At 62.8% G+C, this 44,726-nt stretch carries 42 protein-coding genes; 13 read left to right on the top strand and 29 right to left on the bottom strand.

Features of this window, described 5'->3' with window-relative positions; genetic code table 11:
* The 3 genes from EET67_RS22575 to EET67_RS22565 form a co-directional block, all read right to left on the bottom strand.
* Nucleotides 1-239: cytochrome c family protein (locus EET67_RS22575; RefSeq protein ID WP_483458293.1), on the bottom strand; the 239-nt coding region annotated here is incomplete at its 3' end.
* 183 nt (nt 240-422) lie between these two features.
* On the bottom strand, nt 423-1,007 hold the full coding sequence (locus EET67_RS22570; RefSeq protein WP_128628481.1) for a thioredoxin family protein: 585 nt from the start codon (nt 1,005-1,007) through the stop codon (nt 423-425).
* A gap of 11 nt (nt 1,008-1,018) precedes the next feature.
* Complete coding sequence (locus EET67_RS22565) at nt 1,019-1,753, bottom strand: cytochrome c biogenesis CcdA family protein (protein WP_128628480.1); 735 nt, start codon at nt 1,751-1,753, stop codon at nt 1,019-1,021.
* Between the two features lie 101 nt (nt 1,754-1,854).
* Here EET67_RS22565 and EET67_RS22560 point away from each other — a divergent pair, with 101 nt between their 5' ends.
* The 6 genes from EET67_RS22560 (at nt 1,855) to EET67_RS22530 (ending at nt 6,945) form a co-directional block, all read left to right on the top strand.
* Nucleotides 1,855-2,226 carry a transcriptional regulator gene (locus EET67_RS22560; RefSeq protein ID WP_425359543.1) on the top strand — a complete coding sequence of 124 codons (372 nt, stop codon included), beginning with the start codon at nt 1,855-1,857 and terminating at the stop codon, nt 2,224-2,226.
* Between the two features lie 65 nt (nt 2,227-2,291).
* Nucleotides 2,292-2,642: an ArsR/SmtB family transcription factor gene (locus EET67_RS22555; RefSeq protein ID WP_128628479.1), complete on the top strand. Its 351-nt coding sequence runs from the start codon at nt 2,292-2,294 to the stop codon at nt 2,640-2,642.
* Between the two features lie 178 nt (nt 2,643-2,820).
* On the top strand, nt 2,821-3,918 hold the full coding sequence (locus EET67_RS22545) for a YeeE/YedE family protein (protein ID WP_128628478.1): 1,098 nt from the start codon (nt 2,821-2,823) through the stop codon (nt 3,916-3,918).
* Nucleotides 3,919-4,067: 149 nt separating this feature from the next.
* On the top strand, nt 4,068-5,012 hold the full coding sequence (locus tag EET67_RS22540; protein ID WP_128628477.1) for an MBL fold metallo-hydrolase: 945 nt from the start codon (nt 4,068-4,070) through the stop codon (nt 5,010-5,012).
* Nucleotides 5,013-5,172: 160 nt separating this feature from the next.
* The gene (locus EET67_RS22535; RefSeq protein ID WP_128628476.1) at nt 5,173-6,264 is read left to right on the top strand and encodes a YeeE/YedE family protein; all 1,092 of its coding nucleotides are present in this window, start codon (nt 5,173-5,175) and stop codon (nt 6,262-6,264) included.
* A 219-nt stretch (nt 6,265-6,483) separates the two neighbouring features.
* The gene (locus EET67_RS22530) at nt 6,484-6,945 is read left to right on the top strand and encodes a DUF302 domain-containing protein (RefSeq protein WP_128628475.1); all 462 of its coding nucleotides are present in this window, start codon (nt 6,484-6,486) and stop codon (nt 6,943-6,945) included.
* 41 nt (nt 6,946-6,986) lie between these two features.
* On the opposite strand, the gene pta is transcribed toward EET67_RS22530, so the two are convergent.
* The 8 genes from pta to tauA form a co-directional block, all read right to left on the bottom strand.
* Complete coding sequence (gene pta, locus EET67_RS22525) at nt 6,987-7,994, bottom strand: phosphate acetyltransferase (protein WP_128628474.1); 1,008 nt, start codon at nt 7,992-7,994, stop codon at nt 6,987-6,989.
* An 18-nt stretch (nt 7,995-8,012) separates the two neighbouring features.
* Nucleotides 8,013-9,014 (bottom strand): YeiH family protein, encoded by a 1,002-nt coding sequence (locus tag EET67_RS22520; RefSeq protein WP_210211155.1) that lies wholly within the window; start codon nt 9,012-9,014, stop codon nt 8,013-8,015.
* Nucleotides 9,015-9,197: 183 nt separating this feature from the next.
* Complete coding sequence (xsc, locus tag EET67_RS22515; RefSeq protein WP_128628472.1) at nt 9,198-10,967, bottom strand: sulfoacetaldehyde acetyltransferase; 1,770 nt, start codon at nt 10,965-10,967, stop codon at nt 9,198-9,200.
* Between the two features lie 48 nt (nt 10,968-11,015).
* On the bottom strand, nt 11,016-12,416 hold the full coding sequence (locus EET67_RS22510) for an NAD(P)/FAD-dependent oxidoreductase (protein WP_128628471.1): 1,401 nt from the start codon (nt 12,414-12,416) through the stop codon (nt 11,016-11,018).
* Nucleotides 12,417-12,444: 28 nt separating this feature from the next.
* Entirely contained in the window at nt 12,445-12,840 is a 396-nt protein-coding gene (locus tag EET67_RS22505) for a nuclear transport factor 2 family protein (protein WP_128628470.1), read from the bottom strand.
* 136 nt (nt 12,841-12,976) lie between these two features.
* Nucleotides 12,977-13,804: an ABC transporter permease subunit gene (locus tag EET67_RS22500; protein ID WP_128628469.1), complete on the bottom strand. Its 828-nt coding sequence runs from the start codon at nt 13,802-13,804 to the stop codon at nt 12,977-12,979.
* Nucleotides 13,797-14,603, bottom strand: a complete 807-nt coding sequence (locus tag EET67_RS22495; protein WP_128628482.1) for a taurine ABC transporter ATP-binding protein — start codon at nt 14,601-14,603, stop codon at nt 13,797-13,799. The genes EET67_RS22500 and EET67_RS22495 overlap by 8 nt, the downstream gene beginning before the upstream one ends.
* Nucleotides 14,604-14,683: 80 nt before the next feature.
* Complete coding sequence (tauA, locus tag EET67_RS22490) at nt 14,684-15,715, bottom strand: taurine ABC transporter substrate-binding protein (protein ID WP_128628468.1); 1,032 nt, start codon at nt 15,713-15,715, stop codon at nt 14,684-14,686.
* A gap of 148 nt (nt 15,716-15,863) precedes the next feature.
* On the opposite strand from tauA, the gene pdxR reads away from it, so the two are divergent.
* The gene (pdxR, locus tag EET67_RS22485; RefSeq protein ID WP_128628467.1) at nt 15,864-17,357 is read left to right on the top strand and encodes a MocR-like pyridoxine biosynthesis transcription factor PdxR; all 1,494 of its coding nucleotides are present in this window, start codon (nt 15,864-15,866) and stop codon (nt 17,355-17,357) included.
* A 412-nt stretch (nt 17,358-17,769) separates the two neighbouring features.
* Here pdxR and serA read toward each other — a convergent pair whose 3' ends face one another.
* Both serA and EET67_RS22475 read right to left on the bottom strand, forming a co-directional pair.
* Nucleotides 17,770-19,368 carry a phosphoglycerate dehydrogenase gene (gene serA / locus EET67_RS22480; protein ID WP_128628466.1) on the bottom strand — a complete coding sequence of 533 codons (1,599 nt, stop codon included), beginning with the start codon at nt 19,366-19,368 and terminating at the stop codon, nt 17,770-17,772.
* Nucleotides 19,369-19,526: 158 nt separating this feature from the next.
* The gene (locus tag EET67_RS22475) at nt 19,527-20,702 is read right to left on the bottom strand and encodes a phosphoserine transaminase (protein ID WP_128628465.1); all 1,176 of its coding nucleotides are present in this window, start codon (nt 20,700-20,702) and stop codon (nt 19,527-19,529) included.
* A gap of 412 nt (nt 20,703-21,114) precedes the next feature.
* On the opposite strand from EET67_RS22475, the gene EET67_RS22470 reads away from it, so the two are divergent.
* From EET67_RS22470 to EET67_RS22455, 4 genes are all read left to right on the top strand, one after another.
* Entirely contained in the window at nt 21,115-21,651 is a 537-nt protein-coding gene (locus EET67_RS22470) for a DsrE family protein (RefSeq protein WP_128628464.1), read from the top strand.
* Nucleotides 21,652-21,823: 172 nt separating this feature from the next.
* Nucleotides 21,824-22,669, top strand: a complete 846-nt coding sequence (locus tag EET67_RS22465) for an outer membrane protein (RefSeq protein ID WP_128628463.1) — start codon at nt 21,824-21,826, stop codon at nt 22,667-22,669.
* A 200-nt stretch (nt 22,670-22,869) separates the two neighbouring features.
* Entirely contained in the window at nt 22,870-23,544 is a 675-nt protein-coding gene (locus EET67_RS22460; RefSeq protein WP_128628462.1) for an outer membrane protein, read from the top strand.
* 171 nt (nt 23,545-23,715) lie between these two features.
* The gene (locus EET67_RS22455; protein WP_128628461.1) at nt 23,716-23,919 is read left to right on the top strand and encodes a hypothetical protein; all 204 of its coding nucleotides are present in this window, start codon (nt 23,716-23,718) and stop codon (nt 23,917-23,919) included.
* Nucleotides 23,920-24,209: 290 nt separating this feature from the next.
* On the opposite strand, the gene EET67_RS22450 is transcribed toward EET67_RS22455, so the two are convergent.
* From EET67_RS22450 to ybgC, 11 genes are all read right to left on the bottom strand, one after another.
* Entirely contained in the window at nt 24,210-24,641 is a 432-nt protein-coding gene (locus EET67_RS22450) for a hypothetical protein (protein WP_128628460.1), read from the bottom strand.
* Nucleotides 24,642-24,926: 285 nt separating this feature from the next.
* Nucleotides 24,927-26,279 (bottom strand): phosphoglucosamine mutase, encoded by a 1,353-nt coding sequence (glmM, locus tag EET67_RS22445; RefSeq protein ID WP_128628459.1) that lies wholly within the window; start codon nt 26,277-26,279, stop codon nt 24,927-24,929.
* Nucleotides 26,280-26,642: 363 nt separating this feature from the next.
* Nucleotides 26,643-28,586, bottom strand: a complete 1,944-nt coding sequence (ftsH, locus tag EET67_RS22440; RefSeq protein WP_128628458.1) for an ATP-dependent zinc metalloprotease FtsH — start codon at nt 28,584-28,586, stop codon at nt 26,643-26,645.
* Nucleotides 28,587-28,717: 131 nt separating this feature from the next.
* A complete protein-coding gene (gene tilS, locus EET67_RS22435; RefSeq protein WP_128628457.1) occupies nt 28,718-30,097 on the bottom strand; it encodes a tRNA lysidine(34) synthetase TilS in 1,380 nt (459 codons plus the stop codon).
* Entirely contained in the window at nt 30,097-31,134 is a 1,038-nt protein-coding gene (ybgF, locus tag EET67_RS22430) for a tol-pal system protein YbgF (RefSeq protein ID WP_128628456.1), read from the bottom strand. The genes tilS and ybgF overlap by 1 nt, the downstream gene beginning before the upstream one ends.
* 183 nt (nt 31,135-31,317) lie before the next feature.
* Complete coding sequence (pal, locus tag EET67_RS22425; RefSeq protein ID WP_128628455.1) at nt 31,318-31,824, bottom strand: peptidoglycan-associated lipoprotein Pal; 507 nt, start codon at nt 31,822-31,824, stop codon at nt 31,318-31,320.
* A 215-nt stretch (nt 31,825-32,039) separates the two neighbouring features.
* On the bottom strand, nt 32,040-33,332 hold the full coding sequence (tolB, locus tag EET67_RS22420; RefSeq protein ID WP_245451152.1) for a Tol-Pal system beta propeller repeat protein TolB: 1,293 nt from the start codon (nt 33,330-33,332) through the stop codon (nt 32,040-32,042).
* 64 nt (nt 33,333-33,396) lie between these two features.
* Nucleotides 33,397-34,458, bottom strand: coding sequence for a hypothetical protein (locus tag EET67_RS22415; RefSeq protein ID WP_128628453.1), 1,062 nt, complete (start codon nt 34,456-34,458; stop codon nt 33,397-33,399).
* Between the two features lie 3 nt (nt 34,459-34,461).
* Nucleotides 34,462-34,920, bottom strand: a complete 459-nt coding sequence (gene tolR / locus EET67_RS22410; protein WP_128628452.1) for a protein TolR — start codon at nt 34,918-34,920, stop codon at nt 34,462-34,464.
* Between the two features lie 6 nt (nt 34,921-34,926).
* Entirely contained in the window at nt 34,927-35,637 is a 711-nt protein-coding gene (gene tolQ / locus EET67_RS22405) for a protein TolQ (RefSeq protein ID WP_128628451.1), read from the bottom strand.
* A gap of 301 nt (nt 35,638-35,938) precedes the next feature.
* Nucleotides 35,939-36,427: a tol-pal system-associated acyl-CoA thioesterase gene (ybgC, locus tag EET67_RS22400; RefSeq protein WP_128628450.1), complete on the bottom strand. Its 489-nt coding sequence runs from the start codon at nt 36,425-36,427 to the stop codon at nt 35,939-35,941.
* Between the two features lie 77 nt (nt 36,428-36,504).
* Between ybgC and EET67_RS22395 the strand changes: the two genes are divergently transcribed.
* Nucleotides 36,505-37,749 carry a glycoside hydrolase family 5 protein gene (locus tag EET67_RS22395; RefSeq protein WP_128628449.1) on the top strand — a complete coding sequence of 415 codons (1,245 nt, stop codon included), beginning with the start codon at nt 36,505-36,507 and terminating at the stop codon, nt 37,747-37,749.
* A 2-nt stretch (nt 37,750-37,751) separates the two neighbouring features.
* On the opposite strand, the gene EET67_RS22390 is transcribed toward EET67_RS22395, so the two are convergent.
* On the bottom strand, nt 37,752-39,809 hold the full coding sequence (locus EET67_RS22390) for a putative bifunctional diguanylate cyclase/phosphodiesterase (RefSeq protein ID WP_165900001.1): 2,058 nt from the start codon (nt 39,807-39,809) through the stop codon (nt 37,752-37,754).
* A 247-nt stretch (nt 39,810-40,056) separates the two neighbouring features.
* Here EET67_RS22390 and EET67_RS22385 point away from each other — a divergent pair, with 247 nt between their 5' ends.
* Entirely contained in the window at nt 40,057-41,571 is a 1,515-nt protein-coding gene (locus tag EET67_RS22385; RefSeq protein ID WP_128628447.1) for an AMP-binding protein, read from the top strand.
* A gap of 34 nt (nt 41,572-41,605) precedes the next feature.
* Here EET67_RS22385 and EET67_RS22380 read toward each other — a convergent pair whose 3' ends face one another.
* From EET67_RS22380 to EET67_RS22365, 4 genes are all read right to left on the bottom strand, one after another.
* Nucleotides 41,606-42,271: an adenosylcobinamide amidohydrolase gene (locus EET67_RS22380; protein ID WP_128628446.1), complete on the bottom strand. Its 666-nt coding sequence runs from the start codon at nt 42,269-42,271 to the stop codon at nt 41,606-41,608.
* Between the two features lie 85 nt (nt 42,272-42,356).
* Nucleotides 42,357-42,641, bottom strand: coding sequence for an acylphosphatase (locus tag EET67_RS22375; RefSeq protein ID WP_128628445.1), 285 nt, complete (start codon nt 42,639-42,641; stop codon nt 42,357-42,359).
* Nucleotides 42,642-42,653: 12 nt separating this feature from the next.
* A complete protein-coding gene (locus EET67_RS22370; protein WP_128628444.1) occupies nt 42,654-43,784 on the bottom strand; it encodes a cytochrome P450 in 1,131 nt (376 codons plus the stop codon).
* 145 nt (nt 43,785-43,929) lie between these two features.
* Nucleotides 43,930-44,550 (bottom strand): SRPBCC family protein, encoded by a 621-nt coding sequence (locus EET67_RS22365; protein WP_128628443.1) that lies wholly within the window; start codon nt 44,548-44,550, stop codon nt 43,930-43,932.
* Between the last annotated feature and the right edge of the window lie 176 nt (nt 44,551-44,726).

The following is a 44,726-nucleotide window of genomic DNA, read 5'->3' as shown; positions in this document are numbered from 1 at the left end:
GGCTTCCACCGATCGGCCACGCCATCCATCGAGGGGCCGACATTTCCATGGAACAGCTCCTTCTCCATGTCGACATTGGCGTGGCAGGCCAGGCAGTTTCCGAGGCTACGATCCTTGAATACCGCCGCACCCGCAACCGGATCGCCGCCACCGCCGGTCAGCGAGGCGACAACCGAACCATCTTCGAACTTGACGGCATCAGGAGCGACATCGGCCGACATTGCCATGCTTGCAGGCAAGAGGAGCGCTCCAGCCAAAAACAGTTTCACACCATTCATAAGCCTGTCGTCCTCCCGCTATCGACCTGCACCACTGGCGCAAGACCCTCTCCAAAACCCACTTTAGACACGTTCGAAACTTTCTTCAATGCAAAAATATGATTTTCTGCATATGTCGTCAGATCGCCGCACTGACGCCCGCGCTCACTCGACATCCAGCCGCCCGGCCGCGCGCAGTTCGTCCAGCATGCGCGCATGGAACTTCTGGAAATGCTCGTCGGTTTCATAGCCCTTTTCAGACACCCACTGGAACATATGCAGGAACGTCCACTTGCCGAAAGCGCCCGGCATCGTCGCGACAGCGGCATCGGCCACCGTCTTGCCCTCGGGCGCCTCCTCCGGCAGGAAGATAATCGTCGGGGTGAAAACGACGCCCCATTTGCGCGCCGCAGTCTTTTCCGTCAAGGCTTCGCCGTCGAGATCGGTCACCTCCTCGTCGCCGAACATATTATACTGGACGACCTTGAAATTGGCCTCGATGAAATCGCGCACTTCCGGGTCCGACAGCAGCTTTTCATGCATGGTCGCGCAGTAGATGCAGCCGCGCTGTTCGAAGACAATGGCAAGCCGCTTGCCTTCCTCCTTGGCAGCGGCAATGTCCTCGGCCATGTCGCGGAAGGTCACGGAAAACCACTTTTCCTTGTGGAGCCCGTCGTCGCCAATCTCGGCTGCGGCAGGGATAACGGCCGCCAAAAGCAGCCCGATAGTGGCAACAAGAATCTTCAGCATGGAGAAACCTCCTATCCGATCGTTGCGAAGATGGGAAATGTTTCGAGCAGCCAGTATGAGATCGTCGACATTTGCCCGGTGATGAACAGGATGCCGGTGAGGATCAGCAACACGCCCATGGCCATCTCCACCTTGTGCATATGCCTCTTGAACCGGGCCGCCCAGGCAAGGAAGCGACTGGCAAACACCGCCGCGAGGATAAAGGGGATGCCGATACCGAAGGAATAGGCGGCAAGCAGGCTTGCGCCGCGCAGCGCAGTTCCTTCCGAACCGGCAACGAACAGGATCGCCGCCAGCACCGGTCCCACGCAGGGCGTCCAGCCGAAGGCGAAGGCCAGACCCATGACATAGGCGCCGATCATGCCGGCCGGCTTGCGGTCCACCTGGATACGGGCTTCGCGATAGAGCAACGCAATGCGGAACGCGCCGACGAAATGCAGGCCCATGACGATGATGATCACGCCGGCAATGACGGAAAGAATGTCGAAATACTGCGCGATCGTCTTGCCGATCACGCTGGCGGTGGCGCCGAGGGCGACGAACACAGTGGCAAAGCCAAAGACAAAGGCGAGCGCGGCCAATATGATGCGCCGGCGCGTACCGCTGTCGATGGTTTCGGATTTGAGTTCTTCGAAGCTCAAGCCGGCAAGCCAGGCCAGATAGGGCGGCACGATCGGCAGCACGCATGGCGAGATGAAGGAGATGAGACCTGCCAGGAACGCCCCTCCGAAACTCACATCCAACATGGCATTCTCTCCCCGCCAGCAACAATTGCACGCCGCAACACATAATCAGATGGAAGATATGCGAAAATTACTATATGTTGTAAAGGCGTAGGGATCCGAAGATGCGATTTTCAATTCATGCCTTGACCGTGCTGCTCGCGCTGATGCTGGGCACGGTCGTTCCAACGGCTGCGGCCGAGCTTGTCATGCTCGAAAGGCCGGGCTGCGTGTGGTGCGCGCATTTCAACGCCGAGATTGCGCCGGCCTATCCGAAGACCGAGGAGGGCAAGCGCGCGCCGCTTCGGCGTGTGGATATCACCCAGCAATGGCCGGCCGATCTTGAGGGCATCCCCAGCGAGAAGTTCACGCCCACCTTCATCCTCATCGAGCAGGGCAAGGAGGTCGGCCGTATCCGCGGCTATCCCGGCAGCGAGTTTTTCTGGTATCTTCTGGGAGATATCCTTGCCAAACTGGAGCCGACGACGTCTGGATGAAATGCCGGCGGGGGCCGGAGCATACCGCAAGCCCAGCAAAGGAAAATCGATACGGGAAGCCTTGAATGATCCTTCCGAAATTCAAACCTGACCAATCGCCGGCCGAGTTCGAGGCGCTGGTCGAGCAGGCCCGAAAGGCCAGCGATCTGTTGAAGGCGCTTTCCCATGAAAGCCGCCTGCTCATCCTGTGCCTGCTGGCCGAAGGCGAAAAGTCCGTGTCGGAGCTTGAGGAGATCATGCATATGCCGCAGGCTGCCGTTTCCCAGCAGCTCGCCAGGCTACGCTTCGACCGGCTGGTCAACACCCGCCGCGACGGCCGCGTCATCTATTATTCAATCGCAAATGCCGAGATATCGGCCGTGATCGGCACCCTATACGAGCTCTTCTGCGCCTCCGTCCGGAAGCCGAATTCTTGAGACCTTCGGCGCCGTTGCGGTGCCGGAGCTAGAGCATCGGACCGAAAAGTGGACCCGGTTTTCGGAATATTCCGATGCTCAATCAAAGTGCTAGAGCGTCCTTTGTGCGTCCAATCGGACGCACGGCGCTCTAGACGCCAGTTGCCCCCAAGGGCGCAGATGGTTTGTGGAGGAAGCGATGGAATACCTGGCCACCTCATCCTGGACGCTGCCGGCTGCCGGCCTGCTTGCAGGCACCATACTGGGCTTCGTCGCGCGGCGACAGCATTTCTGCACCATGTCGGCGCTCGAACGCCATTGGTATGCCGGCGACAGCCATGGCCTGCGCACCTGGGTGCTCGCCGCAGCGGTTGCGCTTGTTCTTACCCAGGCACTCATCTTTGCCGGGGCCATCGATATCGGATCGAGCTTCTATCTTTCACCGGATTTCGGCTGGACCGGTGCCATCATCGGCGGACTGGCATTCGGCTTCGGCATGGCGCTGGTCGGCACCTGCGGCTTTGGCGCACTGGTGCGCACCGGCGGCGGCAGCCTGCGCTCGGTGGTGGTCCTGATCATGCTCGGCCTGTCGGCGCTGGCCGCCCAACGAGGCATCGTCGCGCAGGGCCGCGTCCATATCGTCGACAACCTTGCCGTTGATCTTTCTTTTGCCAGCGACAAGTCGATCGGCGCACTCGCCTCCGCGCTGGCGGGCATGGATCTGCGCCTGCCTGTCGCCGTCATCATCGCCCTGGGGCTGTTCTGGTGGATCTTCCGTGACCACAGCTATCGTAAACAATATGCGCGTATTCTGACCGGAACGGTCATCGGCTCCATCATCGTCTTTGGCTGGCTCGCCACCTCCTTGGCCTATCAACATGCATTCGACCCGGTGCAGATCGAGGCCGGCTCCTTCGTGGTTCCCGTTGGCGATACGATCCTGCAATTTGCCACCTATACCGGCGTCCTGCCGGATTACGGCGTCGGCCTGGTGATCGGCGTGGTCCTCGGAGCGGCCATCAGCGCCTTCCACAAGAAGGACGTCCGCTGGGAGGCTTGCGATGACGCGCGCGAACTCAGCCGCCACCTCATGGGCGGCTTCCTGATGGGCGTCGGCGGGGTCTTTGCCATGGGCTGCACGATCGGCCAGGGCGTCACCGCCATCTCGGTTCTCGCAATCTCTGCCCCGATCGTCATGGCCTCGATCGCGGTCGGCGCCCGTATGGGCCTCGGCTATCTGATCGAGGGCTCGCCCTTCGCCGCCTTCCAGGGCCACGGCCGCCAGGCTGCCGGATAGCAATTTTTCTTCTGTCCTTCGGGGCACGAGGCGGCGTCTTTCGACGGACGCGCCTCGATGCGTCTGCACTTCAACCGCGGCAAGCAACGCGGTTGACGGGAACAGGCTTCCAAAATACATTCAAAAATATCTATATTATGGAGGACTGCATGACCCGGCATCAACAAGGCTTCACGTCGCTTTCGCGCCGGGAGATTCTGCAAATCCTGGCCTGCGGCACGGCCGCCTTGACCCTTTCGCGGCCGACGATGGCAGGTGCCACGGCAAAATTCGCCGCCGGCGAGGCCGAACTCACCGTGGTCAGCGACGGTAACCTGGTGCTGCCAGCCGCCTTCATCTTTCCCGACATCGAGGAAGCCGAGCGCACCGCGCTCTTGACCGAATACAAGCTGCCAACCGACACGCTCAGCCCCGACTGCAATATCAGTCTGCTGCGTTCAGGCGATCGGCTGGCGATTTTCGATGTCGGCTCAGGCCCCAATTTCATGCCGACAGCCGGCAAGCTGGTCGAGAACCTTGCCGAGGCGGGCATCGATCCGGCCGAAGTCACCGACGTCATCTTCACCCATGCCCATCCCGACCATTTCTGGGGCCTGACCGACGAACTCGACGAACTGATCTTCCCCGATGCCACCTATCGCATGGCGCAGGTCGAGTGGGATTTCTGGCGCGCCGACGATACGCTCGACAAGATGCCCGAGGATCGCAAGTCCTTCGTCGTCGGCGCACAGAACCGCATGCCGCTGATCGAAGACCGGATCGAGCTTTTTGCGCCAGGCGAGGAAATCTTCCCCGGTGTCGAGGCCGTGGATACGCCGGGGCACACGCCCGGCCACGTGTCCTTCATGGTCCATGGCGGCAGCGAACCGATGCTGATCGGTGGCGACGTGCTCTCCAATACGGTTTCCTTCGCCAAGCCCGATTGGCACTGGGGCACCGATCAGGACCCGGCACTGGGAGCCCAGACCCGCAAGAAACTGCTGGACCGTCTTGCCGCCGAAAAGGTTCGCCTCATCGGCTTCCATCTCCCCCATCCCGGCAGCGGCATGGCGCTGGCCAAGGGCGACAGCTACCGCTTCGTTCCCGACGCATAGGAAGTTTCCGACTGCCGACCCAGCAAGCCGGATTCGTTTTCTGCCTACAGCAAAAATAGCGCAAAAATAGTCCATTTCCCTGGCCTTTCGTGCATTTCGATACCAAGCTTAATCCAGCAGGCTCCTTTACATTCGCGGCGATGTGCTCAGGAGCTGCGGCATGGATCTCGTTCCGGTAATCGACTCGATAGGAGAAGGCGGCACCGCCCTTGTCGGCGGTGTCGTGCTTGGCCTCCTGTTCGGCTTCTTTGCCCAACAAACCGCCTTCTGCACGCGCTCGGCCGTGCTTGACCTCACCCGTCGGCGCGGCTTCTCCGCGCTTGCCATCTGGTTCATCGGCTTTGCCGTAGCCATTCTCGGCGTCCAGTTGCTGCTCGCCAACGGTTCGGTCGACGTTTCGGAAACCAGGTTCTTCTCGACCGCGCAGAGCCTGTCGGGCGCGCTGATCGGCGGCCTTGTCTTCGGCATCGGCATGGTGCTTGCGCGCGGTTGCGTCTCTCGGCTTTTGGTGCTCGGCGCCGCCGGCAATCTGCGCGCCATCTTCACCGTCTTTGTCATCGGGCTGGTCGGCCTTGGCACCTATGACGGCGTATTGGTGCCGCTGCGCGACGGCATCGGCGGATTGTGGAACACCGCCGCAATCGGCGGCAACGACCTGCTCGTTCACGCCGCCCTGCCGCAATCTGCAGGTGTTTGGCTCGGCGCCATTCTGGCACTTGCAGCGCTCGCGCTGGCCATCGTGACCCGCCTGCCGGTGTGGAAAGGCTTCGGCGCGGCAATCGTCGGGCTGACGATCGTTGGCGGCTGGTACTTCACCTACACGCTTTCCACCCAGGTCTTCGAGCCGATCCAGGCCGAAAGCCTGTCCTTCATCCGCCCGCTCGCCACCACCGGCGCGCTGGCAGGCGGCGCATCCTCCTTCGGCCTCGACCAGGGCCTGCTGATCGGCACGCTGCTTGGCGCCTTCATCGCCTCGCTCGCTTTGGGCAGCTTCCGCATCGCCACTTTCTCCGAAGCGGGAGCACCGTCCATCGTCCGCTATGCAATCGGCGGCGTGCTGATGGGCTTCGGCGGCATCCTGGCCGTCGGCTGCACCATCGGCGCCGGCCTGACCGGCGGATCGGTCCTTGCCGTGTCCTCGCTTACCGGCCTTGCCGCCATGGTCGTCGGCGCAGCCATTGCCGACCGCGTCATTGACGGGCGCGGTGCGACACGCCCTGCAACCGAGCCTTTTCCGCTGGCCGCCGAATAGGCAGCCCCGCCATGATTTTTAAACAAAATCACGCGCCTAAACGTATTCAAGTTTTATGATATTTCTGGACTCCGGTCATTCCGTCAGCGAAGATACGCCATAGAGCGCCGTGCGTCCGACCGGACGCATAAACGGCGCTCTATCCCTTTGACTGAGCATCGGAATATTCCGAAAACCGGCACTCATTTTTCGGCCGATGCTCTTAGACCGGAGCGCCCGATGAAACGCCTGATCCTTGCCGCCTTCACCGGGCTTGCCGCCCTCACCGCAGCCGCCCTGCCGGCATCCGCCCGCGACGACGTGACCAAATATACTTCGCAAGCCCCCTTTGCCGATGTCGCCGCCGACCTGGCCGACGCAATCGTCAATCGAGGCTACAAGGTCGACTATCACGGTTTCATCGGAGAGATGCTTCAGCGCACCGCCGAGGATGTCGGCGCCAGCAAGAAGCTCTATCGCAATGCCGAGATCTTCCAGTTCTGCTCGGCCGTCGTCTCGCGCGCCGTCATGGAAGAGAACATCGAAAACATCGCCTTCTGCCCCTATGTCCTTTTCGTCTATGAGGCGGAAGCCGAGGCCGGCACGGTCAATGTCGGCTTTCGCCGCCTGCCGGATGGCGAGGGCCGCGACCAGGTCAATACCCTGCTCGAAGAAATCGTGAAGGAAGCCGCCGGTCAGTAAGGCCGGCCCGAAGACTAGAGCCTGAAACGGGCAGGAGCGCCCTACGCCGGTGCCGCCATTCGAGCCTGGGCGCTGGTCACGGCAATCATGTGATAGACATCGTCGGCGCTGCAGCCGCGCGACAGGTCGTTGGCCGGCTTGGCCAGCCCTTGCAGGATAGGCCCGATGGCCTTGGCCCCGCCGATCCGCTGGGCGATCTTGTAGCCGATATTGGCGGCTTCCAGATTGGGGAAGACCAGCACATTGGCGGCCCCCTTGATCGTCGAGCCAGGCGCTTTGGCAGCGCTCACAGCCTCGACGAAGGCGGCGTCGAACTGCAGCTCGCCGTCAATCAACAGCGAAGGAGCGGCCGCCTTGGCAAGCTCGGCTGCCTTCACCACCTTGCTGACGCGCTCATGGACGGCGCTGCCGCTGGTGGAAAACGACAGCATCGCCACTTTCGGCTCAGCCCCCATCAAGGCCTGGAAGGACCGCGCCGAGGCGATGGCGATGTCGGCAAGCTCGGCTGCATCGGGCTCCACCACCAGGCCGCAATCGGCAAACACGAATGCGCCCTTCTTGGTGTGGTGCGTTTCGCACAGCATCATCAAGAAGAAACTGGAAACGATCCGGCTGTCCGGCGCCTTGCCTATGATCTGCAGGGCCGCGCGCACCGTATCGGCAGTGGTCGCCACCGCCCCGCCGATGGTGCCGGCGGCATCTCCCTGGCGCACCATCATTGCGGCGAAGCCGAGAGGGTTGCTGACGGCACGGATCGCCGCCGGCTCGTCGATGCCCTTGTGCCGCCGCAGATCGAAATAGCTGGCCGCGTAGCGCTCGACCTCAGGCGAGACCAGCGGGTCCTCGATCCGGAACTTTTCCGGATCGGCGCCGCGCGCCATCAGCGCGCTACGGATACGGTCGACATTGCCCAGCAGCGTGATGCGGGCAAGACCTTCGGTGACGGCACGGATGGCGCCCTCGATAATGCGCGGATCCTCGCCTTCCGCCAGCACGATATGGCGGGGCTCGGCCTTGGCGGCGGCAATAATGTCGTCGAGCGGCTTCATGGGTCGATCCTTTGCCGGCTAACCGAGATAGTGCATTCCCACCAGGATGAAGACGGCGAGGAACAGCGTTTCGGCCACGATCAGGATGACCGCCTCGCGTCCGACATCGAAGATATTCTTGAGCGCCGTCTTCATGCCAACGGCAGCGATTCCCAGAAGCAGCGCCCAGCGGGACACGTCGCTCGCCGTCGACACCACCATCTGCGGCAACAGGCCGAACGAGTTGAGCGCCGCCAGCACCAGGAAGCCGACCACGAAGCCGGGAATGAGCGGTGGCCGCTTCGACGTATCGGCCTCGCCCGATTGCATGTTGCGGAACGCCAGCGAGAACACCAGCACCACCGGTGCCAGCATGGTGACGCGGATCAGCTTGATCAGTGTCGCCGTCTCGCCGGTCTCCTCAGACACCGAGAACCCGGCGCCGACGACCTGGGCGACGTCATGGATGGTGCCGCCGAGGAACACGCCGGTGGCGCGATGATCGAGGCCGAGCGTGCTGGTGACCAGCGGATAGGCGATCATGGCGATCGTGCTGAGCACGGTAACGCTGAGAATTGTGAAGATCAGGTTGCGCTCGGAGAACTGGTTCTTCGGCAGCACGGCGGCAATCGCCATGGCAGCCGATGCGCCGCAGATCGCCACCGAGCCGCCGGTCAGCAAAGCGAGCCGCCAACCGCGGCCGAGAAGCTTGGCCCCGAGCAGGCCGAACAGGATGGTCGAGATGATCGCCAGCACCAGCAGCGCAATCAGCCCCGGTCCCAGCGCAAGCAAAAGGTCCACGCTGATGCGCACACCGAGCAGGGCTACGCCGAAGCGCAGCACCTTTTTGGCCGTGAAGTCGATGCCCGAGACGCACCGCCCTTCCTCGGCGAGGAAATGGAAGGCGATGCCGAGCAGCAGCGCCATCAGCATGGCGGGCGCACCATAGTGGTCGGACAGGAACTGTGCGGCAATGCCCACCGTGGCGCAGACCAGGAAGCCCGGTCCGTGGCGTGTCACCGCCTCGGGTAGTGAAGTCATATATTTCCTGACGGCGCTTGTGGCGGCGGTCATCCCATCATTCCAGGCTTGAGCGGAGGCGGGCTTTCCCCGCCTCCCATTGTGGTTTTCTATTCAAGCGGGATGGCTCTTCCCCATCCCGCTCTGTCCGCTTGGAGCGCATGATCTCTCCCGAAAACCGGTCGCCGGTTCTCGGGACCTTGATCAGCTCTGCGGCCGCATGTCGGCCTTGTCGATGCCGGCCACCACGACAGGCTTCTTCATCGCGTCGCGGCGGAACGGTTCGCCGAGTTCCTGGTTCAGCACCACTTCGATCAGCGTGGTGATGCCCTTCGCCTGCTCCTCGCAGGCCTTGCGCAGGGCGGCCGACAACTCATCCTGTGTCTTCACCGAGACGCCCTTGAAGCCGCAGGCCTTGGCAACTTCCGCATAGCTGTAGTTGCGGTTGAGTTCGGTGCCGACGAAGTTGTTGTCGTACCAGAGCGTGGTGTTGCGCTTTTCGGCGCCCCACTGGTAGTTGCGGAACACGACCATGGTCACCGCCGGCCATTCCTCGCGGCCGATCGACGTCATCTCGTTCATGGAGATGCCGAAGGCGCCGTCGCCGGCAAAGCCGACCACCGGAACGTCCGGGCAGCCGATCTTGGCGCCGATGATGGCCGGGAAGCCGTAGCCGCAAGGGCCGAACAGGCCCGGCGCCAGATATTTGCGACCCTTCTCGAAGGTCGGATAGGCATTGCCGATCGCGCAGTTGTTGCCGATGTCGGTGGAGATGATCGCATCGGCCGGCAGCGCCGCCTGGATCGCACGCCATGCCTGGCGCGGCGACATCAGGTCGCTCTCGCGGGCGCGCGCTTCCTGGTTCCACTTCGTGCCCGGATCGTCATCCTCGTGATCCATCGAGGACAGCTGCTGCAGCCAGGCCGACTTGCTCTGGTGGATCAGCGCCTTGCGCTCGTCACGGCCGGCATCGCCCGCCTTGGCGCCAAGCTGCTCCAGGATCTGCTGGGCAACCTGCTTGGCATCGCCGCAAATGCCGACCGTCACCTTCTTGGTCAGGCCGATGCGGTCGGCATTGATGTCGACCTGGATGATCTTGGCATCCTTCGGCCAATAGTCGATGCCGTAGCCGGGCAGCGTCGAGAACGGGTTGAGGCGGGTGCCGAGCGCCAGCACGACGTCTGCCTTGGAGATGAGTTCCATCGCCGCCTTGGAGCCGTTGTAGCCGAGCGGGCCGACCGCCAGACGGTGGCTGCCGGGGAAGGCGTCATTGTGCTGGTAACCCGAGCACACCGGCGCATCGAGGCGCTCGGCCAGAGCCGCCGATTCGGCGATGGCACCGCCGATGACCACGCCCGCGCCGTTGAGGATGACCGGGAACTTGGCTTCCGACAAAAGCTTGGCAGCTTCCGCGATCGCGTTCTTGCCGCCGGCCGGCAGTTCCAGTCGCACGATCTGCGGCAGCTCGATGTCGATGACATGGGTCCAGAAGTCGCGCGGAATGTTGATCTGGGCGGGGGCGCAACCGCGCCATGCCTTGCTGATCACGCGGTTGAGCACTTCGGCCACCCGCGAAGGGTCGCGCACTTCTTCCTGATAGCAGACCATATCCTCGAACAGCGCCATCTGCTCGACTTCCTGGAAGCCGCCCTGGCCGATGGTCTTGTTGGCCGCCTGCGGGCTCACCAGTAGCATCGGCGTGTGGTTCCAGTAGGCGGTCTTGATGGCCGTCACGAAGCCGGTCACACCTGGTCCGTTCTGGGCGATCGCCATGGCCATCTTGCCGGTCGCACGGCTGTAGCCGTCGCAGATGAGACCGGCATTGGTCTCATGCGCGCAGTCCCAGAACTGGATGCCGGCCTTCGGGAAAAGGTCCGACACCGGCATCATGGCAGAACCGATGATGCCGAACGCATGTTCGATGCCATGCATCTGCAGGACTTTGATGAAGGCTTCTTCAGTGGTCATTTTCATCGGGGTATTCCTTTCAATACAAGCCGTCTGCCGGGTTGCAGGCGGCGACTAAAGCGTTTCATCCTTGAGATGATACCAGTGGTACATCATGCGCTGGCCGAGCCGCCGGAACGGTGTCAGCACACCATGGTGCGGCAGAACCGAGGTGAAGATCGGCAGGTCGAGCTCCTGGCCCTTGCCGGCGACGAGCTGGGCCATGCGGCGTCCGGCCTGGGCCGAATACATGACGCCGTTGCCGCCATAGCCCATCGCGTAATAGATCGTCCGGCTGGGGTCCGGCTGGAAGATGCGAGGCATCATGTCGTGGCTGACATCGACCCAGCCCCACCAGGAATAGTCGACCTGGATGCCGCGCAGCGCCGGGAACTTGCGGTAAAGCCCCTCCAGCAGCAGATTATAATGCTTCGGGTTTTCCGCATCCGCACCGGTCACCGCGCTGCGGCTGCCGATCTGCACGCGCCCGTCGGGCATCAGCCGGTAATAGTGGCGCAGCGTGCGGGTGTCGGTTAGAACCATCTTGGTCTTGAAGCCGCACGCCTCCCGTTCGGCCTCCGTCAGCGGCCGCGTGACGATCGAGTTCGACAGGATCGGCATCAGCCGGTGGCTGGTCAGCTTGTGCAGGCCGGGGGGCGTATAGGCGGCGGTGGCCAGCGCCACCGCGCGTGCCCGCACCGTGCCGCCCGGCGTCGTCAGATAGTGGATGCCGTTCCTGGTCTCCCAGCCGATCACCGGGCTTGCTGGGTGCACTGTCGCGCCCAGCTTGCGGGCGAGGTTGAGATAGCCGAAGGCAAGCTTGCCGGCATGGATGGCGATGCCGTCGGGCTCATGCATGGCGCCCGCCGCTTCCTCGTCACGCAGATAGTCGCGGTGCAGTTCCTCGCGCGACAGGATGCGCGTGGGATAGCCGAACTGCTCGTTCAAAAGCTTCGACTGCGCCTGAAGCTTGGGCATGACCTTGGCGCGATGCGCGATATAGAGGTGCCCGCCATCCTGCGGCTCGCAGTCGAACTCGCCCGAATAGATCAGCGAGCGGAACAAGTCGAAAGCCTCGGCAATCTCCTTGTGCAGCTTGCGTGCGACATCGATGCCCCAGCGCTCGATCCACTGCCCGCGCGTCAGCCGGCCGGAGGAAATCTGCGCCTGGCCGCCATTGCGCGTCGAGCAGCCCCAGGCGACAGTATTGGCCTCCAGCACCGTTGCCTTGATCCCGTGTTCGCGGGCGAGATGGATGGCGCAGGACAGGCCCGTATAGCCCGAGCCGATCACCGCCACATCGACATCGACATCGGCAAGGATCGGGCCGTCATCGGCCGGCGCAGGGCCGGCCGTGCCTATCCAATAGGTCGGAGCGTAGTCGCGGTTGCGGCCAGGACCGACATCGACCAGCGGATCATAGCGCGGGTCGTACGCATTTCGCGCTGCCTGTGCCGGGTTGACATCCTGTTTCATCGAAGTCGCCTCACGCCCCTGAAATTGGTTACTTTGCCTGCAAGAGGGGGCGGTTCTTGCGGAATGCCTGCTTGCGAACGATCTTGCCGCCGCGCAGCGTGAACAGGTCGCAGCCCTCGGCCTCGACCCTGCTGCCGTCGGCATTGGTGCCTGAGAACGTCCATTCCGACACGGCGCGGTCGCCATGGACGAAATGGCCATGATGCGCCCAATGCGCGTCGGCCATCGCGGCCCACACGCCCGCGAATGCATTGCCGATCGCCTCGGGCGTGTCGAAACGCGTGCCGTAGACCTCCGCGCCGCCGACCGCATTGAAAATGCAATCCTCGGCAAAGAAGCTCATGACGGCATCCACGTCGTGGCGGTTGAACGCATCGAACAGATCGCTCAGGTCCTGCGCGGTGAATTCGGCATTGGTCGACATTTCAGGTCCTTCCTGGTTGGCCTGCCGTCCTCGGGCGGGCAAGGCTGCAGCGTGGCCCGGAACGCCCGGACTCGCACCGCGTCCTACATTTCATTCGTTTATCGGCGGCCCGCAGACGGGCCGGTCTCGCTTCAGCTCATATGCGTCCCTTCCATGGGATCAGCAGCTTTTCGAGGTAGCGCACGAGCAGATCGAAGGCGAAGGCGAAGACGCCGATGACGATGATGCCCATGATGACCGTATCGCTGGCCAGATATTGCGCCGCATTGAGCACCATGAAGCCTAGGCCGCGGTCGGCGGCGACCATTTCTGCGGCTACCAGCGTGGTCCAGCCGACGCCGATGCCGATGCGCATGCCGGTGAAGATTTCCGGCAGCGCCGCCTTCATGATGACATGCCAGACGATCTGGCTGCGGGTGGCGCCCATTGCATAGGCGGCATGGATCTGCTCGATCGACACCGACTTGACGCCGGAACGGGCCGCGATCGCCATCGGCGCGAAGATCGCCAGATAGATCAGAAAGATCTTCGGGAATTCGCCGATGCCGAGCCAGATGATGACCAGCGGCAGATAGGCGAGCGGCGGCAGCGGCCGGTAGAACTCGATGATCGGATCGAACAGGCCTCGCGCGACGCGGCTGACGCCCATCCAGATGCCGACGGGAATGGCCGTCACGCAGGCCAGGAAGAACGCGCCGAACACGCGCGTCAGGCTGGCCATCGTGTGCTCGGCCAGCGTCGAATTGGCGACCCCATCCGTCATCGCCGAGATGAACTTGCCATAGACCGCCATAGGCGAGGGCAGGAACAGCGGCTTGACCCAGCCCATGCCGGTCACCAGGAACCACAAGGCGATCAGGGCAATGGCGGTCATCACGCTGATATGGCCGCTATAGCCGTCTCCAGGCGCACCATAGACCTTGCCCGGGCGCACCGATTTGGCCGAAGAACCGAGTCTAAGCATGGACCATCTCCTTGCCCGCGCGCTCGTCGCCATAGATGATGCCGAGAACGGTCTCGCGCATCTTGATGAAATCCGGACTGGACTTGATCGCGCGCGCGTCGCGGCTTTCGAGGAAGCGCCGGTTGAAATCCAGTTCGTAGGTGTGGGTGATCCGTCCGGGCCGGGGCGACATGACGATCAGCCGCGAGCCCAGGAACAAAGCTTCCTCGACACTGTGGGTGATGAAGAAGAACATCTTGTTGGTGCGCTGCCACACATCCAGCAGCAATTCCTGGATGCTTTCGCGCGTCAGCGCGTCAAGCGCGGCCATCGGCTCGTCCATCAACAACATCGCCGGGTCGCAGGTCAGGGCGCGCGCAATGCCCACGCGCTGCTGCATGCCGCCGGAAAGCTGGTAGATCATATGACGGTGGAAATCCTGCAGGCCCACCATTTCGAGATTCTTCGTGGCGCGCGCAATGCGCTCCGCACGGGGAACGCCCTGCAGCTTCAGCCCGAACTCGGTATTCTCCATCACATTGAGCCACGGCAGCAGCGCATGCTTCTGGAAGACGACGCCGCGGTCGGAACCGGGCCCGACGATCTGGCGTCCGCCCAGCGTGATCTCGCCCGAGGTCGGGGAGAGAAAGCCGGCAAGCAGATTGAGCAGCGTGGTCTTGCCGCATCCGGACGCGCCCAGCGCGACGACGAAATCGCCGCTCTCGATGGTCAGGTTCACGCCCTTGAGCGCGATCACCGCCTCGCTGCTGTAGAGACCCGGATAGGTCAGGTTTACGTTGCTTACCTGCAATGTTTCCATTTTCGGTGCCATGGGTGACACTCCTTCGTCAGAAGAGCGGGCCCGAGCCGCCAGCCGGTTTGCCGGCGGCTCGGAACACATCACTTGTTCGCGGCCTCCGCATAGGTGCCGTTCACAAAGGAGGAGTAGTCTGGCAGGGTGGCGTCGATCTGCTTCTGCGCCTTGAGGAACTCCGCACTTGCCGTCAGCGCCTTGACGGCACCGCCCTCGGCGCCACCGCCGAGCCAGGTATTGGATGCCTGCTCGTCAACGGTCGGGAACACCAGCAGCTTCAGCGCCTCGACCACGTCAGCGGCATTGCCGCCGATCATCTTGACCATGCCCTGGATCTCCGGAGAGTCCGCCGTGTAGCTGGCGCCATTGGCCTTGTAGTTGGCATAGGCAGTGGCCAGCGCCTTAGTGAAGGCCGCCATGAATTTCGGATTTTCCGCTGCCCAGGCCTTGTCGGCCACCAGGCCGTCGAATGTCGGCACGCTGGCTGCGCCGATCTGCTCGGAATCGGCAACCACCTTGCCCGACTTCAGGATTTCGGAAAGTGCCGGCGGCCACACATAGGCGGCATCGATATCGCCGCGCTGCCAGGCAGCCACGATCTGCGGCGGCTGCATGTTCAGGATGGAGACATCGCGCGGATTGATCTTCCAGACCTGCTCCATGCCGACCAGAAGATGGAAATGCGAGGTGGAGACGAAGGGCACGCCGACCTTCTTGCCGACCAGGTCTTCCGGCTTCTCGATGCCCGAGCCTTCGCGCGCGACCAGCGCTTCGGACTTGCCGATATTGTCGAGAATCCAGAACAGCTCCAGTTCCACGCCGCGCGTTGCGGCAGCAGTCGTACCGGTAGAGCCAAGCACGCCGACCGAAACATTGGTGGAGGCCAGCGCGGTAGAGATATCGCCACCCGAGCTGAATTGCCGCCAGTCGATGCTGTAGCCTTCCGCCTTGACGGCGGCATCGATGCTGCCATCGGCGATGGCGGTCAGGAATGGTCCGACAATCTGCTGGTAGCCGACCACCACATTGGTTTCGGCAGCGGCCGTGCCAGTGCCGGAAATCGTGGCTGCAAGAGCAATCGCCGCAGTCGCGGCCTTGATTTTGGTAAATATCGTCATCTGGTCCTCCCGCTGACGGCGCGGCTGTGCCGCTTGCCGTAGATTTCAGTTCCTCACCACATCATGTGTGGTAGATGCGAGAAGCAAAAACCCTTATATCCAGATGGAAACTTGAATGAGTCCATTAATCACGCAAGGGAGACGTTAACTGGCCGGACCTGTTGTTTCAGAGGCGATTTTCTTCCTCGACCGGAGCAACCGCGGCAGGTTGCAGGCGCAAATCCGCGAAACGCTGGTCTCGGGCATATTGTCCGGCCGCGTCCTGCCCGGCGCCCGTCTGCCCTCGACCCGGAAGCTTGCCGAATATCTCAAAGTGTCCCGCATCACTGTGACGCTCGCCTATCAGGAGCTTGCCTCGCAGGGATATATCGAGGTGACGGCACGCAGCGTCTACTGCGTTTCCGACAGCGCGCCGATCGCACGCCTGCGGGCAGCCGAGAATGCCCCGAGCACAGACGGCATCGACTGGCAGGCCCGCCTGAAGTCGCGCTTTTCGATCGCCAAGCAGATACGCAAGCCGCTCGACTGGCGGCGCTATCCCTATCCGTTCCTCTATGGGCAGATGGACACCTCGCTGTTCGACCTGGCGGCGTGGCGCGATTGCGCCCGGCGAGCGCTCGGGCTGAGCGATTTCGAGATGATGGCCGGGGATTTCGCCGCCGCCGATGACATGCAGCTGGTCAGCTACATCTGCTCGCGCACGCTTCCGCGTCGTGGAATCAAGGCCCAGCCGGAGGAAATCCTGGTCACGGTCGGCGCGCAGAACGCATTGTGGATCAGCATCCAGATCCTCCTCCAGCGTGGCTCCCATGCCATCTGCGAAAATCCCGGCCACCCCGATATCTACGCATCACTGCGCCTGAGCCAGGCGAAAGTGACTGCAATCGACGTGGACAATGCCGGCCTGCCGCCGGAGCTTCTTCCCGAGCGCGTCGATGCGGTTTTCGTCACCCCCAGCCATCAGGCACCCACCGCCGCGCGCATGCCGATGGAGCGACGCATGCAGTTGCTGGAGGAGGCCGAGAAAAAGGACTTCATCATCGTCGAGGACGATTATGAATTCGAGATGAGCTTCCTGGCGCCGCCGGCACCCGCCTTGAAGTCGCTCGACCGGTGCGGCCGGGTCTTCTATGTCGGCAGTTTTTCGAAATCCCTGTTTCCCGGTCTCAGGCTGGGCTATCTGGTGGCGCCTGCTCCCGTCATCCGCGAGGCGCGGGCGTTGCGTGCGCTGATGCTGCGCCATCCGCCGGGGCATCTCCAGCGAACCGCCGCCTATTTCCTGGCGCTCGGCCATTACGACGCGGTGATCAGGCGCATGCGCAACGAATATGCCGAGCGTCATGAGGTCATGCAGGCTGCGCTGCAACGCGAGGACATGACCGTTGCCGGCGTCTCGGCCTTCGGCGGAAGCTCGTTCTGGATCGAGGGCCCCGAGGGCTTGGATTCGGATCTATTGGCCCGCGACCTGCGCGAAGACGGTGTCCTGATCGAATCCGGATCGCCCTTTTTTGCCGAAACCGATCAGCCCTGCCGGTTCTTCCGCATAGCCTATTCCTCCATCCCGGCAGACCGCATCGCCGAGGGCGTGGCCCGCACCGCAAACGGCATTCGCCGGCAGGTGGGTAGGATAAAGGCGGCCTGAAACCCAGAGCATGTTGCAGCCAAGTGGAATCACTTGGCGTCGCATACATGCGGCAAAATCAATTAGATAGACCATGATGCCGTCCGAGAACCGCTTCACGCTTTTCGGCATCATTGTCTAGAACCAAAAATGTCTGGAGGGGTGGCGACTCCGGATAGGGGTTTGGGGGTGTCCGGAGCCGCCGTGCATGAACTTCAGGGAGAAATTCATGCGAGGGTGAACCTGTCGAATTCCAGTTAACGGATCGTTAAGAAATAGCCGGCCAAACGGCCCTTGCTGACTTGTCCACAATTGATGTTGAGGCAATCAAAAAATTATCTTGCGTGGATGGTCGCCGGGGAGCTGGGCGATAGGCCAGATACCAAAAGAGAGGGCCCGTTTCGGAGCCCTCCCTGTACCGGCCACCCGGAACTCACATGCCGTTGACGTCGAATTGCAGCCGCTTGGCCGAGACGATCGACGGATTGGCGCGCACCTCCGCCAGCGCCTTTTCCGGGAACGGCGCGTCGAGATAGAGCAGCGCGATCGCATCGCCGCCCGGCCGGTTGCGGCCGAGCTGGAAATTGGCGATGTTGACGTCATTCTTGCCGCACAGCGTACCCAGCATTCCGATGATGCCGGGGGCGTCGGCATTGGTCGTATAGAGCATGTGCTGGCCGACCTCGGCATCGAGATTGATGCCCTTGATCTGGATGAAGCGCGGCTTGTGATCCGAAAAACAGGTGCCGGCGATCGAGCGCGTCTTCTTCTCGGTCTTGACCGACAGCTTGATATAGCCGTCAAAGACGCCCGACTTGTCGCGCTTGACCTCGGCGACGATGATGCCGCGCTCCTTCACCATGATCGGCGCCGACACCATGTTGACATCGGCCACCTGCGGGCGGATCAGCCCGGCAAGGGCTGCACTGATCAGCGCCTTGGTGTTCATCGAGGCGGTGGCGCCGTCGAACAGGATCTCGACTTCCTTGATCGGCTCCTCCGTCACCTGGCCGACAAACGCGCCCAGAACTTCCGCCAGCTTGACGAAGGGCTTCAGCGTCGGCGCTTCCTCGGCCGAGATCGACGGCATGTTGATGGCATTGGTGACGGCGCCCTTGATCAGATAGTCCGACATCTGTTCGGCAACCTGGAGGGCAACATTTTCCTGCGCTTCGGTGGTCGATGCGCCAAGATGCGGGGTAGCAACCACGTTTTCCATGCCAAACAGCGCGTTATCGGTCGCCGGCTCGGTTTCGAACACGTCGATGCCCGCGCCCGCCACCTTGCCGCTCTTCAGGGCGGCGATGAGGTCGGCCTCCACGACAAGGCCGCCACGCGCGCAATTGATGATGCGCACGCCCTTCTTCATCTTGGCAATCGCATCTGCATTGATCAGGTTGCGGGTCTTGTCGGTCAGCGGCGTATGCAGCGTGATGAAATCGGCACGTGCCAGCAATTCGTCCAGCTCGACCTTCTGCACACCGAGCTCTTCGGCGCGGCCTTCCGACAGGAACGGATCGAAAGCAATCACATGCATCTTCAGCCCGACGCCGCGCGTCGCCACCACCGAGCCGATATTGCCGCAGCCGATGACGCCCAGCGTCTTGCCGGTGATCTCGACACCCATGAAGCGGTTCTTTTCCCACTTGCCGGCATGGGTCGAGCCATTGGCCTCGGGAATCTGGCGGGCAAGCGCGAACATCAGCGCGATCGCATGCTCGGCCGTCGTGATCGAATTGCCGAAGGGCGTATTCATCACGATGATACCCTTGCGGCTTGCCGCCGGTATGTCGACATTGTCGACACCAATGCCGGCGCGGCCGACGACCTTGAGATTGGTGGCGGCGGCGATCAGCTTTTCCGTCACCTTGGTGGCCGAGCGGATGGCAAGGCCGTCATATTGGCCGATGACTTCCAGCAGCTTTTCCTTGTCCTTGCCGAGATCGGGCAAATAGTCGACCTCGACGCCGCGATCCTTGAAGATCTGGACGGCGGTGGGAGAAAGCTTGTCGGATACGAGAACGCGAGGCATGGGTTTGGTCCTTCAAAAGGCCGGGCGCCCTACCCTCCCCCTTGTGGGGAGGGTGGTCGCGCAGCGACCGGGTGGGGGAATTGAGCAAAGTCCGGTGGAGGAGACCCCCACCCCGAACCGCTTGCGCGGATCGACCCTCCCCACAAGGGGGAGGAACACTAGGCAGCCGCCTTCAGCGACGCCTTGGCGGTTGCAAAGGCCCAATCGAGCCACGGCGTCAGCGCCTTGAGGTCGGAGGTTTCGACGGTCGCGCCACACCAGATGCGCAGGCCGGGCGGCGCATCGCGATAGCTGCCGATGTCGTAGGCGACCTTTTCGGCCTCCAGCAATCCGGTCAACTGCTTCACGAAGGCCTGCTGGCCGGCCTCGTCCAGCGCTGCGACCGCTGGATCGGCAAAGCGCAGGCACACCGACGTGTTCGACCGTGTCGCCGGATCGGCGGCAAGGAATTCGATCGCCGCATTGCCGGCAGCCCAATCTGCCAGCACCTTGGCATTGGCCTCAGCGCGCGCGATCAGCGCATCCAGCCCGCCGACCTGCTTCGCCCATTCGAGCGCATCGAGATAGTCTTCGACCGCCAGCATCGAGGGCGTGTTGATCGTCTCGCCCTTGAAGATGCCTTCGATCAGCTTGCCGCCCTTTGTCATGCGGAAGATCTTCGGCAGCGGCCAGGCGGGCGCATAGTTTTCCAGCCGCTCCACTGCGCGCGGCGACAGGATCAGCATGCCATGCGCGCCTTCGCCGCCAAGCACCTTCTGCCAGGAGAAGGTGACGACATCGAGCTTGGCAAAATCGAGCTTCTGGGCAAAGGCTGCCGAAGTCGCATCGCAGATCGTCAGCCCCTTGCGGTCGGCCGGAATGAAGTCGCCATTCGGCACGCGCACGCCGGACGTTGTGCCGTTCCAGGTGAAAACCACGTCACGGTCGAAATCCACCGCGGACAAGTCGGGCAGCGCGCCATAGGCGGCCTCGAACCTGCGTACATCCGGCAGCTTGAGCTGCTTGACGACGTCCGTCACCCAGCCAGCGCCGAAGCTCTCCCAGGCCAGCATGTCGACGCCGCGCTCGCCCAGCAGCGACCACAGCGCCATTTCGACAGCGCCGGTGTCGGAGGCCGGCACGATGCCGATGCGGTAATCCGCCGGCACCTCAAGCACTTCACGTGTGAGATCGATGGCCCGCGCCAGCTTGTTCTTGCCGATCTTGGCGCGATGCGAGCGACCAAGGGCGGCATCCGCCAGCGCCTGGAGAGACCAGCCGGGGCGTTTTGCGCAGGGACCAGAGGAGAAATTGGGATTGGCCGGACGCAGGTCCGGTGTGGGGTATGTCATCATTTGGATCCTATCCTTCCAGATAGCACGCCCCTCGGTGGGGAGGGGTGGCCCACTGGCGGGAATAGCGGAACGGAAAAAAAATCGCAAGATGCGGCAGCACGGAAATATGTCGTATGTGATCGACGTGCTGCTCCATCCCCGATGGGCAAGGCTCGCCCGCCAAAAAAGGCCCGCCAGCCAAAGCTGGACGGGCCTGCTGCCTGAGAGCGCGCTATCGGGCGCGGCCACTAACCGGATATCGGCATTTAAGTTCCTGCCACACCAACTTTTTTCTCAACGCCTTCATCGCCTCTCGGGGCCAAAGGCGCCGATAAATCAATCACACCGGCTTGTACCCCGACATCAAATATGATCCTCCTTCCAGCGGTGCGCGCGATCGCCACCGAAATGGAAAAACCCCTTGGGAGTGAACATGAACTTCAAGACAATCCTAGCCGCAGGCTGCATGGCCCTGGCGACCAGCTTTGCCTATGCGGGCCCCGACGACCCGTCGAAATTCGAGGCCGTCCAGTATGGAGCCCAGAAGTTCGTTTACGACTTCAACTTCGCCACGCCGCAGGAAGGGCTCGGCGCGCTCGGTTTCATCAGGAACCACATCAAGGCGCTGAAGGAGTTCGGCGATTTCGAGAAATCCCGCATCGTCATCGTCGCCCATGGCAACGAGTTGCATGCATTCTCGCGCAAGAACAAGGCGGCCTTCCCCGAGGCCTATGCCGCCTTCAAGGAACTGACCGACCAGGGCGTCGAGATCCATATCTGTCGCAACGCTGCGAAAGGCCGCGGCTACGATCCGGACGGCTTCTATGACGTCATGACCGTCGTGCCTGCCGCTGTCATCGATATCGCCAGATATGCAGGCGAAGGCTATGGCTATATCTATCCGGCTCAGTTCGCCAAGGTCACGCGCGAAGATATCGTCGCCCAGTACCCTGAAGTCGGCATGGAATGATCTGCCAGGGCGGCGCCTTTATCCGCGCCGCCCGCGCCATCTGCCCGGGTATAGTTAAGAGACACGGTTAAACAACAGGGTTAAACGCCTCTTAACCTTTACATTCCATTATCCACGCCGGATTTGGCCGTTTTGGCCACCCGATGGACTTGTGGGTGTGAGGGGTAGAAGGATGCTGAATTTCTCAAAGTGCGGCCTGGCCGCCCTGTTTGCCGCCACGGCGATGCCGGCATTCGCGGCCGATATTTACGAGCCGGTGCCCGAACCAACGCCGCCGCAGGTCGTCTATCAGGAGGTCAGCACCGGCGGTTGGTATCTGCGCGGCGACCTCGACTATCACTGGTCGAAGTTCCGCGGCGGCGACTACATAACCTATGGCGGCGCCGTGCCGATTCCCGGCACGAATTCCTTCGATTTCGGCAAGCTCAAGGGCGCTATGTCGCTCGGCGCCGGTGTCGGCTATCAGGTCAATAATTACTTCCGTACCGATCTGACCGCCGACTACTGGTTCAAGTCCGATTTCAACGGCCAGACCTCCGATCTCGTCACCGTCTCGACCGACACCTCTTCCTACAGCGCGCTGCTGCTGCTGGCGAATGCCTATGTGGATCTGGGCACCTACAATCGCATCACACCCTATGTCGGCGCCGGTATCGGCGGCGCACGGGTGAAATGGGATGATCTGCGCAACCAGTTCCCCGGCGTGGACGATCGCCACAAAGGCGTGGCGAGCTGGCGCTTTGCCTATGCGCTGATGGCCGGCGCCTCCTATTGTCTCACCAAAAACCTGCATTTCGATGCCGGCTACCGCTTCACCCGTATCGATGGCGGACGCATGTTCGAATATGCCGATTCGTCCGCCGGTGGGCCCGGTGCAGGCCCCGGCTTCGACAGGGGCTTCAACGTGCATGAGGTGCGCGGCGGCCTGCGCTACCAGTTCGGCGCCGGCAAGGCCGAATGCGGCGAGCCGGAAATGGTGGCTTATGAGCCGCCAGCGGTCGAACCGGTCTACAAGTAATCTTCCTCTTGGAGCAAAAGCCGCCCGGTCGTGCCGGGCGGCTTTTGCTTGGGCAACGCCTGCGCCTGCGAGCAGGCTTAAGAAATATCGGTAACGCTCCATTAGCCTTAACCGGCACTTAACCATCATGGTTAACAATACTCCGAGACAGGAGACGGAAGTTGTTTCGTCATCCGGTTTGTCTTGGGGAGCTTGGGACCATGAGCCTGCAAACACGTATCGCCCTGTCGCTTGCCGCTGCCGCGCTTTGGCAGGCGCCGGCAGTCGCGGCCGACTACGAACCGCCGATCATTGTCGACAACGCGCCTGAATATGTGCCCGTGGAGGTCGGTTCAGGTTGGTATCTGCGCGGCGATATCGGCTACAATCTGAACAAGTCAGTCTATGACATAGACTTCCTGGACACCGACAGCACGCGTTTCAACGGTGGTATCGGCGTCGGTTATCACCTGAATGACTATCTGCGCACCGAGTTGAACCTCGGATTTGTCTCCCAGGACAAATATCAGACCGATCTCGGCCCTTTCACCGTTTCCGCCAAGAACAGCGTCTGGAGCGGGATGGTCAACGGCTACTATGACCTGGCGACCATATCCGGTTTCACGCCCTATATCGGTGGCGGCCTCGGCCTGCTTCACTCCAGGAGTGAAGTCACTGTAGACGACGTCAGTGTCCTTACTGACCGCCAGTATGAGCTCGCATATTCGCTGGCAGCCGGCGTCAACTATCAGGTGAGCAAGAACGTCTCAATGGATTTGGGCTATCAGTATCTGAGTTCGCCCGATACCAAATACTTCAACATCGACACTGGCCTGGTCGAGGATGGCATCGACTATCATCAGATCAAGGTCGGTTTGCGCTACGACCTCTGGTAGGCCACGACAGCAGTTTCGGCATCATGTGCGGCAGGCTTCGGCCTGCCGTTTTGTTTCGGCCGTGCGGATGGACTGACGCAGGATCGATCGTGGCAACTGTTTTCACGGTGCGACGTTGTACCTGCTCGAACGACGGTCCCGAAAGCGAACCGCCCGCACAGGAGACGAATGATGACGACAGCCGATCCGCACCGCAAAGCCCCGGCGCCCAAGCCGGGCTCCCGGAAGAAACGGCGTACCGAAGGCCGCGCGGAAGACCCGGACACGCTGGAAGAGCAGTTGCAGGAAGGGTTGGAAGACACATTTCCGGGCAGCGATCCGGTGTCGGTCACCATCACCGGCATTCCCGGCCGGCCCAAGGAGCGCCGAAACTAAAAAAATCTCATCAAAAATGATCGAATTTCGTGCCGAAAGGCGCACGGAATCTGGATAAATCCGATACACAAGCAGCGAAATTGAGGGTAACTGTTACCAGCGCGGCGGAGCCTCGAAGTGAATCCGCCGCCGCTCTTTCTGTTCGCTAAACATCGGGCTTACCAAGGCCGGTTGACGACCTTGCGCCCGATGCTCTGCGGCAATTCCTGGGAAAGGTGGCAGCCCGCCTTTCTTTCGGAATTGCGCAGGCACATATCCAGAGCGGTCCATCGATCCTTGATCGAAGCCGCTCAGAGGAACATCGCTCTCAGTCTGGCGAGAATGTTGAACCTCCCGCCTATTGCGGCACGAACGCACCGTGCAGCCCTGGAAGCCTGCATCGTTGCGCCGACATGGCAGTGGCAGACGATCTCGTGCAATTGCCAGTCGGTGACTTCGAAGAACCGCTTGGCCTCGCCATAGGTATCGTCCTTCAGGCCTTCCGCACGCAACAGCGGATCGTCGAAGGCGACACTGAGAGGCGAGCCGTTACCGCGCATCGTCCCGCGAAGGACGACCGGCTGATACTCGGTGCCCGACAATGCCCCCAGCCGCCGGTCCGGATTCTGCTCAAGCAGTTCGGCCCAGCGCTCCAACCGCTGCGTGCGCGTCATCGGCGCATGTGTCGGCTCGAAGTGGACTTCGGCAATGTCGTGCAACTGATCGATGGTCTGGTGCTTCATGGTCTTCCTCCCGATCAACAGGTGGTTTCACCCAAGCCCATGAAAGAAGTATAGCGCTCCCAATTGGCGACAAGTCAATATTAGAGAATGTTGAAAAAAGAGGCCGGTAGCTAGCAGGCCGAAGGCCGGTGCCCCGACCGGAAGCGGGAAGGACGTGCCTCCGCCAGAACGCTGCAGCCTATGTGAGGCGCTTCATAGTCAATCGCCGGCCGATGCCCCATTATGGCGCATTGGCCTCCCATGCAATTGCCCGCCTCGGCTTCCGCCGGGCGGGCTTTTTCATGCTCAGGCGGCGGATTTCACATCCGCAATCACGTCGACAAGCTCGTTGACGATCGTCTCGACCAGCTGGGGATCGTCGCCTTCGGCCATGACCCGGATCAGCGGCTCGGTGCCCGAAGGACGGATCACAAGCCGTCCGGCCTGGCCGAGGCGGTTGCGCGCCTCCTCGATCGCTGCCTTGACGGGCGCTTCCTCCAGCGGCTTGCCGCCGGAAAAGCGCACATTCTTCAAAAGCTGCGGCACCGGCTCGAATTTCCGGCACAATTCGCTGACCGGCTTGTTCTGCCGCTTGATGCAGGCCAGCACCTGCAGCGCCGAAACCAGCCCGTCGCCCGTGGTGGAAAAATCCGACATCACGATGTGGCCGGACTGCTCGCCGCCGACATTGAAGCCGTGCGCCCGCATATGCTCCACCACATAGCGGTCGCCGACCTTGGTGCGGTGAAGCTGCAGGCCAAGCCCCTCCATGAAGCGCTCGAGGCCGAGATTGGACATGACCGTGGCGACGATGCCGCCGCCTGCAAGGCGGCCGCTCTGGTGCCAGGCCTCGGCAACCAGCGCCATGATCTGGTCGCCGTCCACCACTTCGCCGGTCTCGTCGACGATGATCATGCGGTCGGCATCGCCGTCCAGCGCGATGCCGATATCGGCGCGCACCTCATAGACCTTCTTGGCCAGGCTGGCCGGATGGGTCGAGCCGCATTCATCATTGATGTTGAAGCCGTTCGGCTCGTCATTGATGGCGATGACCTCAGCGCCGAGTTCCCAAAGGGCAGCGGGTGCCACCTTGTAGGCGGCACCGTTGGCGCAGTCGATGACGACTCGCAGGCCGGTCAGCGACATGGAGCGCGGCAAGGTACGCTTGGCAAACTCGATATAGCGATCATGCACGCCATCGACACGCTTGGCCCGACCGAGCCCATCGGCATCCGCTAACGCAATATCGATATCCTCATCGAGCAGCCCCTCGATGCGGGCCTCTATCTCGTCCGACAGCTTGTAGCCGTCAGGCCCGAAAAGCTTGATGCCATTGTCGTAATAGGCATTGTGCGAGGCTGAGATCATCACCCCGATATCGGCGCGCAGCGAACGGGCCAGCATGGCCACCGCCGGTGTCGGCACCGGGCCGAGCAGGAACACATCCATGCCCGCCGCGCAGAAACCCGCCACCATGGCGTTTTCGATCATATAGCCGGAAAGCCGTGTGTCCTTGCCGAGCACGACGCGGTGCCGGTGGTTGCCGCGCTGGAAGGAAAGACCGGCCGCCATGCCCACCTTCATGGCTATTTCGGCCGTCATCGGAAATTTGTTGGCCCGTCCCCGGATTCCATCGGTTCCGAAATATCTTCTCGTCATGTGCTTATCTGTCCCCGGCGAAACGCGCTCCCGATGCCGCTTTTGCCATAAGAGGAAGGGCACCCGGCATCACATTATATGATTATTTGTTACGAATCCTTAGAAAGGCTTTCAATTTTCGCCCTTTTGTTTGGCGACGTCGCCAATCGATCACATCCCGTATCGATTCTACTTGCCAGCCTGCTCCGCATCATCCGAGATGCAGGCGGCAGGCAGCCTCTCCTGTCCGGAAGGACAAGGCTTCGGTCAACAATTGCGGCAGCCCGCGCCACAATTGTTGATAGCCGGCTTCTATATCATAGATCATGCCAAAACGAACGCCGGCCACTCGGGCCGACGCGATAATCCTTACAGGGCAAAAATCTAGCCCTGCGGCTGTGGTTCCAGCCCGGCGTCTGGCTCTTCGCCGCCCTTCTTGCGGCGGCCGCCACCGGTCGAACCGGCCTTCGGCACTGCCGAGCCGCGCGAGGGCGGGGTATCGTCGCCAAGGTCGCGCGACGGCTTCTTGCCGGCGATGAGTTCCTTGATCTCGTCGCCCGAGAGCGTCTCATATTCCAGTAGCCCCTCGGCCAGCGCGATCCATTCCTTCTTTTTCTTGGTCAGGACGGATTTGGCGGTCGAATAGGCCTCGTCGATCAGGCGGCGCACTTCCGCGTCGATGATCTGCGCCGTCTCTTCCGAGACATTCTGCTGGCGGGCAACCGAATGGCCGAGGAACACCTCTTCCTGGTTGTCGCCATAGGCGACATGGCCGAGCTTGTCGGAAAAGCCCCAGCGCGTGACCATGGCGCGCGCCAGCTTGGTAGCCTGCTCGATGTCGGAGGAAGCGCCCGAAGTGATGTTTTCCTTGCCGAACTTGAACTCCTCGGCGACGCGCCCGCCCATCATGATCGCCAGACGCGAGATCATGTATTTGTAGCTCATCGAATAGCGGTCGCCTTCCGGCAGTTGCATCACCATGCCGAGAGCACGCCCGCGCGGGATGATGGTCGCCTTGTGCAGCGGATCGGCCGACGGCACGTTAAGCGCCAATATCGCATGACCGGCCTCGTGATAGGCGGTCAGCTCCTTTTCGGCCTGGGTCATGGCCGAGGAGCGGCGCTCCGCGCCCATCATGATCTTGTCCTTGGCGTCCTCGAACTCGGCCATGGTCACCAGCCGCTTGTTGCGGCGGGCCGCCATCAGCGCGCTTTCATTGACGAGGTTGGCAAGGTCGGCGCCCGAAAAGCCCGGCGTGCCACGTGCGATCACCTTGAGGTCGACATTGGGTGCCAGCGGCACATTGCGTACATGTACCTTCAGGATCTTCTCGCGGCCGACGATGTCCGGGTTCGGCACCACGACCTGACGGTCGAAGCGGCCCGGACGCATCAGGGCGGGGTCAAGCACATCTGGGCGGTTGGTGGCTGCGATCAGGATGATCGATTCATTGGCCTCGAAGCCGTCCATCTCGACCAGCAACTGGTTCAGCGTCTGCTCGCGCTCGTCATTGCCGCCGCCGAGGCCGGCGCCGCGATGGCGGCCGACGGCATCGATTTCGTCGATGAAGATGATGCAGGGCGCATTCTTCTTGGCTTGCTCGAACATGTCGCGCACGCGGCTGGCACCGACACCGACGAACATCTCGACGAAGTCCGAGCCGGAAATGGTGAAGAACGGCACATTGGCCTCACCCGCCACCGAGCGGGCAAGCAGCGTCTTGCCGGTTCCGGGAGGGCCGACGAGCAGCACGCCGCGCGGGATCTTGCCGCCCAGCCGCTGGAACTTCTGCGGATCGCGCAGGAACTCGACGATCTCCTCCAAGTCCTGCTTGGCTTCGTCCACGCCGGCGACGTCGGCGAAGGTTACGCGGCCATGCGCCTCGGTCAGAAGCTTGGCCTTGGACTTGCCGAAGCCCATGGCGCGGCCGGAGCCAGATTGCATCTGGCGCATGAAGAATATCCACACGCCGAGGATGAGGATCATCGGCAGCCAGCCGATCAGCATGGAAAACAGCGAGCCGGAGCCGTCATTTTCAGGCCGCGCATTGATGGTGACGCCCTTGTCCTCCAGGCGCTGCACCAGCGTCGGGTCGCCCGGCGAATAGGTCTGGAAGGCGCTGGAACTGTCATTATAGGTGCCGGAAATCCGGTCGCCGGCGATCGTCACCGTCTTGATGCGGCCCGAGGAGAGGTCTTTCAGGAAGTCCGAATAGGCCACGTCGCTGGTGGCGCCACGCGTCTGCGGCGTCTGGAACAGGTTGAACAATGCGATCAGGAGTACGGCTATGATCGCCCAGAGCGCGAGATTGCGATAATTCGGATTCATCGAAGATCCTGTTGGGTGGCCGAAAGAGGCGCACGGCGTTTAAGAAAGCTGGCCTCTAACATAGGCACGGCCACGGGCAATGCCAAGCAGAACAGCATGGTTGGGTTAAGCTTTACGCTCATTGTGGCGGGTCAATGGCGCTTGAGCGGCGGATCGGGCGGCAGCGCGGCTCTGAGCAGGTGCATGATTGCCCGCGCGGCAGCAAGGTCGAAGGACGGCAGGAAGCGGGCGAAGGGGGCGGCGACCGGCACTGCCGCGATGCCCTGCCGCACGGTTCGGCGCCTCAGCAGGCTAAGGCACTCCTGCCCACGCCACAGGCAAGGCAGGGTCGAAAGCCCCGCGCGAACGAGGCTTGCTGCTACATCCGCGCCGTATAATTCCGCAATTTCCGCGGCTTCAGGGCCGAGCGGTGCAACCGACAGGCCCTCGGTCTCACCCGTTACACGCAGCCGGAACCGGCCGTCCCACAACATGCCATCCTGCGGAAGCACCGGCTGCGGCAGGTCCCGCAGCTCCCGGCGCAGGAAAAGCCCGTCGCGCCGCGCCTCCACCGCCACCCGCGACAATGTGGCGCAAAGCGGTTTTGCGGCAGCGAGCGGCCATTCCCGGTTCAGGCGATCAAGCAATTGCGCACAGCGCGCCTCATCCGGCAGATGCGGCGTGCCGCCGACCGACGCCAGCAGGATACGCAACGCATAGAGCGCGCCATCGCTGCCTCCCCCACCGACAAACTCGCGGCTCAGCCTGACCAGGCCGGGCGCGGCAAGATCGGCATGGACCGTGATGAGCTCGGCGGCCTCACCGCCCAGCCGCTCGCGTCGCGATGCGGCCTCGCGCGCGGTTCTCAATGCATCGGCGTGGCGGTCGTCTCCGCCTGCCCTTCCCAACGCTGCCCGCAGGCGCGGGCGCTCATAGGTCTCGTTGGCGTTCGTCGGGTCCTCGATCCAAGTTACGTCCCGCGCCAGCAGGAAATTGCGCAACGCCTCGCGCCGATAGCCGAGCAGGGGGCGCACCACCCATACCGAGCCGTCGAACAGGGTAGCCTTCGCCATGCCCGCCAGTCCGCGCTCCAGCCGGTCGCCGTCGCCGCGCGCCGCGCGCATCAGCACCGTCTCGGCCTGGTCGTCGGCGGTATGCCCGGTCAGTACGACGTCGGTTCCTTCCGCCCGCGCCGCCTGCGCCAACAATTCATAGCGCGCCATGCGCGCGGCGGCCGCAATGCCGCTCGCCGGCTTGGCCTCGTTCCAGCACAGGGTCCGATGGGCGATGCCGTGGCGCGCCGCCAGTCGTGCCACTGCGGCGGCTTCCGCTGCCGAGCCCTCGCGCAGCCTGTGATCGACCGTTACCGCGACAAGGCGTGTCGCCGGAGCATTGCGGTCGAGAAATTCTTTTGTGAGGAGAAGAAGCGCCGTCGAGTCGCTGCCGCCCGAAACGGCGACGATCACCGTGCTGCGGTGGGCAAGATCGAGGCGGGAAAGGGAATGGAGCGGGTCAGTGGATGCGCCCGGCATCAGCACGCGGCCAGCGCCTTTTCCTGCTTGACGCGCTCCTTCAGCGCTCCCGACACATTCGGATAACGCTTGCCGACCTCGTTGAAGGTGGCGCAGGCAACATCGCGTTGGTTGAGGCCGACCAGCGAAACGCCGAGCTTCAGCAGCATTTCAGGGGCCTTCTTGGATTTCGGATAGTCCTTGTTGGCGGCGAGGAAGACTTCCGCCGCATCGCGGTATTTCTGCTGGCCGAGCAGCGCTTCGCCAAGCCAGAAATGCGAGTCCGCTGCCTTCGCGTCCTTCGGGAACCGGGCGATATGGTCGCGGAAGCCGGCTTCCGCCGTGCCATAGTCCCCTGACAGGATGAATTGATAGGAATTGCGGTAGAGTTCGTCGGGATCGTCCGTCGTCGGCAGCGCGGCAATCGTGGTGTTTTCAGGCTCGGGGCTGGCCGTTGCATTGCCCGGCGCACCGCCGACCACATTGCCATTGGCATCGAAAGTGATGGTGCCGAAGGTCCGTGGCGGCTCGCCGGTGCCGTCCGGCTGCGCCGCAGCGGCGCCGTCCTGCTGGATGATCTGCTCGACACCGCCGCTCTGCGAGGTGCTTGCCGTCTGGCCGCTGTCGGCAGGAGCTGCTGCCTTGCTGCCCGAAGGCGACGCGGAATTCTCCGCGACGCTCCGGTTGGTCCTGCCGCCCTTGGCGTCGGACCGCTTTTCGAGTTCCTGGAAGCGGAACTCGTTGTCTTCCTGCATCTTGCGCATCTGTTCCTGCATTTGCAGGATCTGGAAGTTCAGTTCCTCGATCGTGCCATTGAGGGAACGGATCTGTTCCTCCAGCGCGGTCACGCGCGGGTCGCCGGCCTGTGCCATCTGTATGGTGGCCACCTCGCCGGCGCTGCCGAATACGCCCGGAAGGCCGACCGACGGCACCGGTACCGCAAGCCCGGGCCTCGCGGCCTGCACTTCATTCATCGCAGGAGCGCTGTCCCGGGCGATGGCCGCGCCCGAAAGCAGGAGCACGGCAAGCGTGCCACTCAGGATTGATCGAAAATACATATGCCTCTCGCCATTAGAAAACGGGATATGCGCGATTGCGCTCCGCCTTTTATCAGGACGCGAGACTTCGGCCAAATTTTGTTTGCGGCAAAACGGGCGGGCGAAAAGTGAAGCCGCATCGCCCGGCGCTACACATCAAAAAGGCGGCACGCGGCCGCCTTTTTGATGTTATTCAAGCTGCAATCAGCTTCCCGCGCCGGCAAGCGCGGTGACCGCGCGGCGGTTCTGCGACCAGCAGGAAATGTCGTCGCAGACGGCGACCGGCTTTTCCTTGCCGTAGGAAATGGTGCGCATGCGGTTGGACGCAACGCCCTGGGCCGCCAGATAGTCGCGGGCGGCGGCGGCGCGGCGGGCGCCGAGCGCGAGGTTGTATTCGCGGGTGCCACGCTCGTCGGCATGACCTTCGACCACGATCGAATAATTGGTGTATTTGTTGAGCCACTGCGCCTGGCGAGACAGGATGCCCTGGGCATCGGCACGGATCGCCGAGGAGTCGGTATCGAAGAAGATACGGTCGCCGATATTGACGGTGAAGTCTTGGGCCGAGCCCGGCGTCGCGGCACCGGCACCGCCAAGGCCGAGATCGGCGGCACTGTTGGGGGTCTTCTTGGAGGCGCAGCCTGCGATCGTCAGCGACATCATCAAGGCAATGGCGACCGGGTTTGTTGCTAGTTTAGCGATGCGGCGCATTCCCGCCTCTCCTTCGCATTCGAGTGATTTCGTTGATCAACCAGTAACCACATTGGGGTTAACCGGTACTCAAGGAACATGGTTAAGATCAGGTTACAGTCATCCGCAGCAAGCAAATGAGTCCCACGCTGTAACTACCGACCGTAGGGCAAAATACGGCGGAAACGCGGCAATTCGCACAATAGCCGCGTTTGTCCGTCGAGCCTGCCGGTCTTCTATTCCAGTAGCGGCGACCAGGCCGGGTCGGAGGCGAAATTCGCCGTCGGGATGGCCTGTTCGTTGCGGCCGGTCAGGTCGATCGAGTGGAGCTTGGGGCCCCCGGCGCCGGGCGCATCGCGGAAGAACATCAGCACGCGGCCGTTCGGTGCCCAGGTCGGGCCTTCCTGCTGGAAGCCGCTCGACAGGATGCGCTCGCCCGAACCGTCGGTGCGCATCACGCCGATCTGGAACTGCCCGCCCGATTGCTTGGTGAAGGCGATGAGATCGCCGCGCGGCGACCAGACAGGCGTCGAATAGCTGCCGCCGCCGAAGGAGATGCGGGTCTGGCCTGACCCGTCCGCGCCCATCACATAGATCTGCGGCTGGCCGCCGCGGTCGGAGGTGAACACCACCTTGGTGCCGTCCGGCGAATAGGAAGGCGACGTGTCGATCGCATTGGAGTTGGTCAGCCGCGTGGTCGAGCGGCTACGCAAATCCATGGCGAAGACGTTGGAATTGCCGTCCTCGCGCAGCAGGCTCATGATCACCTTCTGTCCGTCCGGTGAAAAGCGTGGGGCAAATGTCATACCAGGGAAGTTACCCACCAGTTCGCGCTGGCCGGTCTCGATCTGCAGCAGATAGACCTTCGGCTCGCCGCTTTCATACGACATATAGGTGATTTCCTGGCGCGTCGGCGAGAATCGCGGCGTCATGGCGATGGTGCGCCCGTCCGACAGATAGCGCACATTGGCGCCGTCCTGATCCATGATCGCCAGCCGCTTCCTGCGCTGATTCTTGGCACCCGATTCGTCGATGAAGACCACCCGCGTATCGAAATAGCCCTTCTCGCCGGTCAACCGTTCATAGATCGCATCGGCGATGATGTGGGCGACGCGGCGCGAATTGGCCTTGGAGGAAAAGAACTGCTCGCCGGTCAGCTGCTGGCCGGCAAAAGTGTCCCACAGGCGGAACTCGGCCCTGAGCCGGCCATCGGCCTCCTGGCTGACGCGCCCGGTCACCAGCGCCTGCGCATTGATCACCTTCCAATCCTCGAAGCGCGGCGCGGCATCGGGATTGGAGATCTTTTCGATGAAGGCGCCCTTGTCAATCGGGGCGAACAGGCCGGAGCGCTTCAGGTCGGCAGCCACGATGGAGGAAATCTCGGCGCCGATGGCGTCGCCCGACAGGAAGTCGGTGATGGCGATCGGCAGCGGCTCGACATTGCCCTTGTTGACGTCGATCTCGACCAGCGCGCGCGCCGGCAGGGTCGCCATGGTGCCCAATCCCGCGGCAAGTGCGCTCACCAGCATGATCGTTTTCAGGAATGTTTTCATGAAGCTCGGCCTCTTTGGTGGCGATTGTGCGAAATGCGGATCAGAACATCTCGCTCGGGTCGAAATTGACGATGACGTCCGCCCAGGCGTCATATTTTTCGGCAGGAAGGTTATAGGGCGCGCAGCGGGAGACCGCGCGGCGGGCGGCTTCGGCGGCGGCGCGCGCGGCACCGTCCCCGCCACCCCCGGCGATGATCTCGGGGCTGCCCTCCAGCGCGCCGCTCGGATCGAGCTTGAACTTGACCGAGACTTTCAGCGCCTCGCCGTCGAGCGCGCCGGCCGGAATGTTCCAGCAACGCTGCACTTGGCCGCGCAGGGCGTCCATCTCGCTTTGCGACAGCTTGGAGCCGCCGGTCGACTTGTCGCCGCCCAGCGAAGCCTGCTCGGCCGAGCGCTTGGCACCGCCGCCGGATGGCTTTTCCTTGTTGAGCAATGCCGCCACCTCGTCGGCATTGAACGACTTCTCGTCCGACTTCGGCTTGGCGGAGGCTTCCTTGGCCGGCTTTTCGGCTTCCTTGCGATCCGGCGCCTTGGCGGTCTGCGCCTGGGGCGGTTGCGGACGCGCAGCAGGCGAAGGTGCGGTAGTCGGCAGTTGCACGGATTCGGCTTCGGGCGTTTCGGCGGCGATCGTCTCTGCCACCGGGTCTGGCTTGACCTCCTGCTTCGGCTCGGGCTGCGGCTTCACCTCGGTTGCCGGCACTGGCTCAGGCTTGGGCTCGGGCTGCTTGACCGGTTCGGGCTTCGGCAGTTCGGCGGCCTTCGGCGTCGGTTCGGGCGAAGGCGGCGGCGCATCGGCGGCCTCCACCGGCCGCGGCTTGGGCTCGGGCGTCGGCTTGGCCTCGGTATCGACGCTGTTTTCGCCGATCTTCTGCGCATCGGCGACGATGTCGGGCCGCTGCGTCGGTTTGGGCGCCGGCTTCTCGTTCACCGCCGCCGTCTTGTCGCCCTGCTGGATCTGGGTCAGGTCCTCGATCGGAATGATGTCGACCGGCAACGATTCCACATCCGCCACTTCCAGCGCGCTCGGCGCCGAAAGCGTCAGCAGGCCGAAGCCCAGCAGTGCCGCATGCATCACGACCGATGTGGTGAGGCCCGCCTTCATTGCCTACAGCGCATCCTGTTCCTGGAGCGTCACCAGGCCGAGATTGCGATAGCCGGCAGCCGAAATGCGCGCCATGACCTTCATCACCGTACCATAGTCGGCGGTCTTGTCGCCGCGCACATAGATGCGTTCCTCATAGCCGGTCTGGGCGATCGCCGCGAGCTTGGGCACGATTTCCTCAAGCGGGATCTCGGTTTCCTGCAGATAGATCTGGCCACCCTGGTTGACGGAGATGGTGATCGGCTGGGTTTCCGAATTCATCGCCTTGGCCTGCGTTTCGGGCAGGTCGATAGGCACGCCGACCGTCAGCAGCGGCGCGGCGACCATGAAGATGATGAGCAAAACCAGCATGACGTCGACGAAGGGCGTGACATTGATCTCGGAGATCACGCCGTGATGGCGGCCGCGCCGCCTGTGGCCACGCCCGCCGCGTCCGCCATTGCCGCCTACAGACATTCCCATGATTGCTCAGCCCTTCTGCGCGACTTTTTCATCGATTTGGCGCGAGAGTATGGCGGAAAACTCGTCGGAGAAGCCTTCCATACGGACGGCTATCTTGCTCGCATCCGATGACAGCTTGTTGTAGGCGATGACGGCCGGGATGGCGGCCAAAAGGCCGATGGCCGTTGCCAGCAGCGCCTCGGCAATGCCCGGCGCCACCACGGCGAGATTGGTCGACTTCGATCCGGCGATCGCCTGGAACGAGGTCATGATGCCCACCACCGTGCCGAACAGGCCGATGAAGGGTGCGGCCGAGCCGATCGTGGCGAGGAAGCCTAGCCGGCCCTCCAGCCGCTCCATTTCGCGCGTCAGCGCCAGGTCCATCGCCTTGTCGATGCGCGACTGCAGCGCGATCGGGGACTTTGCACCCTTTTCGAAGCTCTTCTTCCACTCGCGCATTGCGGCCACGAAAATCGCGCCCATGCCGGTGGTCTTGCGGTCCGAAAGGGTACGGTAGAGTTCCTCCAGCGACTGGCCCGACCAGAACACCTGTTCGAAACGGTTGAGCGAGGAACGCATGCGAGCATAGGCGATCAGCTTGTCGACGACGATCGCCCAGGTCCAGATGGAGGCGGCAAGCAGGCCCAGCATCACCAGCTTGACGACCCAGCCGGCCTGCCAGAACAGCGCCCATATCGACAATTGTGCGCTCGGTTCGGCGAGTGCGATATTTTCCATGGTCAAGACAGTCCTTAACAACCCCGGGCGCGGCGCGCTGCCGGCCCCTTGCGCTTCGTTTCACATGGCTTCGTCCGCCTGGCGTCCGCAAATTGCCCCGAAAACGCGCATTGCCGGCCTTGTCGCGGCCAAATTTGGTGAAAGGAAGGCGCAGGAAATCCGCCGGACTTTCATCAATTTCTTCATGAACCGTTATGGTTAAGGATCGGTTAGGGCATGGCCCCGAAAAGTGGAAACCGGTTTTCGGAAAAAGGTCATGCCCCAGTAAGCAGATAGAGTGGAATAACGACCTGAAGAGCCGTCATCCCGTTTGAGATTCCGGCTTGCCGCTTGGCATGAAGGCAGCGATCCATTCGCGCGGGAAGCGCCGCGGGCGGCCGTCGGCGCCGATGATCGCCGCCTCGACCTTGGCTTCCACCAGCAACTCCTGCCCACGCAGCAATTGCTGGTCCATCCAGATGCGTGCACCCGAAATCCGCTCGGCTCTGGTATCGACGGTCAATATGTCGTCGATGCGGGCAGGCCCGCGAAAATCGATCTCCATGCGCCGCACCACCCACACCAGCTTTTCGCCATGCTTGCCATCGGCAAGCTCGGTGTGGTGCACGCCGGCCAGCCGCAGGAAATCGGATCGGCCGCGCTCGAAGAATTCGAGATAGCGGGCATGGTAGACCACGCCGGAAAAGTCGGTGTCGGCGAAATAGACCCGCGCCATGATGCGGTGGCCAAGCGGCGTGAGTTCGCCGGCAATCCCCGCCGTCAGCCGCTCATATTCACCATGATCGTCCATAGTGCTTTCCTTTTTGCGCCCGACCTGACAGGCATCTTCAGGGCATTTGCTTGGAAACACGACCGTTGATATTCCGGATGGCATCATTGGCGACGATGTTCAAGGCTGGCATTCTCGTGCTGGCCTTGCTCGGCAGTGCGCCGACGCTAGCAGGCGCCGTGGAATTTTCCGTCAAGCGCGGCATCAATCTCGACATCTGGACGACCTGGCCCGACGAAAAGCTTTGGGGCGACGAAGCCGCCATCCTGCCCTACCCCGAATGGCGCCAATTCCTCGCCAGACCCGATCTGGACCGCCTCAAGCAGACCGGCTTCGACTTCGTGCGCATGCCCGTAGACCCCGCGCCGTTTCTGTCCGACAAGACGCTAGCGCTGCGCGACAAGCTTTACGCTTCGGTGCAGGAGTCGGTGCGGCTGGCCAACGAGGCCGGGCTGAAGGTCGTGGTCGACCTGCATCTGATCCCCTCCGATGTCCGCTCGTTCGACATGGGCAAGGTCATGGACGAGCCCGGGTCCTTCGATGCCTATGTCGAATTCGTGCGGAAAATGGCGTATGCCCTGTCGCAGCAGGACCCGGCGCTGGTGGCCTTCGAACCGATGAACGAGCCGGTGATCGACTGCGATGATGCCGAGAGCCTGTGGCCGCAGCGCCTGCAAAGGCTGTTTGCGGCCGCCCGTGCCTCGGCCACCAGGCTCACGCTCGTCCTGTCGGGCGCCTGCTATTCCAGCGCGGCGCAACTGGCCCGGATCGATCCGGAAATGATCGCCGACGACAATATCATCTGGACCTTCCATTCCTACGAGCCGTTCCTGCTCACCCATCAGGGCGCGACCTGGGCGGGGGACTTCATCCGTTATGTCACCGGCCTGCCCTACCCGTTGCACGAGGCGCCCCGCGCCGAACTCGATGCCGAACGAAAAAAGATCCGCGCCCGGATAAAGGCCGAGGCCCCCTTCACCCGCCGGCTTGGCATGCTCGCCTATCTCGACGAGCAGATTGCGCTCATGGATACGCAGCAGGAGCTTGACGCGCTCATGGATTCGCCGTTGGACAAGGTGGCGGCATGGGCGCAAAAGCACGGCATCAGCCCGCACAATATCCTGCTCGGCGAGTTCGGCATGATCCGCCAGGAATATGGCAATCCCCATGTCGTGCCGCCGCCCTATCGCGCCGCCTATGTCGCCGACATGGTCGAGCGCGCCGAGCGCCACGGCTTTGCCTGGGCAGTATGGTCCTATGGCGGCGCCTTTGGCGTGGTCGATGAGTTCGAGGGCCGCCGGGCAGAGCCGGACGTCCTGGAGACGGTCCGCCGGCTGCAGTGACCCTAAGCTGCGCGGGGCGTAGTCAGCGGTGGAACGGAACTCTCGCCCCGCCCCACCTGTTCGGCAATTTCCGGTAATGGTTGTGGGCGGCCGAAGAAGAAGCCCTGGATTTCGGTGCATCCCTCGGCCTGCAGGAAGTCGACCTGCTCCTGTCGCTCCACGCCCTCCGCCAGGACCGCGATCCGGAGATCCGACGCCAGCAGGATCGTTGCCCGCACGATTGCCGCCGACGCGGTGTCCGTAGTCATGCCCTCGACGAAGGAGCGGTCGATCTTGACCTTGTCGAAGGGGAATATCTGCAATGTCGACAGTGACGAATAGCCGGTTCCATAATCGTCCATGGCGATGGTCACGCCGAGTGCCTTTAGCTGGCGAACGACATGCAGGGCGCGTTCACGGTCTTCGATGATGCAGGCTTCGGTGATTTCAAGCTCCAGCCGGGAAGCCGGCAGCCCGGTTGCCAGAAGGGTTTCATGGACGATCTTCGGCAGGTCAGCCTGGGTAAGCTGCGCCGATGCGATATTCACCGCGACCTTGTAGGGCTTTCCCCAGCCGGCCACCTCGGCACAGGCGGTCTTCAGCACCCATTCCCCGATCGGGATGATCAGGCCGGTTTCCTCCGCGATCGGAATGAACTCGGCGGGTGAAATGGTGCCGCGCTCGCGATGATGCCAGCGCAGAAGCGCCTCGTAACCGCTGATCCTGCCAGCCGGCACATCGAACTGCGGCTGGTAGTAAAGCTCGAGTTCATTGCGCATGATCGCGTGGCGCAGTTCGATGGCCAGCGCGCTGCGTTCGCGCCGCCCCTCATCCATCGACGCTTCGTAATAGCAGATCTTGTCGCCGACCGACCGCTTGGCGCGATACATGGCAAGGTCGGCTGCGCCGATCAGTTCTTCCGCATCCTCGCAATCGCGAGGATAAAGGCCGACCCCGACACTCGCGCCGACCGACAATATGCTGCCTTTCTGCTGCAGCGGCTCCAATGCGCAGGCGACAAGGCGTCCTGCGAAGTCATCGACCTCCTTCTTGTCGCGCACATGCAGCTTTACCGCGACGAATTCATCGCCGCCGACACGGGCAATCATCTCGCCCGCCCCGAGAAGCAGGCTGAACCGTTCGGCAAGCTTTTGCAGCAGTAGGTCACCGGTATGGTGCCCGTGCACATCGTTGATTTCCTTGAACCGATCCAGATCGATCATGAGCACGGCCGCATCCATCCCCGCCATGCGGCTGCGCTCCAGCATTGCGGGCAGATTGGCCGACAGGAAGGCCCGGTTCGGCAGGCCGGTCAGCGCATCATGCAGCGCCGCATGCCGGAAACTGTCGATAAGCTCGCGCTGCGAACGTGTGTCCATCACATAGAGCGCAAGCCCGGCAATGATGGCCATGGTGGCAAGGACCAGCACGGCAAGGAATTCGCTCGAAAGCATCCGGGACGGAACGTGGACCGACGGATCGGGGATCAGCGTCGCCGCACCCATGGCCGTGAAATGCATGGTGCAGATGGCGGCCACCAGCGTGGCCATTGCCAGCAATCTGCTGAACCGGAAGCTGCGCCGCGCCAATATATGCGCCGTCACCGCCCCCAGGCCGAGCGCGAACCAGAGCGAGACCGCAATCAGCTTCGGGTCCCATTCTATGCGCCCTGCAACCTCCAGCCCGGCCATTCCGGTGAAATGCATGCCCGCGACCCCGAGGCCGATCACCACGCCGCCGATCTCGCTGGGGACACGCTTGACCCCGTCGGTAGCAAGGTGGAGACCGCCGGCGGTGAACGCGATGGCAATCACCAGCGATGCTATGGTCAGGACGGGATTGAAGGCGTGATCCATCGGAATCCGGAAGCCGAGCATCGCCACGAAATGCGTCGTCCAGATCGCCACGCCGCCGGCCATGCCCGACAGGATGATCCATGATATCCGCGCCTGGGCCGAGAGCTTTCTGGCTCTGTCGAACAGGCTTACCGTCATCACCGAACTCATGACGCAGACGATCGCGGCCACCACCACGAAGGAGTAGTCATGCTCATAAGCAAGACAGGAAATGACTTTGAACATGGCCCGCCCTCCCTGGCTCATACACAGCCAAGGGTTGTCATGGAACAGCAAAGAAACCCCTAATGAGAAGGTCTTCCCGCCCGGACAACCGGAATATAAATAGGAAGACCTGTCGAAGGCGGCGGCTGGAGCATTTTGCAGCCAAGTGGAATCACTTGGCGTCGCACAAATGCGGCAAAAACAAACAGATAGAGCGGCAGCCCGGATTTATCCGGGCATCCGCCGCTCTAGCATCGAGGACGCGCCGATGAACATCGCATTGTGGCTGGAGCGCCAGGGACGCGCCGACCCGCATCGCATTGCCGTGGCTCGCGGCACGCGACCCCATCTCACCTATGCCCAGCTTGCCCGCCGTGCCGCTTCACTCGCCGGCAGCCTGCGCAGCCGCTACCGCCTCGAACCTGGCGACCGGGTCGCCGTCATCGCCCGCAACACGCCCGAATTCATCGAAATCCTCTACGGCATCTGGGCTGCGGGCCTGGTCGCCGTTCCCTGCAACGCCAAGCTCCATGGCGCCGAGATCGGCTATATACTGGAACACTCCGGCACCCGCGTCGCCTTCGCCTCGGACAAACTCCTCGCCACGACTGCCTCGCACGCGCCATCGAGCCTGGAACATCTGATCGCCATCGCCGGCCCCGATTATCAGCGCGCCGTTGCTGCCGCTCCCAGCGCCACCACGCCTCGCGGCCCCGACGATCTCGCCTGGCTCTTCTACACTTCCGGCACCACCGGCCGCCCGAAGGGCGCGATGCTCACCCACCGCAACCTTGCCGTCATGGCCCATGCCTATGTCGCCGAGGTCGATCCCACCGCTCCCGGCGACTCGATCCTCCACGCGGCGCCGATGAGCCACGGTTCCGGCCTCTATATCCTGCCTCACATCATGCGCGGGGCGACCAATGTCGTGCCTGAAAGCGGCAGCTTCGAGCCGGACGAAATCTTCGCGCTTGCCGGCCATTGGCGCTCGATGTCGCTGTTTGCCGCCCCCACAATGGTCAAGCGCATGGTGGCGAGCCCGACCGGCTTCGACGTTACCGCCCTGCGCACAATCGTCTATGGCGGTGGTCCGATGTATGTGGACGACGCGCGCGCAGCCCTTGATCGCTTCGGCCCGTGCATCGCCCAGATCTACGGCCAGGGCGAAAGCCCCATGACCATCACCACCCTGTCGCGTGAGGTGATTGCCGACACCGCACATCCGCGCTGGCTCGACCGCCTCGCCTCGGTCGGCGTGCCTTTCTCCTGTCTGGAAGTGCGCACCGTCGATGCCGAAGGCCGGCCGGCCACCGACGGCGAGATCGCCGTGCGCGGCTCCACCGTCATGTCCGGCTATTGGAACAATCCCGAAGCGAGCGCCGATACCATCCGCGACGGGTGGCTGATGAGCGGCGACATGGGCACATTCGATGACGAAGGCTATCTCACGCTCAAGGACCGCTCCAAGGACGTGATAATCTCGGGCGGAAGCAACATATATCCGCGCGAGATCGAGGAAGTGCTCCAGTCGCATAAGGCGGTGCGCGAAGTCTCCGTCATCGGCCGCCCCGACCCGGAATGGGGCGAGATCGCCATCGCCTATGTCGTTGGCGACGCCACGCCGGCCGCGCTGGATGCGCTCTGCCTCGAACGGATCGCCCGCTTCAAGCGGCCCAAGGCCTATGTCTTCGTCGAGGCACTGCCGAAGAACAATTACGGCAAGATCCTGAAGACGGAGCTACGCGCCCGCGACCGGGCGGCTTTATTCGAGCGAAGCGAGTGAGACTGAAGCGGGATTGAAGCGACCGGCCGGCGGCTCACGCCAGGGCGGTTTCCACTTTTTCGCGAATCCAGGCCTCGCCGCCTTGCCACACCGCGTCATGCACTGCCCGACCGATCGCGGCGCCGATATCCGTGTGAAGCCCGGCAAACTGCCGCGGCGCGCCTTCGCAAGGCGCGGCGATCACGATGCAGTCGGTTCCCGTCCCGGTCGCCGTCTTGCCCTGCGCAAGCCAGTCGAGGTCGATGATTGCGGTGGTGCGCGCCTCGGCGGCGATCGAAACAGCCTCCACCATTGCCGCCTGCGTCAGCGGCTGGTCGACATGGGCCAAGAGATTGATCGTTCCGGCCGCCCTGCCGCCGGCCGGGTGCTCGCCCACCCTTCCGGCATTGCCGAGCCCCACCGTCGCCAGGCAGGTGGCGGTGGCGCTGCCGAAGGAAGCCTGGGTCAGGTGGTGGTGACTCACATCGCGTGACGTCATCAGGTGAATGGCCTCGCCAAGGCCGGCAGCCTCCATCCGGTTTTTCAGGAACACGATGGGGTCGATGTCGAGCGAAAGATCGTCATCGCGCACGCCGAGCCAGGCAACACTGGCCGCCACGGTGAAGCCGGGCCGCGTCAGCGACCAGCTCAGCATGGTTTGCGGCTGTTCAAATTGTACGACCAGAAAGGGGCTGCGGCACGAGATGGAAAAACCTATCATGCCTGACTTTTCACATTGTCGAAGCCGTCGGGCAAGATGAGCACGCCGCGAGAAAGCGGGAACCGCTGCAGGAGTGTCGGCGCGATCAGCCGGTAATGGCAAAGCCCGGCGATGCGGCACCGGGTTCAACCGCCTCCGTCACGACATCGGAGACCACCGCGCCGCGCGGCCCCTCGCGCAACAGAAGCAGCATCGCCGTGACCGCCGCTTCCGGCCCGACGATCAGCGCCCGCACCGAGCCGTCACGCTCGTTGCGCACCCAGCCGTGCAGGCCGAGCCTTTCGGCTTGAGCCTGCGTCCAGGCACGAAAGCCCACGCGCTGCACCCGCCCGGTGACATGTACCTGCAACGCCTGCTCGGTCTCAGCCATGGCTCGCCTCGTTCACCGTCGCGTAACCCGCATCGGCAGGCCGCCCTGCGGCTGCGTCGTCAGCTTCTGTACCGGCCAGGGGCTGGTCTCGGCCACCGTGTCGAAGCGGAAGCGGTCGTCCTCGATCGGCTCGCGATTGATAGAGGGTGCGGGCGGATAAAGCCTAAGCGCCTCGTCAAAGGCCGCGCGCGTCAGCGGCATCGCTTCCAGCCATTTCGTCGGGTCGGGCTCGCGCGCCAGCACGGCGTCGATCTCGGCCTCGATCGGCGCGCGCTCCCAGGTCGCTTCCGCCAGGCAATAAAGCGTCCAGCCGAGCGCCCGCGCCGTCGTCTCGTGGCCGGCGCCAATGAAAGTGATGATATTATCCTCGATCTCGGCGCGCGTCAGCCCGTCGGGCCCTTCAGCCTGCAACAAAAGGGTCAGGAAATCCCGGGGCGCATTGTCGGGATCGCGCGCCAGGCGCTCGGTGCGCATCGACACCGTATCGGCAACGATCTTGCGGAAATAGGCCATGGTCTTGCGGCCGCGCAGCCGCGTCAGGCGCGGCAGCCAGTCCGGCGCCCTCAGCAGGTCGAGCGGATCGACCCGGCCCATCGTTTCGAACAAATGGTCGATTTCCCGCTCGAAACTGCCCGGTTCACCCGCGATTTCGCCAGAAAACAGCGTCTCGGACAGGATTTCATAGGTCAATGTCGTCATATCGCGGGCGATATCGACCGGTTCGGCGGCATTTTCATAGCGTTTGACGAAGTCGAGGGTGCGCTTCAGCATTGGTTGGGCGAAGCCGAATATGTTGCGCGGCGTGAACACCGGCGCCATCGCCTTGCGCGAGCGCTTCCAGACGTCGCCCTCGGCCGTCAGCAGCCCGTCGCGCAATATCGGCCGCAGGATTTTCTGGCGCACCGTCGCCATCTTGTAGTTCCTGGCATTGTCGACCAGCACATGGCGGATCAGCCCCGGATCATTGGCGATGACCAGCGGCCCGCCGATCCCGGAAACCGCGATCCATGACTCGTTGTAGGAAGGCTCGCCCCACAATTCGAGCGGATTGCGATAGACGATGCGCATCATCTGCAGCGTCGAAGGCGGCTTGGTTCGCGGCTTCGGCGCGGGCGGGACGAAGGGCGTGGGCGACGTGTCCATCTCATGCTCCGGCTGACCGCATCAATGTAGGTGCGCAGCCGCCTCGCGTCCACGCATGCCGGCGGCGTCATCGCAATAGCCGCAAAACATTACCGCGCGGAAGCTGAGCCTCCGCGCGGTCGCCTGATCGTATCCGTGCCGGAACCTAGCGCGCCGAAGCGGAGCTGAACATGCCTCTCAGCTTCGAGCGGATTATTGCCATGATCAGCTTCAGGGCGTTGAGCTCATTCGGCTTTGCCGGCGCGGGCCGCGCGGCCGGGGCCACTGCTTCTCCTGAAGCGCCTTCGCCGATCTCGGCCGCCGGGGCCAGGGTCGCGTTAAGCTGCTCTTCCAGATTGCGCGCGAATTCCTTGCAGATCTGTTCGGCCACGGCCTCGACGATGCCGCCGCGCGCGACCTGCGCCAGCGAGCCCGAGAGCGTATAGTCGACATCGACATCGACGACCGTAGCAGCGCCGTCCTTGGCTTCCTGCAGCGTGTAGACGACATTTCCCTTGGCGCGCGAGGCATGGCTCTTGTCGATGCCGCTGCCGGCGATCTTGCCGGTATAGCTGCTCTCATCGGCCTCGATGTCGACATCGCCGCCGAAATCCGCCTTGATCGGCCCGAGCTTGACCGTCATGCGGCCCTTGGCCTGGGTGGCCGAAGCCTGCTCAGTCAGCGATGCGCCGGGAATGCATTGCACGACATTGGGCAGGTCCTGGAACCGCGCCCAGACCAGCGGCCGCGCATGGTTGACGGTAAAGCTTTGCTTGAGTTGTGGCATTTCATATTCCTTCCAACGGGAAACGGGGCACGCCGTATCCGGCTTGCCCCATTCCGATCACTGCTCGGCGCCGCACCAGTCATAGATGCACAGCGCCATGACCTTGATGGCGGTGAGGTAGTCGTCGATCGACACATATTCGTCATTGGCATGCATCACCGCCGTCGAGCCGGGCC

This window comes from Borborobacter arsenicus, from assembly GCF_003934165.1.
GTDB lineage: Bacteria > Pseudomonadota > Alphaproteobacteria > Rhizobiales > Rhizobiaceae > Pseudaminobacter > Pseudaminobacter arsenicus.
The sequence above is the reverse complement of the archived record's forward strand: the minus strand, read 5'-3'. Positions and strand labels throughout refer to the sequence as shown.

Excerpts from the sequence above, each read along its gene's own strand:
- EET67_RS22570 (WP_128628481.1), bottom strand. The coding sequence starts at position 1,007 with ATGCTGAAGATTCTTGTTGCCACTATCGGGCTGCTTTTGGCGGCCGTT.
- EET67_RS22565 (WP_128628480.1), bottom strand. The coding sequence starts at position 1,753 with ATGTTGGATGTGAGTTTCGGAGGGGCGTTCCTGGCAGGTCTCATCTCC.
- EET67_RS22560 (WP_425359543.1), top strand. The coding sequence starts at position 1,855 with ATGCGATTTTCAATTCATGCCTTGACCGTGCTGCTCGCGCTGATGCTG.
- EET67_RS22555 (WP_128628479.1), top strand. The coding sequence starts at position 2,292 with ATGATCCTTCCGAAATTCAAACCTGACCAATCGCCGGCCGAGTTCGAG.
- EET67_RS22545 (WP_128628478.1), top strand. The coding sequence starts at position 2,821 with ATGGAATACCTGGCCACCTCATCCTGGACGCTGCCGGCTGCCGGCCTG.
- EET67_RS22540 (WP_128628477.1), top strand. The coding sequence starts at position 4,068 with ATGACCCGGCATCAACAAGGCTTCACGTCGCTTTCGCGCCGGGAGATT.
- EET67_RS22535 (WP_128628476.1), top strand. The coding sequence starts at position 5,173 with ATGGATCTCGTTCCGGTAATCGACTCGATAGGAGAAGGCGGCACCGCC.
- EET67_RS22530 (WP_128628475.1), top strand. The coding sequence starts at position 6,484 with ATGAAACGCCTGATCCTTGCCGCCTTCACCGGGCTTGCCGCCCTCACC.
- pta (WP_128628474.1), bottom strand. The coding sequence starts at position 7,994 with ATGAAGCCGCTCGACGACATTATTGCCGCCGCCAAGGCCGAGCCCCGC.
- EET67_RS22520 (WP_210211155.1), bottom strand. The coding sequence starts at position 9,014 with ATGACTTCACTACCCGAGGCGGTGACACGCCACGGACCGGGCTTCCTG.
- xsc (WP_128628472.1), bottom strand. The coding sequence starts at position 10,967 with ATGAAAATGACCACTGAAGAAGCCTTCATCAAAGTCCTGCAGATGCAT.
- EET67_RS22510 (WP_128628471.1), bottom strand. The coding sequence starts at position 12,416 with ATGAAACAGGATGTCAACCCGGCACAGGCAGCGCGAAATGCGTACGAC.
- EET67_RS22505 (WP_128628470.1), bottom strand. The coding sequence starts at position 12,840 with ATGTCGACCAATGCCGAATTCACCGCGCAGGACCTGAGCGATCTGTTC.
- EET67_RS22500 (WP_128628469.1), bottom strand. The coding sequence starts at position 13,804 with ATGCTTAGACTCGGTTCTTCGGCCAAATCGGTGCGCCCGGGCAAGGTC.
- EET67_RS22495 (WP_128628482.1), bottom strand. The coding sequence starts at position 14,603 with ATGGAAACATTGCAGGTAAGCAACGTAAACCTGACCTATCCGGGTCTC.
- tauA (WP_128628468.1), bottom strand. The coding sequence starts at position 15,715 with ATGACGATATTTACCAAAATCAAGGCCGCGACTGCGGCGATTGCTCTT.
- serA (WP_128628466.1), bottom strand. The coding sequence starts at position 19,368 with ATGCCTCGCGTTCTCGTATCCGACAAGCTTTCTCCCACCGCCGTCCAG.
- EET67_RS22475 (WP_128628465.1), bottom strand. The coding sequence starts at position 20,702 with ATGATGACATACCCCACACCGGACCTGCGTCCGGCCAATCCCAATTTC.
- EET67_RS22470 (WP_128628464.1), top strand. The coding sequence starts at position 21,115 with ATGAACTTCAAGACAATCCTAGCCGCAGGCTGCATGGCCCTGGCGACC.
- EET67_RS22465 (WP_128628463.1), top strand. The coding sequence starts at position 21,824 with ATGCTGAATTTCTCAAAGTGCGGCCTGGCCGCCCTGTTTGCCGCCACG.
- EET67_RS22460 (WP_128628462.1), top strand. The coding sequence starts at position 22,870 with ATGAGCCTGCAAACACGTATCGCCCTGTCGCTTGCCGCTGCCGCGCTT.
- EET67_RS22455 (WP_128628461.1), top strand. The coding sequence starts at position 23,716 with ATGACGACAGCCGATCCGCACCGCAAAGCCCCGGCGCCCAAGCCGGGC.
- EET67_RS22450 (WP_128628460.1), bottom strand. The coding sequence starts at position 24,641 with ATGAAGCACCAGACCATCGATCAGTTGCACGACATTGCCGAAGTCCAC.
- glmM (WP_128628459.1), bottom strand. The coding sequence starts at position 26,279 with ATGACGAGAAGATATTTCGGAACCGATGGAATCCGGGGACGGGCCAAC.
- ftsH (WP_128628458.1), bottom strand. The coding sequence starts at position 28,586 with ATGAATCCGAATTATCGCAATCTCGCGCTCTGGGCGATCATAGCCGTA.
- tilS (WP_128628457.1), bottom strand. The coding sequence starts at position 30,097 with ATGCCGGGCGCATCCACTGACCCGCTCCATTCCCTTTCCCGCCTCGAT.
- ybgF (WP_128628456.1), bottom strand. The coding sequence starts at position 31,134 with ATGTATTTTCGATCAATCCTGAGTGGCACGCTTGCCGTGCTCCTGCTT.
- pal (WP_128628455.1), bottom strand. The coding sequence starts at position 31,824 with ATGCGCCGCATCGCTAAACTAGCAACAAACCCGGTCGCCATTGCCTTG.
- tolB (WP_245451152.1), bottom strand. The coding sequence starts at position 33,332 with ATGCTGGTGAGCGCACTTGCCGCGGGATTGGGCACCATGGCGACCCTG.
- EET67_RS22415 (WP_128628453.1), bottom strand. The coding sequence starts at position 34,458 with ATGAAGGCGGGCCTCACCACATCGGTCGTGATGCATGCGGCACTGCTG.
- tolR (WP_128628452.1), bottom strand. The coding sequence starts at position 34,920 with ATGGGAATGTCTGTAGGCGGCAATGGCGGACGCGGCGGGCGTGGCCAC.
- tolQ (WP_128628451.1), bottom strand. The coding sequence starts at position 35,637 with ATGGAAAATATCGCACTCGCCGAACCGAGCGCACAATTGTCGATATGG.
- ybgC (WP_128628450.1), bottom strand. The coding sequence starts at position 36,427 with ATGGACGATCATGGTGAATATGAGCGGCTGACGGCGGGGATTGCCGGC.
- EET67_RS22395 (WP_128628449.1), top strand. The coding sequence starts at position 36,505 with ATGGCATCATTGGCGACGATGTTCAAGGCTGGCATTCTCGTGCTGGCC.
- EET67_RS22390 (WP_165900001.1), bottom strand. The coding sequence starts at position 39,809 with ATGTTCAAAGTCATTTCCTGTCTTGCTTATGAGCATGACTACTCCTTC.
- EET67_RS22385 (WP_128628447.1), top strand. The coding sequence starts at position 40,057 with ATGAACATCGCATTGTGGCTGGAGCGCCAGGGACGCGCCGACCCGCAT.
- EET67_RS22380 (WP_128628446.1), bottom strand. The coding sequence starts at position 42,271 with ATGATAGGTTTTTCCATCTCGTGCCGCAGCCCCTTTCTGGTCGTACAA.
- EET67_RS22375 (WP_128628445.1), bottom strand. The coding sequence starts at position 42,641 with ATGGCTGAGACCGAGCAGGCGTTGCAGGTACATGTCACCGGGCGGGTG.
- EET67_RS22370 (WP_128628444.1), bottom strand. The coding sequence starts at position 43,784 with ATGGACACGTCGCCCACGCCCTTCGTCCCGCCCGCGCCGAAGCCGCGA.
- EET67_RS22365 (WP_128628443.1), bottom strand. The coding sequence starts at position 44,550 with ATGCCACAACTCAAGCAAAGCTTTACCGTCAACCATGCGCGGCCGCTG.